This window comes from Chitinophaga japonensis, from assembly GCF_007830125.1.
GTDB classification, from domain to species: Bacteria; Bacteroidota; Bacteroidia; order Chitinophagales; family Chitinophagaceae; genus Chitinophaga; species Chitinophaga japonensis.
Map to the genome: position 1 here is coordinate 346,029 of NZ_VLLG01000005.1, position 57,671 is coordinate 403,699.

The 57,671-nt window shown below is 50.0% G+C and carries 48 protein-coding genes and 1 tRNA gene (2 of these 49 cut by a window edge); 26 read left to right on the forward strand and 23 right to left on the reverse strand.

The window, feature by feature from the left end:
* The 3 genes in view from LX66_RS22750 to LX66_RS22760 are tightly spaced (at most 5 nt apart) and all read left to right on the forward strand, a layout consistent with a single transcriptional unit that may run on beyond the window.
* Positions 1 to 128, forward strand: the end of a protein-coding gene (locus tag LX66_RS22750) for a sensor histidine kinase (RefSeq protein WP_145717772.1). 2,203 nt of this gene lie to the left of the window's left edge; the window shows 128 of its 2,331 coding nt (coding positions 2,204-2,331); the start codon falls outside the window, past its left edge; the stop codon is at positions 126 to 128.
* A 5-nt stretch (positions 129 to 133) separates the two neighbouring features.
* Complete coding sequence (locus tag LX66_RS22755) at positions 134 to 1,285, forward strand: hypothetical protein (protein WP_145717773.1); 1,152 nt, start codon at positions 134 to 136, stop codon at positions 1,283 to 1,285.
* A complete protein-coding gene (locus LX66_RS22760; RefSeq protein WP_158642719.1) occupies positions 1,278 to 2,060 on the forward strand; it encodes a hypothetical protein in 783 nt (260 codons plus the stop codon). The genes LX66_RS22755 and LX66_RS22760 overlap by 8 nt, the downstream gene beginning before the upstream one ends.
* Positions 2,061 to 2,181: 121 nt before the next feature.
* On the opposite strand, the gene LX66_RS22765 is transcribed toward LX66_RS22760, so the two are convergent.
* From LX66_RS22765 to LX66_RS22775, 3 genes are read right to left on the reverse strand one after another with little or no spacing between them, the layout of a single operon-like run.
* Positions 2,182 to 3,285, reverse strand: a complete 1,104-nt coding sequence (locus tag LX66_RS22765; protein WP_145717776.1) for a phosphoadenosine phosphosulfate reductase family protein — start codon at positions 3,283 to 3,285, stop codon at positions 2,182 to 2,184.
* Positions 3,275 to 6,538, reverse strand: a complete 3,264-nt coding sequence (locus LX66_RS22770; protein WP_145717777.1) for a hypothetical protein — start codon at positions 6,536 to 6,538, stop codon at positions 3,275 to 3,277. The genes LX66_RS22765 and LX66_RS22770 overlap by 11 nt, the downstream gene beginning before the upstream one ends.
* Entirely contained in the window at positions 6,519 to 7,418 is a 900-nt protein-coding gene (locus LX66_RS22775; RefSeq protein ID WP_145717778.1) for a DUF4007 family protein, read from the reverse strand. Before LX66_RS22775 ends, LX66_RS22770 begins: the two co-directional genes overlap by 20 nt.
* Positions 7,419 to 8,249: 831 nt before the next feature.
* On the opposite strand from LX66_RS22775, the gene LX66_RS22780 reads away from it, so the two are divergent.
* From LX66_RS22780 to LX66_RS22805, 7 genes are all read left to right on the forward strand, one after another.
* Complete coding sequence (locus tag LX66_RS22780; RefSeq protein ID WP_145717779.1) at positions 8,250 to 9,245, forward strand: NADP-dependent oxidoreductase; 996 nt, start codon at positions 8,250 to 8,252, stop codon at positions 9,243 to 9,245.
* Positions 9,220 to 10,125 carry a helix-turn-helix domain-containing protein gene (locus tag LX66_RS22785; RefSeq protein ID WP_145717780.1) on the forward strand — a complete coding sequence of 302 codons (906 nt, stop codon included), beginning with the start codon at positions 9,220 to 9,222 and terminating at the stop codon, positions 10,123 to 10,125. The genes LX66_RS22780 and LX66_RS22785 overlap by 26 nt, the downstream gene beginning before the upstream one ends.
* 209 nt (positions 10,126 to 10,334) lie before the next feature.
* Complete coding sequence (locus LX66_RS28670; protein WP_158642720.1) at positions 10,335 to 10,436, forward strand: cyclophilin-like fold protein; 102 nt, start codon at positions 10,335 to 10,337, stop codon at positions 10,434 to 10,436.
* A 72-nt stretch (positions 10,437 to 10,508) separates the two neighbouring features.
* Positions 10,509 to 11,072 (forward strand): hypothetical protein, encoded by a 564-nt coding sequence (locus LX66_RS22790; protein WP_145717781.1) that lies wholly within the window; start codon positions 10,509 to 10,511, stop codon positions 11,070 to 11,072.
* 79 nt (positions 11,073 to 11,151) lie between these two features.
* Positions 11,152 to 11,697, forward strand: coding sequence for a hypothetical protein (locus LX66_RS22795; RefSeq protein ID WP_145717783.1), 546 nt, complete (start codon positions 11,152 to 11,154; stop codon positions 11,695 to 11,697).
* Between the two features lie 57 nt (positions 11,698 to 11,754).
* Positions 11,755 to 14,484 (forward strand): DEAD/DEAH box helicase family protein, encoded by a 2,730-nt coding sequence (locus LX66_RS22800; protein WP_145717784.1) that lies wholly within the window; start codon positions 11,755 to 11,757, stop codon positions 14,482 to 14,484.
* Between the two features lie 94 nt (positions 14,485 to 14,578).
* Complete coding sequence (locus tag LX66_RS22805) at positions 14,579 to 15,781, forward strand: MFS transporter (protein ID WP_145717785.1); 1,203 nt, start codon at positions 14,579 to 14,581, stop codon at positions 15,779 to 15,781.
* A gap of 56 nt (positions 15,782 to 15,837) precedes the next feature.
* Here the strand turns inward: LX66_RS22805 and LX66_RS22810 are convergent, their stop codons facing one another.
* Positions 15,838 to 16,653, reverse strand: a complete 816-nt coding sequence (locus LX66_RS22810; protein WP_145717786.1) for an SDR family oxidoreductase — start codon at positions 16,651 to 16,653, stop codon at positions 15,838 to 15,840.
* 176 nt (positions 16,654 to 16,829) lie between these two features.
* Here LX66_RS22810 and LX66_RS22815 point away from each other — a divergent pair, with 176 nt between their 5' ends.
* Positions 16,830 to 17,336, forward strand: coding sequence for a YkgJ family cysteine cluster protein (locus LX66_RS22815; protein ID WP_145717787.1), 507 nt, complete (start codon positions 16,830 to 16,832; stop codon positions 17,334 to 17,336).
* A 5-nt stretch (positions 17,337 to 17,341) separates the two neighbouring features.
* Here LX66_RS22815 and LX66_RS22820 read toward each other — a convergent pair whose 3' ends face one another.
* The 7 genes from LX66_RS22820 to LX66_RS22850 are packed head-to-tail and all read right to left on the reverse strand — an operon-like array spanning position 17,342 to position 30,039.
* Positions 17,342 to 18,454, reverse strand: coding sequence for an AI-2E family transporter (locus LX66_RS22820; RefSeq protein ID WP_145717788.1), 1,113 nt, complete (start codon positions 18,452 to 18,454; stop codon positions 17,342 to 17,344).
* Between the two features lie 49 nt (positions 18,455 to 18,503).
* On the reverse strand, positions 18,504 to 20,102 hold the full coding sequence (locus tag LX66_RS22825) for a solute:sodium symporter family transporter (RefSeq protein ID WP_145717789.1): 1,599 nt from the start codon (positions 20,100 to 20,102) through the stop codon (positions 18,504 to 18,506).
* 4 nt (positions 20,103 to 20,106) lie between these two features.
* Entirely contained in the window at positions 20,107 to 21,123 is a 1,017-nt protein-coding gene (locus tag LX66_RS22830; RefSeq protein ID WP_145717790.1) for a GntR family transcriptional regulator, read from the reverse strand.
* Positions 21,124 to 21,147: 24 nt separating this feature from the next.
* Entirely contained in the window at positions 21,148 to 23,331 is a 2,184-nt protein-coding gene (locus tag LX66_RS22835) for an alpha-galactosidase (protein ID WP_145717792.1), read from the reverse strand.
* A 20-nt stretch (positions 23,332 to 23,351) separates the two neighbouring features.
* Entirely contained in the window at positions 23,352 to 25,355 is a 2,004-nt protein-coding gene (locus tag LX66_RS22840) for an alpha-galactosidase (RefSeq protein WP_145717793.1), read from the reverse strand.
* Entirely contained in the window at positions 25,355 to 26,917 is a 1,563-nt protein-coding gene (locus tag LX66_RS22845; RefSeq protein WP_145717794.1) for a RagB/SusD family nutrient uptake outer membrane protein, read from the reverse strand. Before LX66_RS22845 ends, LX66_RS22840 begins: the two co-directional genes overlap by 1 nt.
* Positions 26,918 to 26,937: 20 nt before the next feature.
* The gene (locus tag LX66_RS22850; protein WP_145717795.1) at positions 26,938 to 30,039 is read right to left on the reverse strand and encodes a SusC/RagA family TonB-linked outer membrane protein; all 3,102 of its coding nucleotides are present in this window, start codon (positions 30,037 to 30,039) and stop codon (positions 26,938 to 26,940) included.
* Positions 30,040 to 30,461: 422 nt separating this feature from the next.
* Here LX66_RS22850 and LX66_RS22855 point away from each other — a divergent pair, with 422 nt between their 5' ends.
* From LX66_RS22855 to LX66_RS22885, 7 genes are all read left to right on the forward strand, one after another.
* Positions 30,462 to 31,088, forward strand: a complete 627-nt coding sequence (locus tag LX66_RS22855) for a hypothetical protein (protein ID WP_145717796.1) — start codon at positions 30,462 to 30,464, stop codon at positions 31,086 to 31,088.
* An 87-nt stretch (positions 31,089 to 31,175) separates the two neighbouring features.
* Positions 31,176 to 31,610, forward strand: a complete 435-nt coding sequence (locus LX66_RS22860; protein ID WP_145717797.1) for an RrF2 family transcriptional regulator — start codon at positions 31,176 to 31,178, stop codon at positions 31,608 to 31,610.
* A gap of 24 nt (positions 31,611 to 31,634) precedes the next feature.
* Positions 31,635 to 32,024: a group III truncated hemoglobin gene (locus tag LX66_RS22865; protein WP_145717799.1), complete on the forward strand. Its 390-nt coding sequence runs from the start codon at positions 31,635 to 31,637 to the stop codon at positions 32,022 to 32,024.
* Between the two features lie 33 nt (positions 32,025 to 32,057).
* Positions 32,058 to 32,408, forward strand: a complete 351-nt coding sequence (locus tag LX66_RS22870) for a DUF488 domain-containing protein (RefSeq protein ID WP_145717800.1) — start codon at positions 32,058 to 32,060, stop codon at positions 32,406 to 32,408.
* Between the two features lie 92 nt (positions 32,409 to 32,500).
* Entirely contained in the window at positions 32,501 to 32,857 is a 357-nt protein-coding gene (locus LX66_RS22875; RefSeq protein ID WP_145717801.1) for a YciI family protein, read from the forward strand.
* Between the two features lie 8 nt (positions 32,858 to 32,865).
* Positions 32,866 to 34,104: an RNA polymerase sigma factor gene (locus LX66_RS22880; protein ID WP_145717802.1), complete on the forward strand. Its 1,239-nt coding sequence runs from the start codon at positions 32,866 to 32,868 to the stop codon at positions 34,102 to 34,104.
* 31 nt (positions 34,105 to 34,135) lie between these two features.
* The gene (locus tag LX66_RS22885) at positions 34,136 to 35,182 is read left to right on the forward strand and encodes an aldo/keto reductase (RefSeq protein WP_145717803.1); all 1,047 of its coding nucleotides are present in this window, start codon (positions 34,136 to 34,138) and stop codon (positions 35,180 to 35,182) included.
* On the opposite strand, the gene LX66_RS22890 is transcribed toward LX66_RS22885, so the two are convergent.
* The 8 genes from LX66_RS22890 to LX66_RS22925 all read right to left on the reverse strand — a co-directional run bounded on the left by LX66_RS22890 (position 35,154) and on the right by LX66_RS22925 (position 49,237).
* Entirely contained in the window at positions 35,154 to 36,431 is a 1,278-nt protein-coding gene (locus LX66_RS22890) for a sensor histidine kinase (protein WP_145717804.1), read from the reverse strand. The two genes, LX66_RS22885 and LX66_RS22890, sit on opposite strands and share 29 nt — an antisense overlap.
* A gap of 255 nt (positions 36,432 to 36,686) precedes the next feature.
* A complete protein-coding gene (locus tag LX66_RS22895) occupies positions 36,687 to 38,099 on the reverse strand; it encodes an efflux transporter outer membrane subunit (protein ID WP_145717806.1) in 1,413 nt (470 codons plus the stop codon).
* A 30-nt stretch (positions 38,100 to 38,129) separates the two neighbouring features.
* On the reverse strand, positions 38,130 to 41,306 hold the full coding sequence (locus tag LX66_RS22900) for an efflux RND transporter permease subunit (protein ID WP_145717807.1): 3,177 nt from the start codon (positions 41,304 to 41,306) through the stop codon (positions 38,130 to 38,132).
* A 77-nt stretch (positions 41,307 to 41,383) separates the two neighbouring features.
* Complete coding sequence (locus LX66_RS22905; RefSeq protein WP_145717808.1) at positions 41,384 to 42,523, reverse strand: efflux RND transporter periplasmic adaptor subunit; 1,140 nt, start codon at positions 42,521 to 42,523, stop codon at positions 41,384 to 41,386.
* A 440-nt stretch (positions 42,524 to 42,963) separates the two neighbouring features.
* Complete coding sequence (locus LX66_RS22910; RefSeq protein WP_145717809.1) at positions 42,964 to 43,839, reverse strand: helix-turn-helix domain-containing protein; 876 nt, start codon at positions 43,837 to 43,839, stop codon at positions 42,964 to 42,966.
* A 171-nt stretch (positions 43,840 to 44,010) separates the two neighbouring features.
* On the reverse strand, positions 44,011 to 44,442 hold the full coding sequence (locus LX66_RS22915; protein ID WP_145717810.1) for a MarR family winged helix-turn-helix transcriptional regulator: 432 nt from the start codon (positions 44,440 to 44,442) through the stop codon (positions 44,011 to 44,013).
* Positions 44,443 to 44,607: 165 nt separating this feature from the next.
* Positions 44,608 to 46,983: an ABC transporter permease gene (locus LX66_RS22920; RefSeq protein WP_145717812.1), complete on the reverse strand. Its 2,376-nt coding sequence runs from the start codon at positions 46,981 to 46,983 to the stop codon at positions 44,608 to 44,610.
* A gap of 145 nt (positions 46,984 to 47,128) precedes the next feature.
* Positions 47,129 to 49,237, reverse strand: a complete 2,109-nt coding sequence (locus LX66_RS22925; protein ID WP_145717813.1) for an endonuclease MutS2 — start codon at positions 49,235 to 49,237, stop codon at positions 47,129 to 47,131.
* A gap of 226 nt (positions 49,238 to 49,463) precedes the next feature.
* Here LX66_RS22925 and msrA point away from each other — a divergent pair, with 226 nt between their 5' ends.
* From msrA to LX66_RS22945, 4 genes are all read left to right on the forward strand, one after another.
* Entirely contained in the window at positions 49,464 to 50,027 is a 564-nt protein-coding gene (msrA, locus tag LX66_RS22930) for a peptide-methionine (S)-S-oxide reductase MsrA (RefSeq protein WP_145717814.1), read from the forward strand.
* Between the two features lie 194 nt (positions 50,028 to 50,221).
* Positions 50,222 to 50,611 (forward strand): hypothetical protein, encoded by a 390-nt coding sequence (locus LX66_RS22935; protein ID WP_145717815.1) that lies wholly within the window; start codon positions 50,222 to 50,224, stop codon positions 50,609 to 50,611.
* On the forward strand, positions 50,571 to 50,945 hold the full coding sequence (locus tag LX66_RS22940) for a helix-turn-helix domain-containing protein (RefSeq protein ID WP_145717816.1): 375 nt from the start codon (positions 50,571 to 50,573) through the stop codon (positions 50,943 to 50,945). Before LX66_RS22935 ends, LX66_RS22940 begins: the two co-directional genes overlap by 41 nt.
* Before the next feature lie 67 nt (positions 50,946 to 51,012).
* Complete coding sequence (locus LX66_RS22945) at positions 51,013 to 51,309, forward strand: hypothetical protein (protein WP_145717817.1); 297 nt, start codon at positions 51,013 to 51,015, stop codon at positions 51,307 to 51,309.
* Here the strand turns inward: LX66_RS22945 and ygiD are convergent.
* Entirely contained in the window at positions 51,306 to 52,139 is an 834-nt protein-coding gene (ygiD, locus tag LX66_RS22950) for a 4,5-DOPA-extradiol-dioxygenase (RefSeq protein WP_145717818.1), read from the reverse strand. The genes LX66_RS22945 and ygiD overlap by 4 nt on opposite strands.
* Before the next feature lie 49 nt (positions 52,140 to 52,188).
* On the opposite strand from ygiD, the gene LX66_RS22955 reads away from it, so the two are divergent.
* The gene (locus LX66_RS22955; RefSeq protein WP_145717820.1) at positions 52,189 to 53,247 is read left to right on the forward strand and encodes a saccharopine dehydrogenase family protein; all 1,059 of its coding nucleotides are present in this window, start codon (positions 52,189 to 52,191) and stop codon (positions 53,245 to 53,247) included.
* Positions 53,248 to 53,381: 134 nt separating this feature from the next.
* Positions 53,382 to 54,482 carry a Gfo/Idh/MocA family protein gene (locus LX66_RS22960; protein WP_145717821.1) on the forward strand — a complete coding sequence of 367 codons (1,101 nt, stop codon included), beginning with the start codon at positions 53,382 to 53,384 and terminating at the stop codon, positions 54,480 to 54,482.
* Here the strand turns inward: LX66_RS22960 and LX66_RS22965 are convergent.
* Positions 54,479 to 54,820, reverse strand: a complete 342-nt coding sequence (locus LX66_RS22965) for a YciI family protein (protein WP_145717822.1) — start codon at positions 54,818 to 54,820, stop codon at positions 54,479 to 54,481. The two genes, LX66_RS22960 and LX66_RS22965, sit on opposite strands and share 4 nt — an antisense overlap.
* A 218-nt stretch (positions 54,821 to 55,038) precedes the next feature.
* Between LX66_RS22965 and LX66_RS22970 the strand changes: the two genes are divergently transcribed.
* Positions 55,039 to 55,650, forward strand: coding sequence for a hypothetical protein (locus LX66_RS22970; protein ID WP_145717823.1), 612 nt, complete (start codon positions 55,039 to 55,041; stop codon positions 55,648 to 55,650).
* Positions 55,651 to 55,679: 29 nt separating this feature from the next.
* On the opposite strand, the gene LX66_RS22975 is transcribed toward LX66_RS22970, so the two are convergent.
* Positions 55,680 to 55,754, reverse strand: a tRNA-Cys gene (locus LX66_RS22975).
* A 590-nt stretch (positions 55,755 to 56,344) separates the two neighbouring features.
* Positions 56,345 to 57,094 (reverse strand): sensor histidine kinase, encoded by a 750-nt coding sequence (locus LX66_RS22980; RefSeq protein WP_158642722.1) that lies wholly within the window; start codon positions 57,092 to 57,094, stop codon positions 56,345 to 56,347.
* A gap of 390 nt (positions 57,095 to 57,484) precedes the next feature.
* Here LX66_RS22980 and LX66_RS22985 point away from each other — a divergent pair, with 390 nt between their 5' ends.
* Positions 57,485 to 57,671, forward strand: partial view of a helix-turn-helix domain-containing protein gene (locus tag LX66_RS22985; RefSeq protein ID WP_145717825.1) — the 5' portion only. 41 nt of this gene lie beyond the right edge of the window; 187 of the gene's 228 nt are visible here — the first part of the coding sequence; its start codon is at positions 57,485 to 57,487; its stop codon lies off the right edge, out of view.

The following is a 57,671-nucleotide window of genomic DNA, read 5'->3' on the forward strand; positions in this document are numbered from 1 at the left end:
TAAAAGATATTATTGCCGAATATAACGGTAATATCTTTGTAGCCAACCCACCAGAAGGCTATAATACTTGTATTAGAATTGAAATTCCTAAAGCTACTGACGAACAAATTAAGAGCTTACAAAATTAGAAATCATGCCAAAAACGATAACATACCTCTTTCTAGATGATAATGATAAAGCTACTCGAGATGGAGATGTGCAATTACTTAATACTATTTCAACTGATGTTGAAATAAAAACTGATTATCCATTAAGTTGGAAACAAAGGTCTAAATCTATTTTCACAGACTTAGATCAATACGATGGAATAATTCTCGACTGGGAACTCACCAATCAAAGTGAGGCTGCTAAGGGTTCTGACGAAGTAGAAGATGTTGACTTTTCTGCAGAGTCTTTAGCTGAGCACTTAAGGGTAAATGCCGCAAAAAAAATTGTAAAGGATGTACCTATCATTATTTGCTCTGCTGATAATAATAGAACATTTTCTAATTTAAAAAATCGCGAACTTACAAGTAGGGATCTATTTGATCTGACCTGCATCAAAAATGATCTTTTCGTAAAACATGTAAAAAATAGCGAGCGGCAATTATTCGACTTAGCAACAGTCTATAAACAACTTCAAAGTAAGACCTTTGATTTAAAAGAAGTACTTGATATATCGGCAGATGAATTAGGTCTGCTGGATATAAGATTTATAGATACCCTGGAAAATATTGCGACTACAAATACAACTCATGACCTAGTGTATTTCCTACTACAGGAGTTTATTCAAAAAGAAGGGCTTTTAATTAATGAAGCGGTTGTTGCTGCACGATTAGGTATTGATATAGAAAAGTCAGGTACATCTTGGAATGAGATTAAGAAGTTATTAATTGACGAAAAAGTAGACTATAAAGGATTTCTGAGCATAGGATGGTCCAACTACTGGGCATATAAACTTATTGATTGGTGGAAAAATATTAGTAATCAAGATTTGCGCACAACCGGAGCATCAGTCCGCGTTCAAATTCTAAATGACAAGTTTGGAACTACTTTAGTACCTGCCGAAAGAATAAGATTCTGTAGTAGTGAAGAATTTTGGACAATATGCAAAGGAACCAAGCGCCCCCTAGATCCAATTAACGGCTTTATGATTGGTGACTATACATCAAATCCATGGCTTGAGGTAGAGTACGTGTCGGCTTATGCAGAACTTGAAAAGGAAGATGCAAATGCATGGAGAATTAGTGCAATTGAGCGGGAACGGTTCGATAAATTTAAGGCTAAAATTTTAAAGAATGAGTAGGATGAAGGATATACTAAGCCCTAGAGAAGAGCTAAAGAATTTTTCTATTTTTTTGACCAAAAATCAATGGTTTAATTCTATCTGTGTACCACATGATCTTCTTAAAATTTTAAACAACAATGCCAAGGCTGGCGACATTTGTGAATACAATTTAGTGAAATTTCCTTTCAAGAACATCAATTTAGATCGCCATGTACGCCCTGATTGGGTATCAAGACTTGCAAGAGAGGAAGAAGGCGAATCTAGGGTGTTACTAGAAGTTGCTTGTGAATGTAATTGCATTTCTGACGAAGATAAGATTTCAGATCCAATCATCATGTTAGCAACTAAGATAATCATACAATTCGATTATTTTCACAATTCGAACGTAGAAGATGTGAAAACATTACAATGCTCATGGCATCTTGATAAGCACGATCCAAGTAGAGGGACTTCTACCAGCCACCCACTTTATCATTATGAATATGGCGGTACAGAAATTAGTAAAGCTCAGGGGTTTAACTATGGCGACTTTATTTTGATGGATAGCCCGAGAATTATGCATCCACCGCTTGATCTCGTTTTAGCATTTGATTTTGTAATCAAAAACTTCTATGCCTACAATAAACATAAGAGTTTGACAGATGATCCTTCTTATAAAAGATATGTGAAAAATGCTCAATATAGACTATGGCGCCCCTACGCTATATCATTTGCTAGTCATTTTCATGACTTTGAACAAACCTATACAATTGATCGGGCATTCGCAAATAATATTTTACACTGCAGTCAATAAGAAAGTGAGAATACTTTAATACGAAGAATTAACATGTTGTAAAGACTTCCCCGTAGAATTTTTTTAATACGGCACTTTCTAGTAGTTTTCTTGTATTAGATGCAACTAATTTTTTATGATTTTATAAAAAGCAACTGATACATCCCTCCACCTCATCATTCAGCTTATCAACAAGATAGGGAGATTTAGTATTATTTTTTGCCCTTTCGATTCTTCTAATTTGTTCTTCTTTTATTTGATCCATACGTTCAGGCTGTATTAAGTCTTCCAACCGCTCGTCCTGCATCCATGTATAACCATCCTTTTCATACTCCATTGCCATCCTAAATTTATCGGGATGCTGTTCGTAAAGCCAAACCCATTCTATCTTTTGCTGGAAAAAGCAGAAATAGCACCCAGAACGACTACGCGCATAAGTGCCTTTTTTACCATTCACCTCAAACGTAATTTCTTCATAGTATTGAGGCACACCGACACCACTTCTTTTGAGTATATCGTAGATATCATCCTTTTTGAGCACATCATCGTTGTCCACCAAAGGAAAATTGGCCTCGGCGGAAAGCGGATAGTTAGTTGTTTTTAAAAATGCAAACGCCACCTGATTAAATGCAGGCGTATCCAAGTTGAGCAACGCATTCAATTTTTCCGTTTGTACAAACTTGCTGGATAAAGGTTCTTCTACAATCTCCAGTATCCGTTCTAAATGTTGCGTATCGGTCTGCTGGTACCAATTTGCCACTTTCCTTATGTGATCATTTTTAAGCAGCTTGCTCACCACGTCTTCGCTCCATATGTTTTTTCGAAAAGGAAATATGGACTGGATGTTCGGCTTTTTGGAGATATACCCCTCTCTATCTTCATCGCCACGGATACCTACATAAGAAACCACGGGATCGTTGCCCACCCATTTTTCGAAGGGCTCCAGCTTAAGTTTTCGAGTACACCAGCGGCTAGCAGAAGAGGGCAGATAGCCCCCATAAAGCTGTAAAAAGTGATCGAAAGGATCTTCATGGCTTTTCGCTGCTGCCTCGAGCAGCGTAAGACTTTTCCCAAAGTAAATTTCAAGGTTCTTGATCAACTGGTATGTCGCTTCTAGCTCCTTTCCGGTGTCGCAAGTATAATATTCGATAGGGAGTTCGGGATAGTTCTCGAACATGTAAATAGCAAGAGCGGCGCTATCCTTGCCCCCTGATATTCCTAAAACGTGTCTTACTTTACTTTTCATTACGGATCAATTCTTCTAATAGTTGCGCAAGCATAGCAATATTGAGCTGCTTATCGTTACTCAATTTGGCTTTAACTGCGCTTTGCAATTGGATCAATTCTTTATTTTTTGTTTTAGGCAAACGTACCAGGTTACGCTGCAAACCTTTCACAAAAGAGGTCACTTCAAATTTAACAGCAATTTCTTTTCCTTCATCAAAGCCACTTTTACTGATATCGGAAAGATTGTCCAGCTCGTGTACAGTATCCTTAAACTTTTCCACCAGTAACGGCCACTCCTCATCTGTCATCATTTCAAGCGATTTGCCAATACAGGCTTGTGCTAGGGAGTTGAGCCAGGCTTTACGATCATCTAGTTCCGATTGAATGCGCTGTACAAATACCCTTTGATAAGGTAAAAGCAAATGTCTTTTGATGGCTAAAAAGCGCTGTTGCAGACTTTCTTTATAACTTGGAAAAGCTACTTTATTGCCTATTATCTCTTCCTGGATAAAGGATTCAAAAGTATTGACCAACTCATCAAAACAAGTGCGTATTTCCCGGATACTTTTTTGCAGTTGGTTCACAAATTCGGCTAATTCCTTTTCATTCTTTTGAAGTTGAGGGATGGTATAGCCAAGCGCTTTAGGAAACTGTTCAAAAAAAGTTTCCTCTGGGTTTTTTGAGTACGCTATCGCCTCACGTAATGCTAACGTTTTTTTGTTTAGGGTTTTCGTATGCTTGGCGTAACTTGGTAAGTCCTTATAAAAAACCAGAAAAGGTTTTATTGTTTCAATGAACGTTTGATTGGTAGGTCTATCTTGTTCCGATTGGTTGAGCAAGCTACGATATCGATTGAAAATATTGAGTTTCACACCTGCTATATCAAAAGCCTTTAGCTCATAGCTGCCAGGAGCGCGACTTACAAGTTCCAAGGTGTCATCCGTAAGCGTAGGAATATATCCATCTTGCCCAAATAACGCAAAATCGTCGCGCCGGACAAAAAGGAAAATAGGTAGCCAGAAATCAATCAGTCCTTTTTTAAGCTTAAATGGCCGTGCAGACAATATATCAACGAACTCTTTTAAACTCCTTTTCCCCGTACGGGTGCTTTCCAGGAATGCCATTCCCGCTTCCCATAGGTGCTGAAAACTGGGGTCCGTTGGAGCAACGAGCGAAACCCCATCTTTAAGTTGTTGATGAATACCAGTATTCCGAAGCAAGGAGAGGTAAACCGTTTTTTCTGGTGGAAACTTAGTATTATCAAAACCTAAATTAGGATCATTGCAATTTTCTGTAAGGCTCTTCAACAGGTTTTTCTTTGCCACAGAAAGGGCCCCCGATAATTTGGTCTTATTCACCATTTCATTTTTAAAAATGGGTGTATAAGGGTATACTTCATTACAAATCTTAGAAAGCAATTGGTTAAAAGATCTCTCGCCTGAAATTATTTGCTTTTTACCATTGAAGTACCAAACAATAGACGACTGATCGCCAGCATAGATATTGGTTAGTACATAATGGTTAAGTAATTTGGTTTGATGGGATAGTATATTGTTCAACTCGCGTACTGCAATGCGATCTTCTTTGTTAATTTCCTTGACTTTCTCAATCTTTTCTATTTCAAACAATAAATTTCTGATCTCGTCTGTGTTTTTATATAGGCCATACAGGATAGCTTCTCTATTTGCTCCTGAGGCTGTTTTAATATCTTTCTCCTTGTAATTGTCTGAGAAAATGAGATTAATAATCCCGTCGATTTCATTCTCAGGTGCTTGTGTCCAAGGTTCTTCAGTCAGTCGAAAAGCGAAGATCCGAGGTGTCCCTCTTTCATAGTAGGCGGCCTTTGCAGATAAGTAAGGTAACTCGAAATGTTTACCAAGGTGATGAACGATATTAATTACACGTTCCACTAGATTGCCCGCTTCATTGATAGCTAGTTCTATATCTAAGTCTGTACCTTCGAAAAGGATAAATCTATCGCTATGTTTTACAAATCGGATTATTTTAAGACTTTGTAGTTTTGCAATGACTTCTTCAGGAAACTTTATTCCTAAACTATATTTTCCATATTCTACTAAAAAGGTGTGATTAATACGCGCCGACGCTGTAGCAAAGATATTGAGCAAGCCAATCGTTTTAACCAGCTTTAAAGCATCGCTTACCCGATCATCTAACAAGCCTTCTACACGCTCGATAGCAAGGCGTATGGCTGACCATTGGGCATAATGTGGATTAAACTTCGTAGCTAGTAGGGAATGGAAATTATATACCAAGTAGTCGTACAGATTGGCAAGGTTGTAATAGCCGGATGTGTCTTTCTTATATTGCCGAATTCCCAGGTGGTCATTCGATTCGATAAAGGAAAATAGAGACCGCTCATTTTGCCCGTATTTTTGAAGACTCAATGTCAATACTGCTGCAGTCAAGATATCGAAGGGTAATAGCTTTTCGGCGAAGCTCTCCGAAAAATAATCTTTAAGAGGAAAGGCCTTCGCCGCTTCTATGCTTTTGAAAAGTTTAGAGAATAGTTTATCCTTTTGTCCTAGTTGCAATTCGGCTAAGCGTTCAGAGGCTAAAAACATTAATTGTTCTACTGGCTCATTGAATGTAATCTCCTTAAGACGGCCTTTTACTTTATCCCATTCTTTTTGCTGGGTATTGGTAAGGCCACGCGCATAGCCGTTAAAATCCTGATGCAGTGTTGTGACGAACAAAATATTCTTCTTTGCATCATTAGCATACTCGGCTATTTGCTGTATGAAATAGAGCTCTCTTTCAGGATTATTCTTAGCTGCGTATTCCAGGAATTTACCAAATTCATCCACGACAATGGCCAACCCTTTACCCGTTTTGGCCAAAGCTTTATAATGCTTATCTAACGCAGAAAGCAATGTTTCTGCAGTAATTTCTTTTGTCCCAATCCCTAGCTGTTTGGCTATTTCATTGCTAAGGGAACTGTATTGACCCACAATACGCAGAAAATCAAATTCCTTAACGGGCATACTATCGCTAAGCTTGGAAAAGATATACTGCGTGTGATTGATGTTTTTTTCAAAGGCCCAAAGGAAGGCTGACTTACCAATACCATAGGCACCTACAATAGTAAAAGAACGAATACCCACCCGGTAGTCGTTGATTAATTGCGTAAATACCAGCTTGGCATTAGTAGTTGGGATATAATGCAACATACTATCAGCATCCCGTATGATATTTACGGAGGGCGAAAAGCTTTTAATTGCTTGCTGTTTCTTTTTATCGGTTATAGTAGTCATTTAAAATATCGTACTTATTGATAGTTTTTTTAATTTGAAACACCTCGTTGCCTGCTGTTTCTGTATATACTACCTGCTTGTTATACTTATATGAAATTTCTTTCAATTGATGATATAGTCCGTCAGGGTTAAGTGAAAACACGGCGCCAGGTGAGTTAGCCCCGATTAATAGTTCGCGGAAGGTAATTGTCTGCTGACCTTCACCATAATTGTCTAAAATGGTGAACAATACTACTTCGCACGGTAAACCTACCCGGTCTTCTGATTCTATTTTGTACCATTCTACGAGTCTATTATCCAAGTCACGCTGCTTAAATCGCTTCATCAGATCAAGGTCAATCAATATTCCCGTAAAATCATCTTCGATGTCTATGGTATCACCTTTTTGTGGCTTTGAATACATGCGAATCAACACGTTGACGTCACGCTCTATGGTATTTAGATTGTCCGTGTTCGTTTCATGTTCTTTCGCCTTTCTGGATATGAAATTGACAAGTTGATCTTTAGTAAACTCTGTTCGTTCTTTTCTAAGCTCATTGAACAATAAATTGGCGATGGAGAAACGATTTAATTTTAGCAGATGAAAGTGCAGTAACCACATGGTTGCAAAATCTTCCAGATAAGGGTCCCGCCCTGCTGCACCAAATAGATATTGAGCGATTGTGGTAGGCTGGTCATTTTCATCCAATATACCAAAAGCTTTTCCCCAGTAACGCAAAGAGGCTACCATGTTTTTACCCACTCCTAAGTCTACTACTGCCGCATCATCTGTAAAGCTTCTGCCAGCTTTGGAGAAATCAAAAGTCTTTTTAAGCCAAAACTGCTTGCAAATGAAGGACTCGTGACCGGAAAAGTATATTTTTTGTTGCGTCATCGTCATAACTTACGAAGATAAGTTTTTCCTATTGCTCGAGGTAAAATAGAAATACACCAACTGTTGAAAACTTATGTTCCTTAGATAAATTGGGAAATTAGCTAATTTAATAGTGCATTAGTTATTGATTATCAAATATTTTAACTAGCTGATTCAATTTACCTACATAGTTCTACGTAAAAACGCTAAGCGGCTACTAAGAGCTAATTTTAGGATTTTATTCAAATTAAGTCTTTTTGACATTTATATAGTATAATATTATGATATGTAGGCGCTTGTATGAATTATTCTATTTGCTATTCTGCCATCTCTATCACAGACATAAAGCAAAAAGTGAGAGTATCGCCAGAAGAATACCGTAATTCACTCAATTAACCGGAATTCTTATTAGCGAAATAGGCCTGGTTGTACCACCCCTTTTGGGGCTTATAGTGCTTCGTTATCTTATACTCGTTGGCAAATGGTTTTCTTTTGAATTTAAACTGGTCCTCGGCTATCTAAACTATCAAAAAACGTCAAAAGAGGTATCAAGTGTTCGATTGTGATCCCTCCCAGCCCGCAGGAAAAGAAAAAGCCTTCAAGTCTTTTGATTTGGAGGCTTTTTAGTTTGATAATTTTTGAACTTCTTTATTCGCCCCTGACCGATCGCTTTCCAACACTGGCTATCTGATCAAAGTATGCCCTTAAAGCTGAGAGAAAGGCGAATTACCTCAAGGTGTAGCTGTTTGCATCTTTATGATGACTTTTCATCGATCCGGCTAAACCAAAAGCGCTTTTGACTAACTCCATTCTTTAGCTACTTCATAATTTTACATCAACAAAAAAAATGAAAGCGATATGAAAGCAATAAGAATTAATGAATTTGGATTGCCAGAGGTAATGAAACTGGAAGAAATAGCGCGTCCTATTCCGGCGGCAGATGAAATTCTGGTGAAAGTATATGCGAGCGCTGTAAACCCTATAGACTGGAAAATTCGTGACGGCAAAATAGTAAGCCGTCTGCACGTCAAAATAGAACTACCCATTACACCTGGTTGGGACGCAGCCGGCATAGTAGAAGAGATTGGCAGTAATGTAACCGGTTTTAAAAAGGGGGATGCGGTATATGGTATCCCGAACTACCCGGGAGACGGCAGTTATGCCGAATATGTTGCTGCAAAGGCAAGGAAGTTTTCACTAAAACCGAAAAGTATCAATTTTATTGAGGCTTCAGCCATACCGGTATCTGGAGTTACCGCGTGGGACGGCGTTTTCAATCGCGGGCAATTACAGCCGGGACAGCGCATTCTCATTCACGGCGCAGCCGGCGGCGTAGGACATTTTGCTGTACAACTGGCAAAATGGAAAGGGGCCTATGTAATAGGAACTGCTTCACCAAATAATCATGCTTTTTTAAAGCAACTGGGCGCAGATGAAGTCATTGATTATAACAAGCAGGATTTTGAAGATATGCTGCACGACTTAGATGTTGTGTTTGATGCAGTAGCGCTTGGAAATGATATCCAACAAAAATCTGTAAGAGTGCTGAAAGAAAATGGCACGTTGGTGACCACCCAGGGATTCCCGTTAGGTGAGGATGTTACAAAGGCCCTTGCAAAAAAGAACGCCAGAGGCGAGGTCATCTATGGTGAAGAAGATATCCGGGAATGGTTAAATGAGATTGCGCTGTTAGTCGATGAAAATAAGATAAAGGTCACGGTAAATAAAACTTACCCGCTGGAAAAAGCTGCAGAAGCGCACCGGGAAAGTGAGCAGAGGCATGGCCGTGGCAAGCTTGTATTGGAAGTAAGAAAAGAAGATCAGCACAATGAAACATTTCAGAACAATAAATGAGTTTCACCAGTTCAGGCAATTGCCTCAACCCCGGCATCCGCTGATCAGTGTTATAAACATAGACGCCATTAAACATTTGCACACTGACGAGCCCTTGACCTTATTGCTGGACTTTTATTGCATTGCTATAAAAAGAATCTCCAATTTCAAGGTAAAATATGGGCAACAGCAATATGATTTTGATAATGGCATCATGTCTTTTATGGCCCCTAACCAGGTGTATAGCATTGTTCTTGATAAAAACGAAAAACTTAAACAGTCGGGGTGGGTGATATTCATCCACCCCGATTTCCTGTGGAATACAACACTTGCCCAAACCATAAAACAATATGATTTTTGGGACTATTTTGTAAATGAAGCATTATTTCTTTCAGAAAAAGAAGAAGCAACCGTTACCAATATTATTCAAAACATCCAGCAGGAATACTGCTCTAACATTGACAGGTTCACTAAAAAAATTATCACCTCACACGTTGAAAACCTGTTAAATTACGCAGAAAGGTTTTATCACCGCCAATTCATCACGCGCGAAAAAACGAACCATCAAATACTTGAGCGCCTGGAAAAATTGCTTACCAGGCATTTTGCTGACGATAACCTGACAATAAAAGGGCTGCCTTCTGTTAAATATGTTTCGGAGCAGCTAAACCTTTCCCCTGGCTATTTAAGCAGCTTACTGCGTGTACTGACAGGCCAAAATACCCAACAACACATTCACGGAAAACTTATTGAAAAAGCAAAGGAAAAATTATCTGCCACGAACCTTTCAGTTAGCGAAATTGCATATGAGCTGGGTTTTGAACATTTACAATCTTTCAGTAAGTTCTTCAAGACAAAAACTGAAATGTCTCCGTTGGAATTCCGGAAAAAATTCAACTAAATGCTCGTCGGAATGGAATTATAGTGGGCGGAAGAGAGGTTCCACACCCTCCTCTACGCAGGAGAAACAAAAGCACTTAAAATCAATGCTTTTATGGTAACCATTTAAGCATCGGGAAAAATGTGCTCATCAATTTTAATTGTACTTTTTTGACGCCAAAGATGTGCCTGCAGATACCATAGTGGCAGGCATGTGGATGGAAAAAGTAAATGTTAAATGATAATGCAACCGTTAATGCATTCAAAGCCATGCAGCCGATGACTATTAATATGAGTGAGATGAACGGCAATGAAAAATTATTAGTACTATGATCTTGTTCCTATCCGTTTACCCCAAATCCATTAAGATTATTACGTATATTTGAGTGTTAACAGCAATAAATTTTGAGACACTCTATAATCACCATTACGCCATTTTTTGCAACGACACCTTCCTTTAAACAATACAGGAACATATTACTAACAATCTTCCTGACTTTAACTGGAGCAGCAAATTCCTTTGCTTGCAGTTGCCAGGGAGAAGCATCTGTTTCAGAAAGTGTGAAGCATGCCGGCATTGTTTTTAGCGGGCAGGTTACTTCCATATCTTTTACCACAAACTACGACAGTTTGGGAATTACAGTCACCGGTGACACCAGCAAAATACATTTTAATTGGCGGGAACACCCCACTGCAGTGGTAAAAATAAAGATCAATAAAATATACAAGGGACAGTTGGTTGCTGATACGTTAACAATTCTGACGCCGTCAAACGGAGCCGCTTGTGGTTATCGCTTCCAGGCAGGAGAAAAGTATATTGTCTATGCCACAATATTTGACGAATTACCCATGACAGATAAGCTCAGGAGACGAACATTTGATAAAAAGACATTCTGGACGCATCAATGTAGCCGGACACAGGATTGGAATACAACCGAAGAGAAAGGAATCATGCAAGCATTAAAATAAGGCAGCCTATACACTGGTTTTGCGCCGGGCCGCGACTGATAGGCATAAACCGGGTATACCTAACCTACAAAACTATAAAATGAAAATTGGACAAAGATTTAACAAGCTGACTTTGAAGGAATATTTTTTCTATATTGACAATTATAAAAAATATACTGACTTCAATATTCTGGGGCTCTATCGTTCAATTATTGAAAACGACAAATTAGACATTACAAGCAAAATTGAGGTTCGGGAATATACTCATAAAACCTTCAAAAAATCTTTTGACTTTCTACAGCTAAAAGACCCACAGACATATTTTGACATTATAACAATTGGAAAAGAGTTAACCCAGGCAGACGAAAACCAAATCTGGAGTGACATAATTAATAACCAACAGAAAATTCTAGCCGACAAAAAAATAAAACACAGGAATTTTGGCATCTATTCGAAACACAGTTGCGGTTACAGCACCTGCCCTTTAAATGGTCTTATGATAAGGCAAGGCGCTCTGATTTCAGAGCGGTTTATGCACTTCAATTCTGACAAAAATGAGTATGCCGCCAAAAACAAGTCAGACAGGCGAAGAGCGGACAGGAAAAGAAAAAAACAAACTATACAAAAAAACATGTCGTCCGACTAATGCGCGACGGTAATATAGGTTCATAACGTACCCTGACTTTTAAAGCCACCACACAAATTGACAACATATCCCAAGGATGCAGCATTCAAATACCCCTGGAGAAAATACCAGCAACGGGTGCTGGACGAATTACAAGATCACCTGGCGAATAGACATTTACACGTCGTTGCTCCGCCCGGCTCAGGAAAGACAGTCCTGGGGCTTGAAGTAGCGCTGCGGTTAAACAAACCAACTTTAATCCTTGCACCAACAATTGCCATCCGGAACCAGTGGATACAACGCTTTTGCGAACTGTTCCTGCAGACACCCCACGCGCCGGACTGGATATCAAGAGACATTCGCCATCCAAAATTCATGACGGTGGTGACCTACCAGGGACTTCATGCGGCTTGCAACAACCTTGTAGATGAAAATGAAGATGAAGACACGGCAAACGAAGAAGAAGCTGCGGAAAACGGGAATGGCAGGTCTGCCAATCCTAACCTTGACAGTATTGTAAACGGTCTGAGATCGCAAAACATTAAAACGATTGTGGTTGATGAAGCCCACCATTTAAAAAACGAATGGTGGCAGACGCTGACACTGGTTAAAGAGAAAATCAAGCCGGTAATCGTAGGGTTAACCGCAACGCCACCCTATGATGTTACCGCTACAGAATGGCAACGATATATTGATCTGAATGGACCGGTGGACACCGAAATATCCGTTCCTGAGCTGATCATGGAAGGCGACCTGTGCCCGCACCAGGACTATGTGCATTTCACATTACCGGCAGAAAAAGAATATCAAAGCATTATTGATTTCAGACGGCATATTGAAAAGCTGTTCCTGGAAATAAGGAGTGATGAAACTATGCTCAGGGCCATGGAGCTTCTCCCGATGTGGCAAAACCCCATGGAACACCTGGACTGGATCTACAATAACCTGTCTTACTATTCGGCCTGTTTAATATTCCTGCATGCCAACGGGAAAGAAATCCCGGAAACACACCTTGAAATAATTGGAGACAAGCGGCTCCAGGTGCCACCGCTTGATTACAACTGGCTTGAAATTTTACTGGATTTTTATCTCTTCAGGGAGAAAGCATACTTTAAGCCTTATGAGCAACATCAAACCGCGCTTGAAAACAGGTTAAAACGGTATGGCGCCATCGAAAGACGGCAGATCAGCTTTTCGTATAACAAAAAGATAACCGGTTATCTGACGTCCAGCATCAACAAACTAAACGGCATTAAAGCAATTGTTGATTTTGAGCACGGGCAATTGGGCCAGGACCTGCGTTTGGTCATTCTTGCTGACTTCATCCGGAAAGAGTTCTTTATAAATTCCGCTGAAAATAACCTTGAGATCAACAAGATCGGGGTGATCCCCATTTTTGAAAAGCTAAGACGTGAAAACACCGGCAATAAAAAAATCGGGGTGCTGACCGGCTCAATGATCATCATTCCGAAAACAGCTTACCCGGCGTTTGAATCAAAAGCTGCTAAATACAGTATCTCACAGGTTAGTGCAAGCCCCGTGCCTTTTGACAGTAATTACATTTTAATTGAACAGACGGAGCAGCTTAAACATGACATTGTTCATATCGTAACACAAATTTTTCAGCAGGGAGAAATTGAAGTGCTAGTAGGTACAAAGTCATTACTGGGAGAAGGCTGGGATGCGCCCGCCATTAATTCGCTGATCCTGGCAAGTTTTGTCGGCTCATTTGTCCTGTCCAATCAAATGCGGGGAAGAGCCATCCGGGCACAGAACGGGAACCGGGACAAAACAGGAAACATCTGGCACCTGGCCTGTATTGACCCTACTGTCGCTACAGGCGGAGATGATTTTGATCTACTGAAAAGGCGTTTCAGAAGCTTTGTGGGTGTTTCCTTCCGGAAAGACCCGGCAATTGAAAACGGTATTGATCGCCTGAACATTCCGGGAAATATGGGCGAGCAGGAAGCCATCGAAAAAAAGAATGCGGAAATGTTTGCCTTTGCCGGCAACCGGGAAAGCCTGAAGCAACGTTGGAAAACCGCACTGGAAACAGGTACTACACTTGTAGAGGAGGTCAGGATCCCGTTTCCGGAAGAACGGCCCTACCAGGCCGTTAAGACCCTGTATTTTAACAAGACGATTGCAAACCTTATCGCCACATTGGGCTCCGGTTTACTGGGGTTCGGATTGGAAAGCCTGCAGGGCCTCAGCAGATCTGCAAGGCATATCAGGTCCATGCAGGACCTATACACTTTCCTCGCTATTCTCGGTACGCTTGGGGCGGCTATTTTCGGCAGGATGGCTTATAAAGCGCTCCGGCTTTATTTCATGTACCGCGATATTTCGAAGGATATCCAACAGATCGGGAAGGCTTTATTACATGCTATGCAAAAAGCGGGCGCCATACATACTGACATGGCAGCACTAAAAGTCGAAGCCTCCGTTGACAAATGGGGCGCGGTGCATTGCCACCTGGAAGGCGGAACCACTTTTGAAAGGTCTACTTTCATCAATGCCCTGCAGGAAATTGTTGCGCCCATTGACAATCCCCGGTATGTGATAATAAGGAAGCACCGGTTTATGCATTTCATTAAGCAAAAAGACTATCATGCCGTTCCCCAAATACTTGGACGAAATAAGCACCTGGCTGAATATTTCAAGGGGCAATGGGAATGGCTGGTTGGCGCCTGCGAACTGATCTTTACGCGAACAATAGACGGCAGGAAATTACTGTTGAAATCCAGGATCAAATCTTTAGCCGCACAATTGGACGATAAAGTGGAGCACTTAAACAAATGGAGGTAAAAGACATCCAACTATATTTCCTGTCCAAACCCACCCTCAACAATGTCTATTTCACCGCCCTTCTGCTACTGATCCAGACAGTACCTTTGGCTTCATGAAAATGAAACAAACCGAGTTCATCGCGCTGTCGGCCTGCACCATGACCCTGACAGCTTTAGGGATTGATATCATGCTGCCGGCATTCGGCGCGCTCCGGGAGCACTTTGGGCTACCGCCGGAGTCTACCGCTACGGCGCAGATCATTTCGTTCTTTTTTATGGGCCAGATCGCCCAGATCGCTTTTGGCGCGCTTTCAGACCGCTTCGGACGGCTGGCCATTTTGCGGATCGGGTTCCCGCTTTATATTACCGGCGGACTGGCGGCGGCCTTCTCTCCCAGCCTGCAACTCATGCTGGCGGCCCGATTCATAGCCGGTATGGGAGCCTCCGCAGTCTTTATGACCACCATTGCCGGCGTGCGTGACCGTTTTGTGGGAGACCAGATGGCCCGCATCATGTCCCTCATCTTTACGATCTTCCTGTTCACCCCGGTCCTGGCGCCATTCCTGGGCCTGGCGATCCTGTCCGTCGCATCCTGGAAAATGGTGTTCCTCACGCCACCCCTGTTCGCGGTGATCGTGTTCACCTGGTCACTCAGGCTGGAGGAGTCCCTGCCCCGGGAACAACGCACTACGCTTAACTGGACAGACATCGGGCAATCCATCCGCGGGGTCATCTGCAACCGCATCTTTCTCCGGTACACCGGGGTCACTACCCTTCTTTTCACGGCATTAAGCTCATACGTGGCCAGTTCCGAACATATTGTAGGAGAGATCTACGGCAAGCCGGAACTGTTTGCCTGGATCTTTGCGGGCATGGGCTTGCTGATGTCACTGTGCGCCCTGCTGAATGCACGCCTGTCGTCCCGGTTTGGAGCCTGGCGTACCATCAGGTGGCTCCTTGTTATCTACACGATAGTAGGAGCGCTCCTGCTGCTGTACACGTTCGCCGCCGGCGATCCACCGCGTATGTCCCTGTTCTTCATTGCCATTGCGCTGCTGATGGCTATTAATTTAGCCGTTGAGCCCAACAGCAGTGCGCTGGCGCTGGAACCCATGGGAAACATGGCAGGCATGGCCTCAGCGGTTTACGGCACAGCTTTCTTTTTTATCGGGGCCTCCCTGGGATCGGTGATCAGCCACTTTATGGAGAAGAGCGTTTTCCCGCTGGTGCTCAGCTTTTTCGTGATCGGGCTGGCTGCCGTGCTGCTGGTATTCAGCGATCTCCGCATGGATCGTCTAAAACAACCTGTTAAATAAAATGGAAATCGGAATTATCGGGGTCTTACGGCCCTGGTAGTATCCAGTACGGGAGGTCACAACTGCGCCGCTGCTTTCTGCGTTCTGATGTCCTGTAAGCGCTTTTGCAATACGTCTTCCAGGTGCTGAAATGCAACAGGGCCGGTAGGCAGGCGCAAAGGCGGGTTATCGGAACGGCCGCAGGCAATCAGCGCATCTGCTACCATCCGGACATCGTCCAAAGGACCGAAGCCGTTATCGAGCAGCATTTTTCGTACGGTGTCCGCAGGCGTATTATCATACGCCGCCATGGATGGCGCCAGTTGTATACCTGCACCAAAATTGGTAGCAGTGGGGCCAGGCTCAGCGAGTGTAAAACGGATATTGAATGGTGCAACCTCCTGCGCTACTGTTTCCACAAAACCTTCTATCCCCCACTTGGAAGCGTGGTAAATGCTGAACCCGGGATAAGCTACCTGCCCGCCTTCCGAGGAAACCTGTATAATATGCCCGCCTGCCTGCCTGCGTAAATATGGAAGCACAGCCCTGATCAGTGCTATGGAGCCTATCAAATTAGTTTCCAGTTGCTTTAATATCGTTTCGTCATCGAACTCTTCCGCCGCGCCAACAACGCCGTATCCCGCATTGCTGACAACAACGTCTATCTTTTCAAAAGCGTCAAATGCCTGTGCTACCACGGATTTAATGGCTTCCCTGTCAGTAAGCTCCAAATGTGCTGCCTTAAACCGGCCGGGATACTGTTGCTGCAGTGGGTCCAGCAACGCAGTATTCCGCAGCGTGGCAAAAACCGCATCTCCCTGTGCCAGCAGCGCCTCCGTCATTGCTCTTCCTATGCCGCTGGAGGTACCGGTAATCAACCATGTTCTGTTCATACAATACATTGTTTAATGAATAGAACAAAGGTATACTGGCGGCAGGACCGCAGGGTAGCGAAAATGAAACAGATGGTTGCAGAAAACAAACATCCCGGCAGCCAGTGGGGCAGCCTGAGCATGTCTGCCTGAACGGCTTCCGGGTCCTTTCCCTTTATTTTGCGTACCTTGCAGGCTTGGACATCATTACACAACTCGACGTTATTGCCCTGGAGGCGCAGGAAAAGGAAGCTGAAAACCAGGCGTTCAGGACATTTCTCCGTTCACAGGAACCCGCCGGCATCGACCGCCTCGTACAGGATCTGGATGCCGCCATTACGCCGCAAATAGATTGCACCCGTTGCGGCAACTGCTGCCGCTCGCTGATGGTCAATATTACTCCCGAAGAAGTGACCCGGCTGGCCGCGTATTTAAACCGGCCCGAAGCGGATGTGATGGAACAATACGTGGAAACCGGCGCTAACAACAGCCACATGGTCATGAATGCCATCCCCTGCCACTTTCTGACCAACAACTGTTGCAGCATTTATGAACAACGCTTTGCAGAATGCCGGGAGTTTCCGGGCCTGCATCAGCCGGGATTCACCGATCGCCTCTTCGCCATGCTCATGCATTATGGCCGCTGCCCTATTATTTACAATGTGCTGGAAGCAATGAAGAAAAGGCTGGCGTTTAATGCATAACGCGCTTACTTTCCCGTAAACCAGGCTTTTACCTTTTGCCCGAAGCGCTTCATCTTTTTCTTCCAGGGACTATCTTCTTTTTTCTCCTGTCCTACCAGGTAGGCATAAGGTTCCAGTACAGGCACATGGTCACAAATAATTTTGGCAATGCCCATCAGGGGAATGGCCAGTATCATCCCGGGAATGCCCCACAGCAGCTCTCCCGCTACCAGTGCGAGAATGGTGGCCATCGGGTTGATGCTTACCTGCGCACCCACTACCAGGGGCTCCAGCAGGTACGTCTGGATGAACTGCACCAGCGCATAAGTGATCAATATACCGGCTACCAGGCCCATACCTCCACCCTGTACCAGCGACATGGACAAAGTAAGGACCGTACCGGTTAGGTTCCCCACAAAAGGCACCATTTCCAGCAGCCCGCAGATAATGGCAAAGAAGATGGCGTTTTTTACACCGGCAATTGAAAACCCGATACTATACATGACCCATAAGGAAACGATCATCAGCGACAGCCCGGTAAGATATTCCTGCGCTACCTGCCGGGCCTCGTGTATCGTTGCCAGCGCATTCTTACGATGTTCAGGCGGCACCAGCCGTACAATGAATCCCTTGATATGTCCCCTGAAGCAGATGAACAGGAAAATGTATACAAAGACCAGCAGCAAATTGGCCAGGAATGATCCAAACCCGCTTATCAGCCCGGTTACGATGCTGCTTACTTTCCCGGATGAAGCAGATTGCTGCTTGTCGATCATTTGCTGCTGCTGCGCCTGGGAAATGCCAAATTCCCGGGCAATAAACTGCCGGAGCTCCTGGTACTTAAGGCTCACCTGCTGTTCCAGCCTGGAAGCATTCTCTGCTATATCGGAGATCTGCCAGCTAATAAAAAAAACGACCAGGGCCAGGAAGGCCACCAGAATGAGTGTGGAAAGCAGGACCGCCGCCACCGGGTGAATGCCCTTTGCCTGCAGCCATTTCGTGACCGGCAGCAACAACATGGACAACAGCCCGGCAAAGGTGAGCGGGACAAGAAACGGCTTGCCATATACCAGGATAACGATCAGCAGCACGAGTATCCACAGGATAGCCGCCGTTTTTAGAAATTTTGCAGCTTGCATATAACAGGGCCAACAATAAGTGTACCATTACCGGGCACCAAACTGCCGCTTATTCCGCCAGGACCAGCGGCGAGAACACTACAAACAACGCCACCATTGCCAGTAAAAGCAGCACCGCATACAGGTGACGCCTTTTCCAGGGCTGCAGGTCCACCACATTGTTCCATTGCTGTACAAACGGCTCCTTCCGCGGGTACAGCGCGCCTATTCCCAGCATCAGCAACACGGTGAGCACAAACAATACAGCCAGTATATGCAGGAAATGTACACCGGTGTCCACCAGCAATTGTGACACCGTGTAGGTGAGAATAAAAAACGTAAGCCCGGTCTTGGCTGCAATGGCAGGCATACGCCTGTGCAACAACCCCACTACCAGGATCGTAAAAATAGGTACGCTGAAAAAGCCGCTCACCATTTGTATATATGTATACAGCCCCTGCCGTGCAAAGGCAATGAAAGGGGCAATGAGCATGGCAAGCAGGCAAACCAGCAGCTCAAAGCGCCTACCCACGCGTATCAGTTCCCGCTCACCCACGGGCTTTTGCTGCCAGGCTTTGAAGGGCTTGTACAGGTTCAGCACAAAGAGGGTGCTGGAACTATTAAGGCCCGCATTAAAAGTAGTAAGCGCCGCGCCAAAGGCAATGGCCGCCATATAACCGGTAAGTATCGGCGGGCATACATCGCTGACAATGCGGGGAAATACCTGCGCGGTATTCTCCAATCGCGGGTACAAATGCACAGCGATGAGGCCCGGAATATTCAGCAGCAAAGGCGATATAAGCTTGCCCACACAAGCCACCGCAATGCCCTTCTGGCTTTCCGCCAGGCTGCGCGAGGCAAGCGCCTGCTGCACGATGTACTGCTCCGTGCCCCAGTAATACAGGTTCACCAGCAACATGCCGGTGAACATAGTAGAAAACGGCACCGCATCCCCGGGGCCGCCAATAGCATTGAAATGCTCCCGCTGCGATGCCAGCAGCAGCTCCAGGCCCGCGCTCACCGAGCCATGGCCCAGGTATTTCAGTGCGGCGTAAGGCAGTAATATCCCCCCTGCAAACATGCCAATGCCCAGCACCGTATCCGAAATGGCCACCGCCTTTAACCCGCCCAGCACCGTGTACAGGCAGCCGATCAGCCCGATGAGCCAGACCAGCATCCAGGTGGTAGCCCAGTAGCCAATGTGCAGCGTTTCGGACACCCGGAACAGGCCGTTAAATATAACAGCACCGCTGTACAACACGGAAGGCAGCATGTTCACGATATAGCTTACCAGGAAGATCACCGACACAAAATGCTTGGTGCCGGTATCATAACGTTCTTCCAGGAAATCGGGGGTAGTGGAAATGCCGGCGCGCAGGTACACGGGCATAATGAACTCCGATACCAGCAGCATGGCAAATATGGACGAAAGTCCCCAGGCCATTACGCTCATGTTGTTGGTATACACCAGCTCATTCTCGCCGATGAACTGCACTGCGCTGACATTGGTAAAGAACAGGGCGCCGCCTACTACCAGGAATCCGAGATTACGGTTAGCGAAGAAAAGACCGGCGGCGGTCTGCAGGTTCTCCTTCCGGGTCTTGTACCAGGAGATCAGCGCCACGGCGGCAGTGATCAACAGGAAGCTCAGTAGGGATACCCCGTTCATAGCATCAAAGCGAGTTACGTCTGATCAGTTTGGTAGGCATTATCTCATGCACCGGCTCCCGGCTCAGTACGGCGCGGGCGGCGCGCCTCCCCATATCGCTGAAACTGGCGGAATAAGTGGTAATACCGTTGCCAACGATCTCCTTCACCGGCTCATCGTTATGGGAAAGAATACCGATGTCCCTGCCCGGTCTTATTTTTTTCGTATTGCAATCCCTCAGCAGGTTCCACAGCTCCGCATTCTCATTCACATAATACACTACGCCTTTTTCTACAGAACCGGGCTCATACTCCCGCCGTACCTCGCCCTTGATGTGATGCTTTTCGATAAAACGCTGGAAGGAACGGAGGATCTCCGGCGGGAACAGGGAATCGGGATTATGAAAGAAGATGATCCGGCCAAATTTCCTGATCTCATCCACCAGCTCTTCAAAAACAGCATAGGAGGCTTTCTCGAACTCCTGCACCACGTAATTGAAGTCCCCGTCCAGCGGCTCATAGCGGTCAAACATCAGCAGCTTGTGGCGCGGAATGCAGCTCAGCAGCTCTTTGGTGCGGGGATGGTGTATGGGGGAGATCACGTACATGCCATAACGGTTCTTCACCAGCGAAAGCATGGTCTCGAACACTTCGATATTGCCGTGGTGGAAGAACACATCCAGGTGCACATTAGGCCCCAGCTCGTTGCGGAAATTGCGGTAGAACTGCTCCTGGAAAGTATCGATAGTGTACATAAGCAGCGCCACCTTAAGCGACTGCAGGGTATTATCATCCGCCACGAAATAGCCCAGGCGGTTCTTGGACTCTATCAGGCCACGACTCTGCAGCTCGCGATAGCCTTTGATCACGGTTTCCCGGGCATATCCCAGGCTTGCTATCATGGCATTCACGGAGGGCAGGGAGTCTCCCACCCCAATGATCTTTTCATTAATGGCGTTAATAATGCCTTCTACAAACCGCTCATGCTTGGAGTAAGAAGGCATATTGTCCAGTTCCCGTATTTTCTCAAAAACTGATTTCATCCTTTCCTGTTGTTTATCTGGCGGCTATTCCACGGCGCTCAACTCCAGTATACGGCTGTGCAGCTTCCCGGTAGTGAACACATCCAGCCCCACTTCCATCAGGTACTCCCCGGAATAGACCTTATCGTTGAAAGCTTCGCCCGGCTTTGCCCCCGGCATAAGATTGATCTCCCGCACGCGGTACCTCCGCGCCGGGTCCAGGCCCTGGCACTGCACTGGCAGCAGGTTTTCCGCAAAACGGGGGTAAATATCATATGCAAACAAAAGCGCCTGTTCCTGTGATCCACTCACATACATAACGGCTGTATGATTGCCATCATACGGGGAAACAAGCCGGTACTGGTCTCCCCCGAAGGTAATATTTTTCACGCGATTGTAGGTAGCTACTGCGGCCCGGCAAAAGGCCTGCTCTTCCGGGCGCAGCTCTTCCAGGTTGATGTCGAAACCCAGTTTGTAGGGCATGGCTACATCCACACGGAATTTGATGCTTGCGTCGTGGTTCCAACTGGTTACATGGGCGGCCATAGCCTTGGCGGGAAAGAACTGGGAATAGCCCCACTGGATGAACAGGCGCTCCACAGGGTCGGTGTTATCGCTGCACCAGAACTCCGTGAAGTAGCGCAATGCTTCATAATCCGTACGCCCGCCCCCGCCGGAACACAACATCATGGGCAGATCGGGGTATTTTGCGCGGATACGCTCCAGCACTTTGTAGAGGCCGCGCACATAATCCACGTACAGGTTATTCTGCCGCTCCTTCAGGTAAGGGGAATAAATATTGGTAACCGGGCTGTTGCAATCCCATTTCAGGTAGGCCAGCTCCGGGTTTTCCGTCATCAGGTGGTCCACCACGTTAAACACATGCTCCTGCACGGCGGGATTGCTCAAATCCAGCACCAGTTGGTTACGGTAGTAATACCGCTCCCGGTTGGGCAACATGATCACCCAGTCCGGGTGCTTTTCAAAAAGCTCGCTTTTGGGATTCACCATTTCAGGTTCTATCCAGATGCCGAATTTTACCCCGATACGGGTAGCGGCTTTCACCAGTGCCGGCACGCCATTGGGCAGTTTGGAACGGGTCACCTGCCAGTCGCCCAGGCCCTGGGTATCGCCATGGCGGGGATATTTATTGCCAAACCAGCCGTCATCCAGCAGGAACATATCCACGCCAAGATACCTGGCCTCCACCATGAGAGAGTCCAGCCTGGCTTCATTGAAATCAAAGCCGGTAGATTCCCAGTTATTCAGCAAGGTGAGCCGGTCGCCCCTGCCATCCTTCAACTGGTAATTGCGCGCCCAGCGCTGCAGGTTGCGGCTGCCCTTACCTGTGCCCTGGTTGCTCAGGGTAAAGATGAAAGCAGGCGTTGTGAAAACTTGCCCGGGGTCCAGCGTATAGTCGGCTGCGTAAGGATTGATACCGGAGATCACGCGCAGGTTCTGTTCATTGTCTACTTCAAAGATGAAGCGGAAATTGCCCGTCCAGGCCAGGGTGCCCATGAGCACCTGGCCTTCGTTTTCGCGGGGCGCGCCGCCCAGGCCCACGGTGAAGAAGGGCGACACATGCAGGTTGGCCCTGGCGCCCAGCTTGGAATCAATCACCTTTTTACCGAAGTCCAGGGGCAGGGTGCGCATGTTCACTTCTTTGGCCCAGTCGCCGCTGAACTCCGTGAGATAATACCGGGCACGCTTCCAGTACAGCATGGAGGATGCATAACGGCTGATATTCACCGGCCGCTTTTCCCGGTGGCTGATCTCCGTCCAGGACTGGATGATATTTTCTTTCGCAAAGGTTTTGTAGTACAGCTTTACCTGCACGGGGTACAAAGCATCTTTCAGCGTGATCACGGTTTCTGTAACATCGTCCGTTGTTTTCTTCACGCTGTGGGAAACGTATTGCAGCACAGTGGTCATATTGCCATCGTTATGCCGGATGCCAAAGGCGGGTTCAAAAAAGGTCTCCGTACCGGACACCGGGTATACTTCCCAGGCCTGCCCGTTGGCATGGGAGCGCATGGCGGTTTCCAGGTGCGCATACTGCCCCGGGTCCGACAGGCGGGGGCCCAGGTACAATTGGTAGAGGCGCCCCTGCTGCCCGGTCTGCAGCACGAGCGCCGTTTCATTGGTCTGTATATGAATGGTTTCCGATCTAAGCGTTGCGTGGGTTACAACAACCAGGAAAAACAAAATGGCACTTACTTTTTTCCGCATGCGTATAATTTACTGGTGAGCTATTTGCTGCTGATCTTAAAAAAACGAACGTCCTTCCCTGGTATACTGATGGCCTGCGCCCCATTGATGTCCGTATGGGACCAGAGATCGCGCACATGGTACTGCCTGGCAGGGTCCAGTCCCAGCCTTTCCAGCGGCAGTTGCAGGCTGCGGGCATTATCCGTATAATTGAAAACAGCGTAGTAGGTATGGCCCTTGCCGTCTGTGAGCATGAACTGGTCTTCGGAGCGCAGGCCGGTGCCTTCCACCGGGCGGAAGCTGCGGCCCATAGCGGCCGCGTTCACCTCGGCATTGGTCAGGAACTTCCGCGCTCTGGCTTTGCCTTCCTCACTGCCCTCCCTGCTGAAATCATCGCCGGCAATGAACAAACCGGTGATCACTGCGGAAGTGACGCGGGCACGGTTCTCCCCTTCCGTAGCCTGCTGCAGCACCACGTGGTCGGCATCGTTATACTGGTAGATATGCGTGATCCACCAGCCGTAAGAAAGCGCGTTCAGCGTATATTCGGTATCCTTTATCTTGTTCCAGGCGTCGCAGGCAATGCGCCGCGACTGCGCATACCGGGCCGGGAAAACAGGTGCAATGGACAGGTTGATGTACATATCGCCAAAGTATTTGTCCAGCAACTGCATGCCATAGTTATAGGCCTGTATGCCGGACTTCACCCCGGGATTGTACCACCTGTCCGCATTAATAGCGCCATGCGCCATGAAATCCATTTTTACATAGCGGAAGCCGCAGCGGTGAAACAGTGCGGACACCTTCTGCATGCGTTGTTCAATGGCCGGGTGGGTAGGATCAATGGCATAGGCCCCGTCCAGTTCCTGGGGCTGGCCATTGGCATAGAGGTACACGTCCTTAAATTTATACTGCGGCGCTTCTTTAATGTTCGCCTCCGGGCGTTTACCCCAATCCGTGAACGGCGTCCAGTAAATGCCCGCAACCTGCCCGTTTTCCTCGCAATGCCGTACAAAATCCTTTAGCTGTTCTTCGGTGAACTTGTCCCAACCGGAGTCCAGGCCTATCACCACTTCCCCGTCGCGATTCACAAAATGGTGCGGCTGCAAGTGTTCTTTAAAGAAATCGGATACCTCCAGCGCCTTCTGGTAAGTGAGTTTGAACTGTAGCACCCCCCAGCTATTCCAGCCCACCGGCATGGCCTTTTCCCAGGGCCTGCGCGGGGCCACAATAGCATTGGCCTTTCCATAGGCCTCCATCCCCGTGCGCCAGTCCGCGAATACGCCCAGCATCACTTTCGGCGATCTGATACGGCGCCCTTCCCGTGCGCCGTGCGGCAGCAGATCGCGGGTAGTGGAATCCGCGGCGCCCCCGTAGCAGGTAAGCGTATACCCCTTCCCATTAGTTTCCTTTCGCATGATCACCGCCGATTTCCAGAACTCATGTTCCACGGAGCCAACCACCAATCCTTTACGGGTATCGCCATTAAAAACAGCCGTTACCTCATAGCTGGTCAGGGAATTGAAATCCAGCGGATGGGACTGGAAACGGATCCATTTATCGTTGTCAAACGGTATGAACAGGGCGCGGTTGTCGCCCCGGCCCGGCACGGATGCCATATCTATGAGGTTGACCGGCGCCATATAATTAGAGGCGATACTGCCGTAGGGAGCTTCCAGCGTAAAATCCGTGAGCAGGTAGTCCCTGCCCGGGTATTGATAAAAGGACTGCACAAGCGTGGGCAGCTTTTCATCGCGATAGGTCACCTGTAGCAGGGTACCCTTGCCAAAAGCATCGCCCAGCGGCTTCGTAGTGAGGGTAGCAGTGTCATAATCCTTCGTGGTGATCAGGCGCCCCTTCCATTTGCAGGAAGCGTACAACTGCAGGTGCACGTTGCCGGCCGGCCTTGTCAGGCGCAGGGTCCCGGCGGCTTTGTCGTACACGATTTTCCAGTTGCCCGGCGCAGCTCCCTGCGCCGGGCGAAATAATAAAAGCATGGCCACCGTCATCACTACTTGCGGGGCTTTTTGTAATATCTTTCTCATTATTGATAACCGGGATTTTGATCAGCCGGCGTGATATCGCCATTCAGTTTCATCTCTGTGTCCGGGATCGGAAGCCGGGTGTGAAAGGCCTGTATGGAGCCGGATTGCGCGGTCCACTTGTTACGGGCCTTTACCAGTTCCAGGTATTTGCCGGTGCGGATCAGGTCTATGCGGCGCCAGTCCTCGGCAAATAATTCCCGGATGCGCTCATCCATGACAGCGGTGCGGAAAGCCTCCCTGGACATGGCCGTCCACTGCTTATCTGCCGGCAGCACGCCACCCCAGGCGCGTGCGCGCACTTCGTTCACTACGTTCACGGCATCGGCCCCACGGTCCATTTCATTCAGGCACTCCGCGTAGCAGAGCTTAATGTCGCCCAGGCGCAGCACGGGTATGTTCTTGCCGGAATTCCACATATTATTGATCTTGTTGTCTGTATGCTTGTCCGTGCGGAAGTCCTCGTACTTTTTCACATGAGGCAGCAGCTCGTCATGGTCATTACCCAGGTCTTCCCAGGTGATAGGGTCCAGGGTGGGCGTTTCACCGTAATAGGTAAAATCATAACGGATGCTTTCCTCCCGGCGCAGGTCGCCGGCTTCCCATACGCCGCCGCTGTCCACAGAAGAATAGGCATAGCGGGTAGGCACGATCTTGTCATAGCCGGAATAATAGCAGCCATCGCCAAAATAAGCCTGCACAGCGCGGGAGCCTAGCTGGAACTGCAATTTGTTATTGTTCGGATATACAGGGCTGAACTGGAATTCCAGGATGGCTTCCGCGGTATTGGGCTTGTTGTAATCCCACAGGTCTTTGTAGGGCACCAGCGAATAATCGCCCATCATTTTTTCAAAGCATTCGGCTGCTTTAGCAAAATCACGCAGGCCGGTAGATTCGGGTGCCGCCATATAGGCCTTGCCCAGCATGGCCCAGGCAGCGCCGGAAGTAGCCCGGCCGGGATCATTGGTTTTGGGACAGTGCTCCGCTGCGCGCTGCAGGTCTTCAATAATGAAGGCCCACACATCTTTCAGCGGCTGACGGCGAAGGCCCAGCTCCGCTTCTCGATCCAGGTCGCGGATAGGGATCTCGCCCCAGTACATGGCCAACTGAAAATCGATGAAGCCGCGCACAAAAGAGGCTTCGCCAAGCAGCTTCGCTTCGCGGGTGCCGGGCGTCACATCCTGCCGGCTAAGCCCTCTCACGATCTTGGCGGCTTCATTCACCAGCGGCCAGCGGATATTCCACTGGTTGGCGATGTGGTTCAGCGTGGCGTTGAGGTTGGCGTCGTAACGATCCAGTCCGCCTTTGTTCGGATCGCTTTTCATCTGGAAAGCGCCCTGCTGGGTTTCATCGGTTCCCATCATCATGATGAGGCCCTGTTCATCCGTACGAACGGCTTTCCAATTGGCATAAATGCCTTTGAGGCTTGTTTCCACCAGGTCCAGGTCGGAATATACCTGGCGCTCATCGAGCTTTGTCATACTCTTTTCATCCAGGAACTTTTTGCAGGAAGCCGTGCATAATACGAATACTGCTACCAGGGCTGATATTATAGTGCGTTGCATAATTTTAACTTTGCGTTTTTTTAAAAACCTACATTCAATCCAAATACAAACATCTTCACCGGGGGATAGCCGTAGTCGCCGGTTTCCGGGTCCATACCCTTGTATGGCGTGATGCAGAACAGGTTGGAACCGGTTACATACAGGCGCAGGTTATTGAGCTTCCAGGCGCTCAACATGTGCTGCGGGAGATTGTAGGCAAGCGTTAATGCGGACAGGCGCAGGAAAGACGCGTTCTGGATAGCGTAATCCAGGTCCGACGGGTTGTAGCGGTTGTAGCTGGTATTGGTGATCACCCGGGGAATATCCGTACTGGTATGCTCCGGCGTCCAGCGGTCCAGCAGGTCCACGGAAGCCATGCTTTCACCAATGCTGTTGATCAGCCCCTCGTAATAGCTGCTGATCTTTTTAGCGCCGTAGGAGTAGGTAAACATGGCATTCAGCGTAAAGGCCTTGTAGGAAAGATTTGTAGAGAAGCCGCCATAGAACTTGGGATCTGTTTTGGCCACTATGGTCCGGTCGTACTGGTCCACAATGCCATCGGGCTTGCCGGCGGGGCCGGCTATATCCCTGGCAAAGAGATCACCCGGGCTTACCGTCTTGCCGTTGTAATTCAGGTGCTCCCATTCCGCGCGGTTGGACTCCTGTGCAATGCCGCCGGATTGAAGGGTGTAAATAGTATGCAGCGAACGGCCCAGGAAAATATTGCCTTCCCGCTGTATCACGTTCTCATACGTGTTGTACAGCACCGTAGCGTCCCCGTACAACTGCTTTACGGTATTCTTGTCGAAGGAAATATTGCCGGACAGCGTCCAGTTCAGGTTTTTCTGCCGGATGATCTCGCCGGTGACGGAAAATTCCATACCCTTGTTGTTCACGCGGCCGATGTTCTCCCATTCCTGCGTATAGCCGGTAGTGGTAGCCAGGGAGCGGTTCAGCAGCAGGTTGTCGTTGTTGATATAAAAGAAGTCCGCGGTAATGCTCAGCCTGGACCGGAACAAACCCATGTCGAGGCCCACATTCGCCTGCTTCTGCTTTTCCCAGGTGATGTCCGGGTTGCCGCGGCGACCATCGTTCGCCAGCAGGGCATTGCCGTTGTCCACCCTGGAGCCATAGAGGGTTTGATAAGCGTAGTTGCTGATATCCTGGTTGCCCACCACGCCATAGCCTACACGCAATTTCAACTGGCTGAACAGGGATGATGCCTTCAGGAAATTCTCCCGGTTAATATTCCAGGCTGCGGATACGGAAGGGAACAGTCCCCAGCGATGCCCCTCCGCAAAACGGGAAGAACCGTCATAGCGGGCCGTGGCCGTGAGCATGTACTTGTCTTTATAGCTGTAATTTACGCGGCCCAGGAAAGAAAGCAGGGAGTACGCGTAGAAGTCGGAGCCCAGCACAGATTTATCGATGGCCGCGGCTCCTCCCAGGTCATAGTAGGAAAGGTCATCGCTGGCAAAGCGGTCGCCCTGCGCTTTGGTATAACTGGAGCTGCGCTTGCTGGAGCTGGAGCCTGCCAGGGCAGTGAGCTGGTGGTCGGAAGCAATGGTGGTGGTGTAAGTAATGGTGTTATCCCACTGCCAGTAAGTATCGCTCCATCTTTCGTGCTTGGCGCGTGCATCGCCGTTATAGTGGCGCACGGCTTCCTGGATATTATGGGGCGTAAACTCAAACCATTCCTGCGTGCCGTAATCCAGTGAATAGCTGGAGCGTATGTCCAGTCCTTTCAACGGGGTGATATCTATATAGTTGGCAGTAGTAATACGGCTACGGTTACGATCGCGCTGCATAAGCAATGAGTTGAAGGGATTGAAATCATTGTTATTCTGCTCCCCGTGCGAGCGATAGTAGATCGTGAGATAGTCGGTTGTATAGCGCGTAGCCGGATCGCGGTAAGGCGCATAGTCCAGCAGGGGGTTGGCATTGAGGGCCTTCCCGTACACATCGTCGGAAGGGATATCGTCGTTGGTGCGGGTAAAGCCGGTGTTGGTGCCCACTTTCAGCCATTTCTTCACATTATACTCGGCGTTAAAACGACCGGTGTACTTGTCCTGCTTTGTTTCCTGCACTACGCCCTTCACGCCGGCATAGCCAAGGCTCAGGTAAAATGTTCCCCGGTCCGAACCGCCGGAAAAGCTCAGCGCATGGTTCTGCTGGAAGCCGGTGCGGGTTACCTGGTCCAGCCAGTTAAAGCTTCGCTTATTGTTATAGGCCTCGAATTCCTGGCCGGAGAAAGCGATATTGGAAGCCAGCAGCACGTTATCAATATACTCCTGGCGATTGGCGTCCGGATGATCTTTCATATAACCGTTAGCGTAAGCGTCAATACGCAGGGCTGCCAGTTCCTGTGCATTCATTGTCTTTGGCATCCGCGTAAAGCTGGAAAAACCGGCCCAGCTATCGTAGGTCACGAGCCCGTCCCCTCCCCTGCGCCGGCCCTTTTTGGTAGTGATCACCACCACGCCGTTGGCGCCGCGGGAGCCGTACAGCGCGGTGGCGGAAGCATCTTTCAGCACCTGTACGGACGCCACGTCATTCACATTCACGGCATTAAAACCGCCCTGGTTGTTTTCCATCACCACGCCGTCCACCACGAAGATGGGCGAAGCGCCGGCGTTAATAGTGTTGGTACCGCGGATCCTGATAGTGGCATCGTCGCTGGGACGGGTGCCGCTGCTGACGAAAACGCCGGCTGCATTGCCCTGCAAAGCCTGGTTAATGTTGGTAACGGGCCGTTCCAGCAGGGTTTTGGAGTCCACGCTAGCCACTGCGCCGGTCAGGTCTGACTTTTTCATACGGGCGCCCACTACCACTACTTCATCCACATTAGCAGTGGCCTGTTTCATTTTGATGCTTAGCGGAGCAGCGCCTGTGAAAGGCACTGTCTGCGTTTCATAGCCCAGGAAGCTAAGCTCCAGCGTGCCGGTTTCCACACTGGCGTTCAGCATAAAAGCGCCGTGACCGTCTGTCACGGTGCCGGTTTGTGTACCGGAGAGTTTCACCGACACGCCGGGAAGGGGCTCTCCTTGCAGATCAGTGACAGTACCGGAAATCCTTCCGCCCTGTGCAAAAACGGGCGCAATACCGCCCAGTATGACCATGATGACGAGGAATAACACTTGCATTCCGGAAGTAATTCTTACATGCATAACGTGAAGCATAAGTGGTTTATAAAGGTTCTTTTTTAATGATAGGTATATACTAGTTGATAATCGCTGATGAACGTGGCTTTGATACAGATGGCCCCGAAAAATTCCCCCAAATGATATTATCCATTAATAAACCGTTGATTTTCAGTTCAAGTACGTAGCATCTATTGGTTTGTTCTATTCTGTTCTACCAAACAAATATAGGGTTAGTTCCGAAAATCCCAACTTATTTTTTGATGGATGGAAAAATTGAGAAAGACTTCAGCGCATGCTTTACACTGTTAAGTGCGAATACCAAACGGGGAGCGATCTGCCGGAACAGTTGCAGGGCCGCTGCCGCCGTGCTCAGCCTGGTCAAAATGGTACAGCATTTGGGCCTTCTGTATAAAAAGCGAGCTATGATACATGCATCAAAAAAGCTGGTACTGCTGGCATTGGGAGGCATAGGATTACTGGCTGCATGGGCCTGTAATAATAACAGGAATGCCGGGGAGAACGACACTACCTTATTAGATGCGGCGCCTCCTGCAGACTCCGCTGCTATGGCCACCGGATCGGATTTTAACCAGACCGTGACCTTCAAACAATATTCGTTTGTCGTGAACGCAAAAGGGGAAGATACGCTGCGCCGCCTTGTAATTACCGGTAATGACAGCGCCAGTTCCTTTGCGGAAGTAAATACGCCGATGGAAGGCAGCATCTACTACTGTGAGGCCGCAGACCTGGATAATGACGGCCAGCCGGAAGTATACTGCTTTGCCAGGGGCGCCGACAGTGCAGACTTTACCAAGGTATATGCATATGCTATTGACCAGCAGGGTAACCTGCCCATCAGTTTCCCGGAGCTGACCTCCGAAGACGCTGAAAACTATATGGGGCATGATTCCCTCTACATTGAAAAGGGGTATGTGGTACGCTCCTTCCCCATTGGCATGGCCGAAGCGGGAGATACCGTACCCAGGAAAACGATCCGGTATACCCTGAAGCGCGGCCCCTCCGCTTACCGGCTGGAACAGGTGGAATGACGGAGGCTATCCGGCGGACAAAATAAAAGAGTTTATTGTCCTTTATTGCAGGCAATGCGTTATCTTTGCCTGGTAAACGAAACCGGAATGTTTTCCAAGACCTGTGAATATGCCATTCGCGCCGTGATCTTTATCGCCCAGGCCACTAAAGACGGCGGTAAAGTGGGCATCAGGGAAATAGCCAAAGGCATTGATGCGCCCGAGCCTTTTATCGCCAAGATTCTGCAGGAGCTTGGCAGGAAACAGTTATTGCAATCCATAAAAGGCCCGAACGGCGGCTTCTACCTGGATAAAGCCTCCTTACGCCGCTCCCTGGCGGACATCGTAGTAGCTACGGACGGTGAACAGCTTTTTTCAGGTTGCGGCCTTGGCCTGCCGCAGTGCTCAGAGGCACAGCCCTGCCCCATTCACCATGCTTTCAAAAAAGTGAGGAATGAGCTGCATGCCATGCTGGAACAGGCAAAGATCGGGACGTTTACGGCACAACTGGAACAAAACCTGACTTTCCTGAAGCGGCCCTAGCCACCGGGCTTTCAAATATTTTGCATGATGAAGGATATAACCGTGATGGAGGATATACAACTGCTGGTGAACACTTTCTATGAAAAGGTACAGGCGGATGAATTGCTGGGACCGATCTTTAACGGCGTGATACAGGACCGCTGGCCGGTGCACCTGGAAAAAATGTACCGGTTCTGGCAAACGGTGCTGCTGGAAGAGCATACCTATTTTGGCAGGCCCTTCCCTCCCCATGCCCAGCTCCCCATTGAGCAGGCCCATTTTGATACCTGGCTGCGCCACTGGCATGAAACGGTGGACAGCCTTTTTGCCGGTCCCAAAGCAGAAGAAGCTAAATGGAGGGGCGGTAAAATGGCCCTTATGTTCATGTCCAAGCTCGACTATTACCGGAACGGCACCGGCACACCTTTGCTGTAAACCCGTAACTTTATTGTATCAGCCGCTCACGCTATGATACACGTTAAACGCATATATGACGCCCCGGCGCCGGCAGACGGCTACCGCATCCTGGTGGACCGCCTGTGGCCCCGTGGCATAGCGAAGGATGCCGCCCGTATGGACCGCTGGCTGAAGGAGGTCGCTCCTTCTACCGCATTAAGAAAATGGCTGCACCAGGACCCCGCCCGCTGGCATGATTTCAGGGAACGGTATACCGCGGAACTGGCAGGATCATCTGCCGTGGAAGAACTGCTGTCCATCATCCGGCAGCAGGCCACCGTCACCTTCCTCTATGCGGCCAAAGACGAAGCGCACAACCACGCGCTGGTATTGCGCGACTATGTTAACAGGCTGCTGCACTGAAAATATTTTTTCCCCCGGATGTCCAATCAGGACCGTCTCACTTGTTATAAGGGTGTAATGCATATATTTAATCACATTTAAACCTTAAAAAAATGGACGAGTACTTATTGCTGATGCGCCTGGACATCCTTACCAAAGAAGCCCAGCCTTCACCGGAGCAACTGGAGGTATACATGAAGCAGTATTATGACTGGGTGGGCGGTATTGCCGCTCAGAACAAGTTCGTGGGCGGCAAAGGACTGTCTACCGAAGGCAAGGTCCTGAAGTACAACAACGTGATGACGGACGGGCCTTATGCCGAGATCAAGGAATCGCTGGCGGGCTTTATTATCATAAAGGCCCGGGATTTTGACGAGGCGGTGAGCTTTGCCCGGGAATGCCCGATACTGGAAGGCGAGGGCAATACCGTGGAAGTTAGAAAAGTGGTGACGGAACACCATAACTGCTAAAGCGCTTTATGAACGAGGGGCCCCTCATACCACACCTGTTCAGAACAGAATACCGGAAAATAGTGGCGGTACTTTGCAAGCGCTTCGGGTTTGAGCAGATAGCCACGGCGGAGGATATTGCCAGCGATACCTTCCTGACGGCCGCGCAAACCTGGGGCCTGAAAGGCATTCCACCCAACCCGGTGGCCTGGCTGTACAACGTGGCGAAGAATAAAGCAAAGAATCACCTGCAGCGGGACCAGGTGTTTGCCAACAGCGTGGCGCCGGTATTGAAAGACCAGGCGTCCGCTACGGACGAAATAGACCTGTCGCCGCAAAACATCAATGACAGCCAGTTGCAGATGATGTTTGCGGTTTGCCACCCGGCCATCCCGGTGGAAGCGCAGATCGGGCTGTCGCTGCGCATTCTTTGCGGTTTTGGGATCGATGAAATTGCCAACGCTTTTCTCACCGGTAAGGACACCATCAACAAAAGGCTGTTCCGGGCCAAAGAAAAGCTCCGGGAAGCAAAGGTGCATATCGGGTGGCCTGCTCCTGCTGAAATGGAAGAACGGCTGTCTGCCGTGCTGGCCACCATTTACCTGTTGTTCAATGAAGGTTATTATTCCATCAGCCAGGATAAGACCCTGCGCCGCGAGCTCTGTTTTGAGGCCATGCGCCTTTGCACCATGCTGGTGGAAAATGAGCCCACCAACCAGCCGGCTGCCAACGCACTGCTGGCGCTCATGTGCTTTCACGCCTCCCGGTTTGATGCAAGGGTCAATGCGCAGGGGGAGCTGGTGCTGTATGAAGCGCAGGATACCAGCCTGTGGAACACAGACCTCATCAGCAAGGGCGGCTATTTTTTACACCGCGCCTCCAGCGGCCGCCAGCTCTCCAGGTATCACCTGGAAGCAGGCATTGCTTACTGGAATACGCAGCCGGCGGATACGAAGGAAAAATGGGAGCACATCTTACAACTCTATAACCAACTGCTGCTGGTTGCCTACTCTCCTATTGCCGCACTGAACAGGACCTACGCGCTTTCCAAAGCCCGGGGCAAACAGGTGGCCCTTGCTGCAGCAGAAAAGCTGGACCTGGCGGATCATCACTTTTACCACCTGCTGCTGGGAGAGCTGTACACAGGCATTGACCAGGCCAACGCCCTGCAACATTTCCGGCGCGCCCTTTCACTGGCAAAAACGGATGCAGACCGGCATGCGATCCGGCAAAGGATGAACGGTCCGGGCGCAACGCCTGAAGTTTAGTATTTTTAGCGGATCATAAAACAAAGACCGTATGGAATACAGACAACTGGGAGCATCCGGCCTGCAGGTACCTGTACTCTGCCTGGGCACGGCTACTTTTGGCGGCGGCACGGAATTCTTCAAAGCCTGGGGAAGCACCCAGGTAGCGGAAGCCACCCGCATGATAGACAGGTGCCTGGATGCAGGCGTAAACTTTTTTGATACCGCCAATACCTACTCGCAGGGGATGGCGGAAGAGATACTGGGCAAGGCCATTGCCGGCAAGCGCGACCGGCTGCTGCTTTCCACGAAAGCTACGTTTCCCTTTGGCACTGGTCCCAACAGCCAGGGATCGTCCCGTTTTCACCTGCTGCGCCAGGTAGAAGGCAGCCTCAAACGCCTGCATACCGACTACATTGACGTATACCACATGCACGGTTTTGACGGCAATACGCCCGTAGAGGAAACCCTGCGTACCCTGGACGACCTGGTGCAAAGCGGGAAAGTGCGCTACATTGCGGCTTCCAACTTTTCCGGCTGGCACCTGATGAAATCACTGGCCGTTTCGGAAAAATACGGGTGGCACCGTTATGTGGCCCACCAGGTCTATTACTCGCTGGCTAACCGGGAATATGAATGGGAACTGATGCCCCTGGGCCTTGACCAGCGGGTGGGCGCCCTGGTATGGTCTCCCCTGGCGGCCGGACGGCTGGGCGGCCGGTACCGGCGCAACCAGCCCTTACCGGCAGACGCCCGCGTGGCGCAGGGCGGCAGCCCTATCCCGGAAATGGTGGTAAAAGAGGAAGTATTTTACAATATTATTGACGCGCTGGATAAAGTAGCCGCGGAAACGGGCAAAACTGTAGCGCAGGTGGCCATTAACTGGCTGCTGCAAAGGCCCACCGTATCGAGCATCATCATCGGGGCAAGAAATGAAGCGCAACTGCAGCAGAACCTGGACGCCGTGGGCTGGAACCTAACCGTGGAACAGGTGAAAGCACTGGATGCCGCCAGCGAAACGCCCACCATTTACCCTTACTGGCACCAGCGGCAAAACCTTACCCTGAATCCTATTCCTCCATTTTATCCAGGGAGCTGACCTGCCGGTCAGCTCCCTGCGGTTGCTGCTGCAACGGTAAGATGATCGTAAACGTGGCGCCCTCGTTTTCCTTTCCACTGGCCCGGATAGCACCGCCATGCCGCTCCACGATCTTACGGCAGAGCGCCAGCCCCAGGCCGGTGCCTTCAAACCGGCCCTGCGTATGCAGCCGGGAAAAGGTCTGGAAGATCCTTTCGGCATATTGCTGGTCAAAACCGATCCCGTTGTCCTGCAGCACGATCTTCGTATAGGCGCGGCCTTCGTCCAGCCCTGCCGCCTCCACTTCATGCGCCGGCGCGGGCTGCGCGCTAATGCGGATGACGGGACTGGGCGTTTCCCGGGTAAATTTAAGCGCGTTGCTGACCAGGTTGGAGAATAACTGTGAAATAAGCAGGGGAAAACCGTCTATCACCGGCAGCCCCTCATACCGGATGGTGGCCTGCTTCCGGCGGATCAACATTTCCAGGTCGCTCTCAATGTCACGTATGATGTCGTTCAGATCTACCCTCCCGGATGGCGGCGCTATTGCCTGGAAGGAGGAAAAGGAAAGGATGCCGTCTACCAGGGCATAGATACGCCTGGCCGAATCCAGCACTTTGTCGAGGTAACGCATCCCTTTGCCGCTCAATTGCTGCTGGCACTCTTCCTTCACCAGGTTGGCAAATACCAGCACCTTGCGCACCGGTTCTTTCATATCATGGGAAGCTACATGCGCAAATTGCTGCAGGTCTTCGTTAGAGCGGTGCAGGGCCTGGGTGCGCTCCTTTACCTGGGCCTCCAGTTGCTCCCGGCTTCGTTGCAGGGCCTCTTCCGCCCGCCGGATATCGGTGATATCGCGGGTGGTGCCGGCCACCGCTTCCACCACTCCCTGTGCATTTACAACGGGAACAAAAATGTAGTCATATATCCGCTTACCGAGCACAGCATGTGGAAAAGATACCTCACCCCGGATAGATTCCCGCGTGGCCACTACCTGGTCTATTTCGCGTTCATGCATCTCGGCGTGCCAGGGCTCATACCCGATCTCCAGCAGGTTTCTGCCGATGGCCTGCTCCCAGGTTTTCCCCCACATCGTCAGCAGGGCTGCATTGGCATAGGTAAAGCGGTACTCCAGGTCAAATACATAGATCAGGTCCGGGGTGTTGTTGGTAACTGCCAGGAGAGCACGGAGGCGCTCACCCAACTCCCCGCTCAGCGGCTGGGAGGCAACAGGGATAAATGCAGCATCACGGAATTTGTCGGTCTCCATAAGCGTATAAAGCTTTGTCCGGTAATATAAAAAAACTCATCAATATTCACGCCATTAATTTATCCCTTAAACAGAAGAGCCCGGCAAAAAAAACGCCGCACAATCCGTACGGCGTATCTTAAGTCCAATCTGTCTTTACCTAATACCAATCTTACAGTCAAATCCTTTTATGGTCAGTTTGCAGTTTGTAATCAGCAGCCGGCAGTACTGATATTCTTCCCCTTGACCACCAACTGCCAACTACAAACTGCTAACTTATTTCCATCCTCCTCCCAGGGAGCGGTACAGCTCTACGCTGGCGCTCAGTTGCTGCCTTACCACATCGGCGCGGGTCAGTTGCGCCTGCAGGGCATTGCTCTGGGCAGTGATCACTTCCAGGTAGTTGGCCAGGCCGCTGCGGAACAGCATGCGGGCCTGCTGAATGGCTACCTGCAGGGTCTCTACCTGGTCGGTAGCTATCTGGCGCCGGGTCTGCAGCTTGTCCAGCGTCACCAGGGCGTTGCTCACTTCCCCGATGGCGTTCAGCGCCTGCTGGCGGAAACGGATGGCCGCTTCTTCCCGCGCTATCTTTGCCACTTCCAACTGCGTTTTAAGCTGGCGGCGCTGGAATACCGGCTGTGTGAGGCCGCCGGCTACCGTACCGAACAGGGAGTTGATATCAAACCAATTGGAAAACTTGTAGGAATTCAGCCCGCCGGTACCGGTGATCGTCAGCGACGGGTACATGCTGGCCTGCGCCACGCCTACCTGTGCATTGGCGGCTACCAGCTCCATTTCTGCCGACCGCACGTCCGGGCGCTTGCTGATCAGCTCTGCCGGCACGCCGGTGGAGAGGTGATCCCACATGCGGATCTCTTCCAGCGTAGTGCTGCGTGTAACCGTGTCCGGTAACTGGCCTGCCAGTATTTTCAGGGCATTTTCCTGTATGGCGATGCCCTGCTCCAACTGGGGCACCAGCAAAGCGGCCGTCTGCTGCTGTGCGATGGCCTGCTGCACGGCCAGTTGCGTAACATCGCCGGCGGCTTTCTGCAACTGTATCATCTGTACGATGGAATCGCTCAGCGCTACATTGTACTTAGCTATCTGCAACTGCTCATCGAGCATCAGCAGGTTATAGTAGCTGTTGGCTACATTGGCCACGATCTCCGTTTGCACGGCGCGGGCGCCTTCATAGCTCTGCAGGTAGCTGGCCAGGGCCGCTTCCTTTTGTCGCTTTATCTTTCCCCATACGTCTATTTCCCAGGAAAGGTTGGCCGCCAGCGTATAGTCCTCAATGTGAGAGGCTCCCAAAAAGGTGCTCAGGCTGATGCCGTTCAGGCTGTTCTTGGAGGGAGAGGTGGTATTGGCCGTGGCCTGCAGGCCCAGTGAGGGCAGCCAGGCTACCTTGGCCTGCTTTACGTATTCCTGCGCGCTTTCTATGCGCTTTAACGCCAACTGCAGGTCGTAGTTACCTTTCAGCGTACTGTCTATCAACGCCACCAGGGTGGGGTCCTGAAAGAACTGCCTCCACTCCACACCTGCAATGCTGCTGTCGGATGGCGCCGTTGCAGGGCTATTGAAATGTTCCGGCAGTGCCAGGGCAGGCCGCTCATAATTGCGACCCACCCGGCAAGCTGCCAGCACTACAACTATCGGCAGAAAGATTTGAATGAATAATTTCTTTTGCATCTTTACTATTCAGATTAAGTTAGATTATGTCTATAAAGCCACTTCTTCTTCCATCTCTTCCTCATACACCCTCAAGCCGGCGCGGCCTGTTATTTTCTCCTGTAAATACTGGAAAATAACGTACAGCACAGGGATGATAAACACACCCAGGATCACACCGGTAAGCATGCCACCGATAGCGCTGTATCCAATAGAGTGGTTACCAATGGCCGATCCTTCCTGTACAAATACCAGGGGTATCAAACCTACAATGAAGGCAAAGGAGGTCATCAGGATGGGACGAAGCCTTGCCCTGGAACCGGCCAGCGCCGACTCCACCAGGCCCATACCGTTGCGTCGCCGCTGCACGGCAAACTCCACGATCAGGATGGCGTTCTTGGCCAGCAACCCTATCAGCATGATCATACCTATCTGCACATAGATGTTATTATCCAGGCCGGCAAAACCGATGAAGGCAAATACCCCCAGGATACCGGTTGGTATGGTCAGGATAACAGCCAGCGGCAACACGTAGCTTTCATACTGCGCTGCCAGCAGGAAGTACACGAACACAATGCTGAGCAGGAAGATATAGGTCTGCTGGTTACCTGCGCTGATCTCCTCGCGGGTGGCGCCGGTCCATTCATACCCGTAATCTTTGGGCAGGGCCTGTTTTGCCGTTTCCTCAATGGCCTTAATGGCGTCCCCGGTACTGTAACCCGGTGCGGGCGTACCGTTGATGGTAACGGCGTTGAACAGGTTGTTACGGGTTACCGTTTCAGGGCCATATACACGTTTCAGGGTCACCAGTGATTTCACCGGCACCATCTGGTCCTGGTTATTCTTCACATAAATACCGTCGAGCGATTTAACATCGTTACGATAAGGCACATCGGCCTGCGCGATCACGCGATAGTACTTTCCAAAGCGGTTAAAATCCGAAACATAGCTGCTGCCGTAGTATATCTGCAAGGTCTGCATCAGGTTGCTGATAGCTACGCCCAACTGCTTGGCTTTAAAATTATCCACTTCCACCTGGTATTGCGGGTTGCCGGCAGAAAAGGTAGTAAAGGCCGCACCGATCTCTTTTCTTTGCATCAGCGCGCCGATGAAGCCCCATGCGTTATTGCCCAACTGGTCCAGGGGACCGCCCCGCCGGTCCTGCAGCATGAACTCAAAACCGCTCACGTTACCAAAGCCCTGCACGGTGGGGAAGGTGAAGAAGAAGGCGCTGGCGTCCTTCAACTGGCTCGCCGGCCCGTACATCATGCCGGTGATCTGGTCAATCCCTTTTACGGGACCTCTTTCATGCTTGTCTTTCAGCCGTATAAAACCTGCGGCATAAGGTGATGCGGCGGCATTGCTGATAAAGTTGAAACCGTCCACCGTCCATATATGTTGCACCGCGGCGTTCTGCCCCAGCATACCATTCAAGGTTTCGGTAGATTTATGGGTCCTGTCCAGGGAACTGCCAGGCGGCGTGTTCAACGCATATAATATAAAGCTCTGATCTTCCGTAGGGATGAAGCCCGTAGGCGTTCTCTTGGCCAGTAAGAAGGCGCCTGCCGTGATAATGACCAGGAGGCCGATGGCAATCCATTTACGGCGCACCAGGAAGCCCAGGCTCCTCACATAGCGGTTGGTCATCGCCCTGAACGCAGTGTTAAAGGCGTTAAAGAACCGGCTTCCAAATCCTGTTTTCTTACCGTGACCGTTGCCTTCTTCCCCATGCTCATTTTTCAGGAACAACGCACACAAAGCGGGGCTCAGGGTCAGGGCGTTCACGGCTGAAATAAGGATGGCAATGGCCAGCGTGAAGGCAAACTGCCGGTAGAACACGCCTGCCGGGCCCTGCATAAAGCCAACGGGTATAAATACCGCGGACATCACCAGGGTAATGGATATGATAGCGCCTGATATTTCGTCCATTGATTTAAGGGTAGCCTTTCTTGCCGGCCAGCGTGTTTGCTCCATTTTGGCATGCACAGCTTCCACCACCACGATCGCATCATCCACCACGATACCGATGGCCAGCACCAGCGCGAACAGGGTAAGCAGGTTGATACTGAAACCAAACAACTGCAGGAAGAAGAAGGTACCCACAATGGCTACCGGCACCGCTATGGCGGGGATCAATGTAGAACGGAAATCCTGCAGGAATATGAACACTACCAGGAACACCAGCACAAATGCGATCACCAGCGTTTCACGCACCTGGTATATGGAAGCGTCCAGGAAGTCCTTGGCGTTGTACATGATCTCGGTCTTCACCCCCTTGGGCAGGGAGGCCCTGAAATCCACCAGCAGGTCTTCGATCTGTTCAAGTATCTCGTTGGCGTTGGAGCCTGCTGTCTGGATAATGGCAAAACCGGCAGCGGGCTTCCCGTCCAGCAGGTTATTGGCGCCATAGGACAGGGAACCGAACTCTATGCGGGCCACGTCTTTCAGGCGCAGCATAGACCCGTCGCTGTTTGCTTTTACCACGATATTCTCGTAGTCCTCTCCCACGTTCAACTTTCCCTTATACTTCAGCACGTACTCAAAGGTTTCCTGGCTGCTTTCACCCAAACGGCCCGGGGCCGCTTCTATATTCTGGTCCCTGATCGCGTCCAGCACATCCTGCGGCGCCAGGTTGTTGGCAGCCAGGCGATCGGGTTTTAACCAGATACGCATGGAATAATCCTTGGCGCCAAAGATCTGCGCCTGTGCCACGCCCGGTACACGCTGTATCTGCGGGATCAGGTTGATCTTGATATAGTTCTGCAGGAACTTTTCATCGTATTGCTTAGGGTCTTCACTATACAAACCCATGAACATGATGAAGCCGTTCTGCACCTTTTGCGTGCTGATACCCGCTGTTACTACTTCTGTGGGCAACTGGCTGGTGGCTTTGGACACCCGGTTCTGCACGTTTACCGCGGCAATATCCGGATCGGTTCCCTGTTTGAAAAAAACCGTCAGCACCATGCTACCGTCGTTACTGGAGTTGGAGGTCATATAGGTCATATTCTCCACGCCATTCACCGCTTCTTCTATCGGGTTAGCCACCGAGCGGGCCACTACCTCGGCGTTGGCCCCGGGGTAGGAAGCGGTAACCGTTACGCTGGGCGGCGCAATGTCCGGGAACAAGGTAACCGGCAAGGCCCAGTAAGATATAAGGCCCAGTAATAGCAGCAGGATGGACACTACCGTAGAAAGAACCGGCCTTAATATAAATCTTCTTAACATGATAAGTTCACTTTTTAGATTGCAAGTAAAATCGATTTCCGCACGTTATACTTTACGGGTAAAGTATAGCCTGCCACTTACAATGGTTTTGACTTGAGCACACTATCCGCCGATACCGGCTGAGGCGTAATAACAGCGCCGTCTTTTAAACTGCCGGTGCCGGATAAAACAATTTTTTCACCTGCTTTCAATCCGTCGCTTACAAAGTAGTAGTTGGTTGTTTGCCCGGCAATGCTGATAGGCCTGCTGGCTACTTTATTGCTGTCAGCTACCGTATACACAAACACTTTGTCCTGTATCTCGAAGGTGGCTTCCTGCGGTATCTTGATGGCGGAGTCGATGGGCTGTACCAGCCTTATGGTGCCTGTATTACCGGTGCGCAGTATGCCGCCGGCATTGGGAAACGTAGCACGGAAGCTGATAGCGCCGGTTGTTTTATCAAACTGCCCCTCTATCGTTTCTATTTTGCCTTTCTGGGCAAAGGTGCTGTTGTCTGCCAGTATCAGCTCTACGGGCGGTACCTGTTTTAATTTCTCCTCGATCGTTTTGCCGGCAAATTTGTTCCCGAATGCAATAAAATCCGCCTCGCTCATCGCGAAGTAAGCGTACATTTCCCGTACATCGGAAAGCAGGGTGAGCGGCTCGGCATCGCTGTTGCTTACCAGGCTACCTATTTTATAAGGTATTCTTCCAATGTAGCCGCTTACCGGTGCAGTGACCAGGGTATAACCTACATTGATCTGGGCGCCGCCTACTGCCGCTTTAGCCTGGGCTACGGCAGCTTTGGCTGCTTCATAGTTGGCCTTTGCCGTCTTTAACTGCACATCGGAAACAACGTTATTGTCCACCAGGGGGGCCAGGCGGTCTACTTCCACCTGGGCGCGTTCCAGGTTGGCCTGGGCAGCAAGCACGTTGGATTTAGCGCTGTTCAGTTGCTCGGCGTATACCTTGGGATCTATTTTAAACAAAGGCTGACCTGCTTTTACATAGGCGCCTTCATCTACAAATATCCTTTCCAGGTAACCGGATACCTGCGGGCGCACTTCCACATTCACCTTTCCTTCCAGCGAAGCAGGAAATTCCAGGTAAGTGGTGGCCGGCGCCGGGGTAACCGACATAACAGGCAATTGCGGGGGCTGCGGCGGCGGTGCGCCTGCCTGGTTTGAACCACAGCTATATAGCAATACTGCCAGTAAACTTAAAACGGCTGATCTCATAACTATACCGGATTTACTATAGTTATAAAGAAAGCCATAAGGCCTGTGAGTGTTCATTGTTTTCAAAAATGGTTTCATCGTGTAGTGTTTATTTTTTAAGGTCTCACGCAACCACTCCGCCTGTGGACGGATCGGTTCCATGTGTTATAGTGTTATGTTGTTTATGACGATCCAACCCCTGCATCCAGGACACAATGGTCCCATTTACTTTCTCAAGCAGCAGAAGGTGTAGTTTTAGTGACAGTTATCGGGTAGTAGTTTTAACAGAAATGGCCAAGAGTAATGTGACATGGCTCGCACCCATCTTGCGTACCTTATACGGAATTGTATGCTATTTTGTTACAGGTCCGCGGGTATGTGTTCTTAAATTTTCATATTAGTATAAATCTTATGCAAAGGTAATAAAGGCCCAGACGATTAATATTTAACAAATTACGGTATTAATTGTACTTTTCACGGATACTCCGCTGGAACATCACGGGTGTTTGCCCGGTATGTTTCTTAAAAAACCGGTTAAAGTACGCATCATCTTCAAAATTCAGTTGCCAGGCGATCTCCTTTACGGACAGCTCTCCCCAGAACAGCAGGCGCTTGGCTTCCATGATCCGTTTTTCGTCAATTACCTGTTTGGCGGTCTTCCCTACCGTTGCCTTGATCGTATCATTCAGGTGCCCTGGCGTTACGTGCATCATATCCGCGTAATTGGCCACCTGCGTCTTATCCCGGAAGTGCTGGTCAGACAGCTCGTTGAACTGCCGTACCATGCGGTTCTGCGCGGTATCCACCAGTTGCATGTAGGCCACATTGTGCTGCGGTAGGCGTGCGCAGGCCATGATCAGGGCATTGAGCAGGTTGCGGACAATGCTTTCGCGCAGGGGGCGTATGTTGCCGTACTCCTTTAATATCAGCCCGGCAAAGTTCACCAGCTCCTGCATCTGCGCTTCCTTTACGGGGATGGCCCGTTTGTAGAAAACGCAGGCCCAGCAGTTCAGCATTCCCTGTGATTCGGCCAGCAGGAAATCCTTGTCAAAATGAATGAACACCGCCTCATGGGCTGCCCGCTCCTCCCCATGCTGGTGCACCTGGTCCGGCGCCAGCAGGATCACCGCCGGCGCGGTCACGGTATATTTCTCAAAGTCAATATACTGTGTCACCTGGCCGGATAGCAGCAGGGTGATGGTAAAGCCGGTATGCCGGTGCGGCTGCTGCACGGATGGCCAGTACGCAGAACGGCCAATGCTAAACCCCTCGATCGCGTTTGAACCGGGTAAATGCTTATTAAGATCAACAACGGGTATTAACACATTGTTCTTCATGCGACATCATTTTGAGTGGTAAATAAGCAGGCAGCGTTGATAAAGGCGGCTTTTCACTACGGTTTAGTACAGAACACTCACATCATTTCCGCAAAGCTAAAATCTTCCTGCCAGCATTTATAAATAATTTATTATTAAATTCCACTAGATAAGTATTTAGTCAGCTAACGATCAGGACAAATTTTTGAGCACCTGCATCATCAGCCGTTTCAGCAGCAGCCTTTCCTCGGTAGATAAATTGGCTACTGTTTCCTTTTCCAGCTCCTCCCACATCTTTTCGGTGACGCTTTCCACGGCTTTCTTCCCCTTTTCCGTGAGATATACCCTTACGGAGCGCTGATCGGCCATGCAGCGGATCTTTTTCAGGAAGCCATTCTTCTCCAGGCGCTCCACGGTCCGTGTTACAGTGACGGCGGATACGCACATGCCGCAGGTCAGCTCGTTCAGCGTAATTCCCTCCTGCTGGTGGATCTGCTGCAGGAGCAGCTCCTGCCCCGCATGCAGGTCAAGGGTGGCCAGCAGCTCATTCGCCCGGTTCCGGTGCGCTTTGCAGATCCGCGATAGTAAATAGCTCACCGTTTCATTCACCGGTATCTTATTCATCACATTTATCAGTTTTTTTGATTTCGTACTTGGAACGGCTTGATGGCTGATCTACAACACATTATGCAACCCTGCCCCGTTTTTACGGAGTAAAAGTAGAAATAATTAGCCAGCTAAACAAGTGGGTGTGCAAAAAAAACGGCAGGCCCCGGGGAAGATCAGGACTTATTCCGCCCGCAGGCTTTTTACCGGGTCGGCCAGTGCGGCTTTAACAGATTGGAAGCTTACCGTGATCAACGTAATGGAGAGCGCCAGTAAGGCGGCTACAATAAATACATCCGGCCCCAGCGCAATGCGGTACTCATACTGCTGCAGCCAGTGCTGTAAAAAGTACAGGGCCGCAGGCGTGGCCACACAGCAACTGATCAGCACCAGCCAGAGGAAATCTTTGGACAGCAGCACCCATACCTGGGCCACGGAAGCGCCCAGCACTTTCCGCACCCCTATTTCCTTGGTGCGCTGCTCTGCCACGAAAGCCGCCAGGCCAAACAGGCCCAGGCAGGATATGAGAATGGCCAGCACGGCCAGGATGCCGGACAGGCGCCCCATCAGCAGCTCCTGCCGGAACTTGCCGCTGTACTGCACGTCCGCAAAATCATAGGTGTAGGGAAAAGCGGGGCTGTACCTGCCAAATATTTTTGAGAGCTTTTCAACAGCGGTATGCGGCTGTACGGCCGGCGACAAACGGTACATCACAAAATTATCAGGTACTGCGCCAGCCACGAACATGGTGGGATCCGCGCCGGTAAAAGGCGATGCCATCAGGGCATCTTTAACCACGCCGATTACCCGGTATTGGCTTTCATCCCAGGTAATCACCTGGTTGACCGGATCTTTGAGCCGGAGCCTTTTAACGGCGGCTTCATTGAAGATCACATCCAGGGAATCTGTTTTGTAATTGCCGGTAAAATCCCGCCCGCTTAACAACTGCATGCCCATGGTGCGGAAATAATCGGCGCGGGTTTTTATAATGCCCATTTCCACGGTCTCATCCGGGTACTTACCGGGCCACTGGTCTATATTGGAATGCCATTCGATCCAGGTAGCGGGGCTGGAGGCACTGGTAACGGACGTTACCAGCCCGCTTTGCAGCAATTCATCTTTCAGGGCCGTATAATTGTTGTAAAGGTCCTTGTTTGTATTGGTCACCATCAGCCGGTTGATCGCGTAACCGGCAGGACGGTCCTTTGCATGCTGCACCTGGCGGTACACCACCAGGGTGCAAATGATAAGCGCTACCGAGCAGCTAAACTGCACCACCACCAGCACCTTGCGGGAAAAAGCGGCGGAACGGCCGGACTGCGCCGCCCCTTTCAGTGTTTTTACCGGGTGAAAGGAGGACAGGTAGAAAGCCGGGCGGGCGCCGGCCATGCACCCGATCAGCAGCATGGCTCCCAGCATCAGCCCCCAGAAAACAGTGTTAAAAAAGGGAATGGCAATAGCACTGCCGGTAAGGCTGTTGAAAGCAGGCAAGGCCAGTTGCACCATGATAATGGCCAGCACAAATGCGATACCCGCAAACAGGAAAGATTCTGTAAGGAACTGCAATACCAGGGACCGGCGTTGCGAGCCGATGGCTTTACGGATGCCCACTTCCCTGCCCCGTTTTGCAGAGCGCGCCGTAGTGAGGTTGATAAAGTTGATACAGGCGATCAGCAGCACCAGCACCCCCACCACGCTGAATATCCGTATATATTCGATAAAACCGCCGGACTCTTCCCCATTCTTGTAGTTGTTATGCAGGTGCAGCCGGTCAAAGCGCTGCAGGATCACATCGGAGTTTTGTGCGTGCAGGTTGTCCTCGCTTTTCTCAATGCCCTTTATTTTACGCGCCACCTGTGCATAGCTAACGCCCGCTTTCAGCTTTACGAACTGCTGGAAGCTATTCCAGCTAAAGGAGCCGTTGCGCGCATTCTTTACCCAGTCCCTGGTCTGCTCGTAATAGCTGAAAGGCACCAGGTACTTAAACTGGAAGGTGGAACCGGCCGGCAGGTCTTTGAGGATGCCGGTCACCTTCAGGTCATGCAGGTTATCTATCCGGACAATTTTGCCTACCGCATTTTCATTACCGAATAATGCCCGAGCGGCGGTTTGTGTGAGCACAATGGAAAAGGGCTCCCGCAACACGCCGGCCGCCGTGCCTTCCAGCAGCGGGAAACCGAATATTTTCAGGAAGTCGCCGCCGGCCATGGCGCCGGGCAGGTATAGCTTGCGGTCACCGACCTTTAGCCCGTGGGGCCCCATCCAGTCCGTTTCCGCCAGGTATTCAATTTCAGGGATCGTGTTCCGCAGCGCATCCGCAAGTTTCAGGGAAGTGGTGCTGAAAGTGAGGATATCCCCGTTGCTGTTATAGTTCCGCTTTACCTGGTACAGGCGCTCATGATCGGGCAGGAAGCGGTCGTAGGTGCATTCCTGGTATACCCATAAAGCGATCAGCAGGGCCACTGCCATACCGGTGGCCAGCCCCAGGATATTGATCGCACTGTATATCTTATTATTGACGAGGTTACGCCAGGCAATTTTCAGGTAGTTGGAGAACATGCGCCGTTTTTATGTTTACAGCTCCCGTACCAAGAGGATGCCAGACAAATACAGCATTAATAATCAACCCATTAAACATCCGGCGCCCCGGCCTACTGTCCGCTTCCGGTCATGGCTGTTCGTTTTTAAAACAACCGGATGCCCGTTATTCCACCACCTTGGGTCTTTCCTGTACCACTACCAGGTCTGCCAGCTTCACATTCATGGGAAGGTTACCGATCTTTACAATGGCCCTTTTGTCGCGGATCTCCAGCAGCTTGCCTACCTGGTTATTGCTCAGGATCTTTACCTGGTCGCCCACCCTGGCGTCGCCGCCTACTTCCAGGAACTTTTCCTGCACTTTCTTTTCCTGCCGTTCATTGATCTGTTTTTCGCGCTTGCGGAACAAAAGGGCTTCCGCCTGCTTCATTACTTTCTGCTTGTCGTCTGTGCGCTTCCATTCCACCAGTATCTGCTTCATTTTGCGCTCCATGTCCTTCAGGTACCGCAGCTCTTCTTCCCGTATTTTGTTCTGCAGCTTCAGCAGGGACTGCTGCTGGTGCAGGCGCTCCTTGTCAGACAGTATCTCATATTCTTTTTTGAGGCGCTCGTTCTCTTTGATCAGCTTCTGCAGCTCTTTTTCTTTCTGCTCTATTTTCTGCAGGTCCTGTTCCGCCTTGTTCAGCAGCTTATCCAGCCGGAAATGCCCTTCATCCACCAGCTTGCGCGCACGGTTGATCAGGTGCTGGTCCAGCCCGATGCGCTGGGCAATGGAAAAAGTGTAGGAGCTGCCCGGCTTGCCCACCATTAATTTATACATGGGCAGCAGGTGCTCTTCGTCAAATCCCATAGCCCCGTTGATGATGCCCTTTACCTTGTTGGCCATCACCTTCAGGTTGAGGTAGTGGGTGGTGACAATGCCATAAGCATGTTTCCTGGCCAGCTCCTCCATGATCACTTCTGCAAAAGCTCCGCCCAGGTTGGGATCGGAACCGCTTCCCAGCTCGTCGATGAAGAACAGCGTTTTGCCGTTGGCGTTCTCCATGAAATACTTCATATTCTTGAGGTGGGAACTGTAGGTGCTCAGCTCAAATTCCAGGGACTGCGTATCGCCGATGTGTATCATGAGCTGCCGGAAAATACCCAACTGGGAAGAAGGATGCACCGGCACCAGCAAGCCTGCCTGCAGCATCAACTGTATAAGGCCGGCGGTTTTTAGCGTAACGGTCTTGCCCCCGGCATTAGGCCCGCTGATTACCAGGATGTGGTGCTCCTTGTTGAGGGTAAGGCTGACCGGTATGGTAGGCTTGTTGTTCTTACGGTTATAGAGCAGCAGCAGCGGGTGGTAGGCTTCTACCAGGTGCAGTTGGGAATGCGGCGTGATCATGGGATAGTTGCCATCCATGTCCAGCGCCAGCCGCGCTTTGGCGCGTATGAAATCGTACAGCCCCAGGATGTCGTGATAATTGCCCAGCAGGGGCCCGTAGGCGCCCAGGTTTGTGGTAAGGGTTTTGAGGATGCGGTATACTTCCTTCTGCTCCTCCCGCTCCAGGGCAAACACCTCGTTATTGATCTCGATGGTCTCCTCCGGCTCTATGAACGCGGTTTTGCGGGTATCGGACTCGCCGTGCAGGATACCTTTCACCATGCGCTTGTGCTCTGCAAAAATAGCTACCACGCGCCGGGTGTTCAGGAAGGCTTCCTCGATGTCGGCCAGGTAGCCCTGCTTGTTCAGCTTTTGCAGGATACGGTCAAATACACGGCGCAGCTCCGTCCGCTTCCGGAACAACTGCATGCGTATTTTAGCCAGCTCGGGCGTGGCATTGTCGCGCACCTGCCCGGCCTCGTCCAGCACCTCGTCTATCAGGGCGGTGATCTTTTTCTCGTAGTGGGTATGAGCAATAACGCCGTGCAGGCCGGCATAGGTTACCCGCCGGTCGCTGTCAAAAAAACGGAAAATGCTGTGCATGCTCTCCGCCAGCCGGCGGAGCTGCATGAACTGGTCCTCTTTCAGCACGGCCCCCTGTATACTCAGTAAACGCAGCTCTCCTTTGAGGTTGAGCACTGCATCGTTGGGAAAATGTTCTTGCAGTAATACCAGTTGTTTGTACTCATGGGCCTGTTGCAAAGCAGTTCTCACATAATCAATATGGGTGTGCAGCCGCAATTCCGCTGCCATCTGCTTGCCCATCTCGGTTTTACAATGCTCCTCCAGCAAAGACTGTATCTTGTCAAACTCCAGTTGTACTAAGGCCGAATCAGGAAAATATTTCATCTGTTGTTAAAATCATTTCAGCGGTCAGGTGGCGCCGCACACGCAAGTGCCCGGTTTCACCTGGTTAAACGTAAAAGAATGTTAAAGTTACTTAACTTGTCAATCCAAAGCATGGAAATGATCGAAGTTTGGGGTGGCGCCCGCTTCAGTATATCATATATTGATATGCTAAAACATTCATTATTAATCTGTTTGAACGCGGCAAACAGAAAAAGTACCTGGTGATATGGAAGCGAATAACAACACTACATTTGAAAAGGCCACCTTTGGCGGCGGCTGTTTCTGGTGCACGGAAGCCCAGTTCCAATACCTGGACGGGGTGGTAAAAGTGGCATCCGGCTACTCCGGCGGCACGGTGGCCCACCCTACCTACGAGGAGGTATGCACCGGCAGTACCGGCCATGCGGAAGTGATACAGGTAACCTATGATCCTGCCAAAATAAGCTATGAAGAGCTGCTGGAAGCGTTCTGGCAAAGTCATGATCCCACCCAGTTAAACCGGCAGGGCAACGACGTGGGCACCCAGTACCGCTCCGTGATCTTCTATCATAGTGAAGACCAGCGCCAAAAAGCAGAACATTATAAACAAAAGCTGCAGGATTCCGGCGTTTTTGATCGGCCGGTCGTGACGGAAATATCCCCGCTGGAAAATTTTTACGTGGCGGAGGACTACCACCAGGACTACTACAGCCAGAACGGCTCCCAGCCGTACTGCTACTATGTGATACGCCCCAAGCTGGAGAAGTTTAAAAAGGTGTTCAGGGAGAAGCTGAAGCATGATGCGCAGTAAATGCCGGCCATGCTGCTTAATGCTGAACTTCCCGTTAACCGCTGATTCACTTTTTAATCCTTCCTGAAAGTTTAACTTGCCGCCTTCTTCAGAAAATTGCTGACCCTGTTTGTCCCGGAAAAAATATTTGGAAACAATTAACCTATAGCTTAATTTTGAAAAGGAAATGTTTTATATACAGGTCGTCGCCTGATATGAAAAAGCATATCTGCATTGATGTTGAGAATGCAAACGAGATCCTGGCTTATATTAACCGGGATGAACGGCACAAGAAAAAATTCAATTATATCATTGCACTGATATTGAGCAATAAAAAGATCAGTGAGCTATATGATAAGGAAGACATCTCGGACAACTGTAAAGCTGTAACCGCCATGAAGTTCTTTAAAGGGCAGGAAAACGACAGGCTCTATTGCAAGGAACTACGGGGCAGGAACGGTACCTTTTACATCGTTACAGCGGAATTACTGGAAAAGAAAAAAGATACCAAGGTCAGGAACGGAAAGACCAAAAATATTATTACAAAAGTCGCATCCTACGAATATGAAATCATCAGACCTGAAAACACTGAAAGCGAACTTTGACAATGCGCTGGCCTTTTCTTCCGAAGAAGAAGCCATGCAGCACCAGGCCCATATGCTGGCATTCTGCTTCCTGAGCGAAGTAGAGAGATACCAGCAAATGCAGGGCCTGAACAGAAAAATGCTGGCAGAAAAGATCAACACCTCCGCCAGCTACATTACCCAACTATTCAGAGGGGATAAATTACCGAACCTGGAAATCCTCGCTAAAATGCAAAAAGCCCTGAACATCCAGTTCCAGGTTACTGCCCGGCCGGTAAAACAGGACCCGCCCCCTTCCCGCCCGCGCTCCGCCAAAAAAGCCGCCTCATCCTTCCCCGCTAAAAATCGTGCATAAAAGCCAGAAAATCCCTAACTTATAGGCCGAAAACCAGCTATTCCGCGTTAAAAAAACTGATATCATTATGCTTGAGCAGTCAACAACAACTGAAAGCATCAACAGCGCTATTGAAGAAAAAACTATCGAGATCTGTCTGCACAAAGGCATGTTACAGGGCATTAAATACTACTGGCACCAGAAACATCAGCAAACCGGTATCAAGTACTCCCTGCGCCTTGCAAAAGCCAATGTAGAAGCATTATTGACCGCCCGCGGGTTGATCAATGCCGTAAAAAAGCCAAAGACACAGGGCTGGGTTATTATCGCCATTATCCTGCTGAGTATTGCCGTAGCTATTTATTTTTATTTCAGGACGCATTAACCGATCCTGACGGAGGTCATGGTCAATGACCCCAAAACCACCTTATCATTGAAGAACACAGGTGATTCGCCCTTTTCCTGCAATGCCAGCGCATACAGCAGGGGATAGTAATGGTCCGGCGTGGGAATGGCCAGCCGGGCGGCGCTGCCCAGCTTTTCATAGTCGATCAGCGCCCGGTGATTGCCATCCCTGATATGCTGTTTGAACAGCTCGTTCATTTCGGCAGACCAGTCATAGGCAAACTCCGGGGTATCCATTTTGTCCCAGGCCACCATGCCCAGGTTGTGCACCATGTTGCCGCTGCCCAGGATCAGCACCCCTTTCCGGCGCAGGGCGGACAGCTCCCTGGCCAGCTCATAGTGGTATTGTGGCGATTGATGATAGTCAATGCTCAGTTGCAGTACCGGTATGGCGGCATCGGGGTACATGTGGCGCACCACCGTCCAGGCCCCGTGATCCAGGCCCCAGTCATGGTCCAGGCCTACGGTTGTTTTACGGACCAGTTGCTGCGTGGCTTTTGCCAGTTCCGGGTGGCCGGGCGCGGGGTATTGCACCTGGTGCAACTCCGGGGGGAAGCCGCCAAAATCATGTATGGTCCTGGGATGCTCCATGGCAGTAATATGCGTGCCCCTGGTAAGCCAGTGGGCCGATACTACCAGCACGGCGGCCGGTGCTGGTATCTCCCGGCCCATCTGCGCCCAGTTCCGGCTGAACGTGTTGTCCTCAATACCATTCATCGGGGAGCCATGACCGATAAACAATACCGGCATTTTCCCTTCCCGTTCGTCCAGCCCGTCTGTAAAGCGCCGGAATGATCCTCGTGTTATCATAGCAGTATCTCCTCCCGCAATTTTAAATATTCTTTTGTACATTTCCGTCATGCAATCCAACTCCTTCCTGCTGTACGGCGCTTATGGCTATACCGGTGAGCTCATTGCGCGATATGCCGCCCAGTACAATTTACAACCTGTGCTCGCCGGCAGGCGGGAAGCGGCCCTGGCGGCCCTGGCCGGCAAACTGCATCTTCCCTACATAGCGCTGGACCTGGATAATGCCCCTGCCCTGCAGGAGGCCCTCCACCAGGTAAAAGTGGTGGTGCATGCCGCCGGCCCCTATGATTTTACTGCCCGCCAGATGATAACAGCCTGCCTGCAAACCGGCACCCATTATATAGACCTGAATGGCGACCCGGACATTTTTGAAATGATCCGGCAATATGATGCGGCCGCCCAAGCAGCGGGCGTTATGCTGCTGCCCGGCGCCGGCTTTGACGTGGTGCCCACGGACTGCCTGGCCCTCTTCCTCAAGAAGGCGATGCCGGCTGCTACCCGCCTACAACTTGCCTTTACCATACTGGGCAGCACCCTTTCCCATGGCACGGCCATCAACACCCTGCAGAAACTGGGCGACCCGGGCGCTGCGCGGATCAATGGCGCCATTGTGCGCGAGCCGGTGGGGCAAGAAGGCATGTGGGTGGATTTCGGGGTAAAAAGAATGTTTACCTGCAGCCTGCCTTGGGGCGATGTAGCGACCGCTTTTTACAGCACCGGCATTCCCAACATCCGTTCTTACACAACGATGCCGCTGGCCGCATTCTGGCTGCTGAAGATACAATCCCTGTTCAACTGGCTGCTACGCAAACCGGGCGTGCGCAATTTCCTGAAAAAGCAGGTAAAACGCCGTCCCGCCGGACCGGATGACAACATGCGGAGCAGGGCGGTAAGCCTCGTATGGGGCCGGGTAACGGACGCGCAGGGCCACACTGTTACGGCCAGGCTGCGCACTCCGGAAGCCTATGATGTAACGGCCTACGCCGTGCTGCACATCACCCGGAAAATACTGGAAGGCCATTTTACAGCAGGTTACCAGACACCGGCCACCGCCTACGGGGAAGACCTGGTGACGGAGCTGCCCAATGTGCACCGGGAACTGGTATAGTATGTTCCTGCCCGTTATAGCAGCCGCGCACCGGCTGTGCCTGCCGCCTGTAAAAGAGGCTTGACAGGAGACCCGAAATCCATTATCTTCACGAACAGTATCAGCCTGATTCCACACCTGTAAATCCTGAAACAATGACATCCACCTCCCGCAGAGACCTGCTCAAAACACTGGCCCTTGGCAGTGGAGCCCTTCTCCTTTCCCCTCATTCCCTGCTGTCTGCCATACCCTACCGGAAAGATCGCCTCGGCGTGGCGCTGGTAGGCCTCGGCTACTACAGCACCGACCTGCTGGCCCCTGCGCTGCAGCAAACGAAGCACTGCTACCTGGCCGGCATTGTTACCGGTACCCCTTCCAAAGCGGAAGCCTGGAAAAAGCAATACGACATCCCGGACAAGAATATCTATAACTACGACAACTTTGACCAGATAGCCAACAACCCGGACATTGACGTGGTATACGTGGTGCTGCCTCCCTCCATGCACAAGGAATATTCCATCCGTGCCGCCAACGCCGGCAAGCATGTATGGTGCGAAAAACCGATGGCGCTCACTGCGCAGGAATGCCAGGAAATGATAGACGCCTGCCGTAAGAACAAGCGGCTGCTGGCCATTGGCTACCGCCTGCAGCACGAGCCCAATACGCAGGAGTACCGCCGTATAGTACGGGAGCAACTGCTGGGCAAGGTAAAGCACGTAAACTGCGCGGCGGGCTACCGCGACAACCGCACAGACCACTGGAAGCAGAAAAAGGAAATGGGCGGCGGCGTATTGTACGACATGGGCGTATATTCCATACAGGGCGCCCGCCTGGGCACCAATATGGAACCGGTAGCCGTGGTGCGCGCCAAAACATCCACTACCCGCCCGCACATCTACAAGAACGGGCTAGACGAGACCACCGAAGCCACGCTGGAATTTCCCGGCGGCGTAACAGCCGATATCAAAACCAGCTTCGGGGAGAACGTCAACTTCCTGGACATTACCTGCGAAAAAGGCACGATCAAAATGGCGCCCTACTCCGCCTATGCCGGTGTACGGGGCAGCAGCCCGCTGGGCGAGATCAACCACCCCTATTCCGTGCCCTGGCAGCAGGCCAAACAGATGGACGACGATGCCCTGTCCATTATGCAAGGCAAGCCCATGCTGGTGCCCGGCGAGGAAGGATTGCGCGATATCCGCATCGTGGAGGCCATCTACAAATCCGCCCGCACCGGCCAAAGGGTAGCGCTTTAGCCGCGGATCATCACTTCCCGCACCTCTACATTACCTCCCATTTCCTGGATGGGACAGTCCTTTGTCAGCTCAAAGGCTTCCTCCAGCGAGGCGGCTTTTATAATAATGAACCCGCACACGCATTCCTTGCTCTCCGTGTAAGGCCCGTCTGTCACTACGTCGCCGGGCTTTCTTGTTTTGCCCTTCGCCAACAGCCGGTGGCCGGGGTGCGACAACCGCTGCCGCGCCGCCAGGTCATTGATCCAGTGCTCCCACTTTTTTTCCAGGGCCGCCATTTCCCCGTCAGGCATCTGCGACTCCGGGTAATTAGATCTGAAAAGCAACATAAAGTCCTGCATGATTACGTGAATTTTGATCGTTACAACCGAATGACGGTCCACCGCCCCCGGATCAGACAAAAAAAAGCTAAAAAGTTAGCAAACCGCTATTCCGGCAATTATCTTTGTAAGCGGCATCCATCAACCAAAGCATTGCCAACTGCAAAACAGTAACCATGACCCAGTTGCCTGAAAGGTTACCGGCACTTTCTTCCGGTATTGTCCTGATATGTTTAACCATGCTTTTCTCCTGTAGCAAGCAAGATGATACCAGTCCCGGGCAGGGGCAGACCTTGCAGGAAGATTTTGACGCGCCATCCGCCATATGGAGGGAAGGCGACAGTGGTAACGGCGCCTGCTTTACCCGGAATGGCTGGCTGGTGATCAGCTATAATACCGGCGCCATGGGCACTTACCACATATGGGCAGACGCGCCGCTGTTCCCCGCGCCGCAAAGCACCCGCAGCCTGGAGATACGAATGCGCCATAGCGCCGGCCATCCCGATGATACCGGCACGCTCCTGTTCTCCTACGCCAATCCGTCCAACTACGTAGCCTTTTCACTTGGCCAGGACGGCTACCGCGTTTTCCAGGTGGTGAACGGGCAAACGGTGAACATCGTAACCTGGACTTCCTCCCCAGCCATTCACAGCCAGCTTAACGAGGAAAATACACTACAGGTAAAACTGGCGGGCGACAAACTGCAGTATTTCATTAACGGCAGGAAGGTAACCGAAATAAATGCGGGGGAAATGATGACCCTGGACCGGATCGGTTTCCAGTTGTACAAGGCCAGCACCACTACCACCAACACGGTGTACGAGGTGGATTATATCAGGGCGTCCATGTAAGGGCTTGCATCGTCCACCGCTATCAACAGAGAGCATGAGCGGAATCGAACCGCTGTTAAATAGTTTTGCAGACTATTCCCTATACCAACATTGGGTACATGCTCATAAACAAAACGCCCGACTGGTACTACCAATCGGGCGCTTCACTGCGTTTTATCTCATCAATATCACATGATAGTCCGATTGATACCCTGTGGATACCAACAAGAACGATTATATGACATTACTGCTTTCACTACTTGCTTAAATTTTTGTGATCCAGTCAGGAACACAATATTTTCAGAAACACTAATAAAATCAACGGTTTACAGGTGTAAGCGGTTTTGTTAACCTTATTGCTAACCTTGAATTGGTTAGGTCCCTGTAATGTTAAGAACTATGATACTCGAAAATAGGAAATAATTTTATTCAGGCGTATTAACATTTAAATTTTTCCTTTCACCCGCCCGGATTCTCGTACAGCCAGCTATGTTTTGGTAATCCCAAAACGCCGGCTCACCTCATCCGCCTGCCGGCGGATTCGTGAATAATAAACCGGGGCGCTGCCTCCGCGCCCCCTTCCCCCGGCGTTGGGGTCCCAAACAATTTGGGGGCTTGCGTTGTCTGTGAATTCGCCTCTAAATGCGAATAGCAAGATGGAGTATTGTCTACAACACGGCCTATTCGTCCTTACAGGTCACACCCAAGAACTATACTATACAATAGAGGGCGTATCCCTCTGAAGTGTTATAAAAAACTTAAAGGTAGTCCCCCGGCTTTGGCTGTATGCCATGATTTCACCTCCTAACGCCATTACACACAGCTTGCTGATATATAGACCTAATCCCATCCCTACCCGGCCTTTTTCCAACTGTCGGAAAGGCTGAAACAACAGATGAATCTTATCCTCTGCAATCCCTTTCCCCTGGTCCGTGACTTCAAAACACACATGGCTATTTCCCATAGGGTAAACATACAACTCCACATCTGTATTTAAGGGAGCAGCTTTAACGGCATTGTTAACCAGATTACCCAAGACCTGCCCCAACTTTACAGCGTCCGTAACAAAATATTCCGGTACACCATCACTAACATTTACATTAATCTTAATATCTTTAGACCGTGCAATTACTTCCAAAGGCCGGATAACTGGCTGCAACCATTCCCTAAACAAGAAACGGGTATGAACGGGGTGAAGCGCTAAATTTCCATGATCAAATTTTGCCGTGTCCACCATGTTGTCTAATACCTGCATCACATTATAGCTGGCAGCGTGTATCTGGGAAAAATGCACGGTCTGCATATCTGCATCCATTTTCCTTTCCTTCAGCAAGGCCCCACTAGTTGTCCATATCCCTGCTATCTGTGAGTGGATCTCGTGAGCGAGTAACCCTAAAAAGGTGTGCATTGCCTGAACTTCATTTGGGTGAATAGGCTCTAGGGGACGGTTCATCATATTGCCCATAATGAGAAATTTTGCGTTACACGATAGTGTTCCCATTAAGAAAAATGTTCAGGAACACTAAGGTTATTGGCAAATGGGCCGTTACCGGAAGTGTATAAAAAAGACGCAGGGCCCAACTTGCCGACTAGAGGGCTAGCACACCCCGGATACGAACAAGAAGAGCGCCCGCGCCGTAACGCGAGCACCGCCCTTATCTTCTCGTATCCAATCGAAAGTGCTAGTTTCTAGTCGAGAATCTAAGCGCAAGTACTTCAAATATTGTAGAAGACTGCGAAAATAGTGTGTTTTTACTAATGCTGGGACTTATAACCCATACAAAAATACCGAAAATACGCTTATGACTTCATATATGAAGTCAATAATTTTACCGGTTTTGTTGAATTTGGTTTAATGATCGGTGTAAAAGACGAGAAATTATCTAAAGCGTTTGGAAAAAAGTTTAAAGAGCTACGTGAAAAAACGGGCATGAGCACCCGTGAGTTTGCGGATACGGCAGGGATAGCATACAGCCAAATCTGGAGAATTGAAACAGGTAAAGGAAATCCTACTTTAGGCACTCTCAAGGCAATAGCAACCA

Coding starts and splice junctions, on each gene's coding strand:
- LX66_RS22955 (WP_145717820.1), top strand. CDS start 52,189: ATGCAATCCAACTCCTTCCTGCTGTACGGCGCTTATGGCTATACCGGT.
- LX66_RS22875 (WP_145717801.1), top strand. CDS start 32,501: ATGGACGAGTACTTATTGCTGATGCGCCTGGACATCCTTACCAAAGAA.
- LX66_RS22900 (WP_145717807.1), bottom strand. CDS start 41,306: ATGTTAAGAAGATTTATATTAAGGCCGGTTCTTTCTACGGTAGTGTCC.
- LX66_RS22830 (WP_145717790.1), bottom strand. CDS start 21,123: ATGAAATCAGTTTTTGAGAAAATACGGGAACTGGACAATATGCCTTCT.
- LX66_RS22820 (WP_145717788.1), bottom strand. CDS start 18,454: ATGCAAGCTGCAAAATTTCTAAAAACGGCGGCTATCCTGTGGATACTC.
- LX66_RS22785 (WP_145717780.1), top strand. CDS start 9,220: ATGAAACATTTCAGAACAATAAATGAGTTTCACCAGTTCAGGCAATTG.
- LX66_RS28670 (WP_158642720.1), top strand. CDS start 10,335: ATGTTAAATGATAATGCAACCGTTAATGCATTCAAAGCCATGCAGCCG.
- LX66_RS22935 (WP_145717815.1), top strand. CDS start 50,222: ATGAAAAAGCATATCTGCATTGATGTTGAGAATGCAAACGAGATCCTG.
- LX66_RS22925 (WP_145717813.1), bottom strand. CDS start 49,237: ATGAAATATTTTCCTGATTCGGCCTTAGTACAACTGGAGTTTGACAAG.
- LX66_RS22770 (WP_145717777.1), bottom strand. CDS start 6,538: ATGACTACTATAACCGATAAAAAGAAACAGCAAGCAATTAAAAGCTTT.
- LX66_RS22910 (WP_145717809.1), bottom strand. CDS start 43,839: ATGAAGAACAATGTGTTAATACCCGTTGTTGATCTTAATAAGCATTTA.
- LX66_RS22840 (WP_145717793.1), bottom strand. CDS start 25,355: ATGAGAAAGATATTACAAAAAGCCCCGCAAGTAGTGATGACGGTGGCC.
- msrA (WP_145717814.1), top strand. CDS start 49,464: ATGGAAGCGAATAACAACACTACATTTGAAAAGGCCACCTTTGGCGGC.
- ygiD (WP_145717818.1), bottom strand. CDS start 52,139: ATGATAACACGAGGATCATTCCGGCGCTTTACAGACGGGCTGGACGAA.
- LX66_RS22775 (WP_145717778.1), bottom strand. CDS start 7,418: ATGACGATGACGCAACAAAAAATATACTTTTCCGGTCACGAGTCCTTC.
- LX66_RS22780 (WP_145717779.1), top strand. CDS start 8,250: ATGAAAGCAATAAGAATTAATGAATTTGGATTGCCAGAGGTAATGAAA.
- LX66_RS22865 (WP_145717799.1), top strand. CDS start 31,635: ATGATGAAGGATATAACCGTGATGGAGGATATACAACTGCTGGTGAAC.
- LX66_RS22795 (WP_145717783.1), top strand. CDS start 11,152: ATGAAAATTGGACAAAGATTTAACAAGCTGACTTTGAAGGAATATTTT.
- LX66_RS22895 (WP_145717806.1), bottom strand. CDS start 38,099: ATGCAAAAGAAATTATTCATTCAAATCTTTCTGCCGATAGTTGTAGTG.
- LX66_RS22765 (WP_145717776.1), bottom strand. CDS start 3,285: ATGAAAAGTAAAGTAAGACACGTTTTAGGAATATCAGGGGGCAAGGAT.
- LX66_RS22845 (WP_145717794.1), bottom strand. CDS start 26,917: ATGCAACGCACTATAATATCAGCCCTGGTAGCAGTATTCGTATTATGC.
- LX66_RS22810 (WP_145717786.1), bottom strand. CDS start 16,653: ATGAACAGAACATGGTTGATTACCGGTACCTCCAGCGGCATAGGAAGA.
- LX66_RS22825 (WP_145717789.1), bottom strand. CDS start 20,102: ATGAACGGGGTATCCCTACTGAGCTTCCTGTTGATCACTGCCGCCGTG.
- LX66_RS22760 (WP_158642719.1), top strand. CDS start 1,278: ATGAGTAGGATGAAGGATATACTAAGCCCTAGAGAAGAGCTAAAGAAT.
- LX66_RS22885 (WP_145717803.1), top strand. CDS start 34,136: ATGGAATACAGACAACTGGGAGCATCCGGCCTGCAGGTACCTGTACTC.
- LX66_RS22965 (WP_145717822.1), bottom strand. CDS start 54,820: ATGCAGGACTTTATGTTGCTTTTCAGATCTAATTACCCGGAGTCGCAG.
- LX66_RS22805 (WP_145717785.1), top strand. CDS start 14,579: ATGAAAATGAAACAAACCGAGTTCATCGCGCTGTCGGCCTGCACCATG.
- LX66_RS22850 (WP_145717795.1), bottom strand. CDS start 30,039: ATGCAAGTGTTATTCCTCGTCATCATGGTCATACTGGGCGGTATTGCG.
- LX66_RS22945 (WP_145717817.1), top strand. CDS start 51,013: ATGCTTGAGCAGTCAACAACAACTGAAAGCATCAACAGCGCTATTGAA.
- LX66_RS22835 (WP_145717792.1), bottom strand. CDS start 23,331: ATGCGGAAAAAAGTAAGTGCCATTTTGTTTTTCCTGGTTGTTGTAACC.
- LX66_RS22870 (WP_145717800.1), top strand. CDS start 32,058: ATGATACACGTTAAACGCATATATGACGCCCCGGCGCCGGCAGACGGC.
- LX66_RS22960 (WP_145717821.1), top strand. CDS start 53,382: ATGACATCCACCTCCCGCAGAGACCTGCTCAAAACACTGGCCCTTGGC.
- LX66_RS22970 (WP_145717823.1), top strand. CDS start 55,039: ATGCTTTTCTCCTGTAGCAAGCAAGATGATACCAGTCCCGGGCAGGGG.
- LX66_RS22860 (WP_145717797.1), top strand. CDS start 31,176: ATGTTTTCCAAGACCTGTGAATATGCCATTCGCGCCGTGATCTTTATC.
- LX66_RS22915 (WP_145717810.1), bottom strand. CDS start 44,442: ATGAATAAGATACCGGTGAATGAAACGGTGAGCTATTTACTATCGCGG.
- LX66_RS22940 (WP_145717816.1), top strand. CDS start 50,571: ATGAAATCATCAGACCTGAAAACACTGAAAGCGAACTTTGACAATGCG.
- LX66_RS22755 (WP_145717773.1), top strand. CDS start 134: ATGCCAAAAACGATAACATACCTCTTTCTAGATGATAATGATAAAGCT.
- LX66_RS22855 (WP_145717796.1), top strand. CDS start 30,462: ATGATACATGCATCAAAAAAGCTGGTACTGCTGGCATTGGGAGGCATA.
- LX66_RS22980 (WP_158642722.1), bottom strand. CDS start 57,094: ATGGGCAATATGATGAACCGTCCCCTAGAGCCTATTCACCCAAATGAA.
- LX66_RS22880 (WP_145717802.1), top strand. CDS start 32,866: ATGAACGAGGGGCCCCTCATACCACACCTGTTCAGAACAGAATACCGG.
- LX66_RS22905 (WP_145717808.1), bottom strand. CDS start 42,523: ATGAGATCAGCCGTTTTAAGTTTACTGGCAGTATTGCTATATAGCTGT.
- LX66_RS22890 (WP_145717804.1), bottom strand. CDS start 36,431: ATGGAGACCGACAAATTCCGTGATGCTGCATTTATCCCTGTTGCCTCC.
- LX66_RS22920 (WP_145717812.1), bottom strand. CDS start 46,983: ATGTTCTCCAACTACCTGAAAATTGCCTGGCGTAACCTCGTCAATAAT.